The 57671-nt window shown below is 39.0% G+C and carries 44 protein-coding genes and 1 tRNA gene (1 of these 45 running past the window's edge); 8 read left to right on the top strand and 37 right to left on the bottom strand.

Going from position 1 to position 57671, the window contains the following annotated elements; translation table 11 throughout:
* The 7 genes from BFL47_RS10830 to BFL47_RS10800 form a co-directional block, all read right to left on the bottom strand.
* Window positions 1-454: the 5' portion of an MBL fold metallo-hydrolase RNA specificity domain-containing protein gene (locus tag BFL47_RS10830; RefSeq protein WP_069659813.1), read on the bottom strand. It extends 488 nt beyond the left edge of the window; only the first 454 of its 942 coding nucleotides appear in the window; it begins with the start codon at window positions 452-454; its stop codon lies beyond the left edge, outside the window.
* The gene (gene coaE / locus BFL47_RS10825) at window positions 451-1050 is read right to left on the bottom strand and encodes a dephospho-CoA kinase (protein WP_317042932.1); all 600 of its coding nucleotides are present in this window, start codon (window positions 1048-1050) and stop codon (window positions 451-453) included. The genes BFL47_RS10830 and coaE overlap by 4 nt, the downstream gene beginning before the upstream one ends.
* Window positions 1047-1991: a hypothetical protein gene (locus BFL47_RS10820; RefSeq protein WP_069659859.1), complete on the bottom strand. Its 945-nt coding sequence runs from the start codon at window positions 1989-1991 to the stop codon at window positions 1047-1049. Before BFL47_RS10820 ends, coaE begins: the two co-directional genes overlap by 4 nt.
* Window positions 1992-2190: 199 nt before the next feature.
* On the bottom strand, window positions 2191-2508 hold the full coding sequence (gene yajC, locus BFL47_RS10815) for a preprotein translocase subunit YajC (RefSeq protein WP_069659811.1): 318 nt from the start codon (window positions 2506-2508) through the stop codon (window positions 2191-2193).
* A gap of 8 nt (window positions 2509-2516) precedes the next feature.
* Window positions 2517-2951 (bottom strand): DUF1573 domain-containing protein, encoded by a 435-nt coding sequence (locus BFL47_RS10810; protein WP_069659810.1) that lies wholly within the window; start codon window positions 2949-2951, stop codon window positions 2517-2519.
* Between the two features lie 8 nt (window positions 2952-2959).
* Complete coding sequence (gene nusB, locus BFL47_RS10805; protein ID WP_069659809.1) at window positions 2960-3907, bottom strand: transcription antitermination factor NusB; 948 nt, start codon at window positions 3905-3907, stop codon at window positions 2960-2962.
* Window positions 3908-3989: 82 nt separating this feature from the next.
* Window positions 3990-5078: a Glu/Leu/Phe/Val family dehydrogenase gene (locus BFL47_RS10800; protein ID WP_069659808.1), complete on the bottom strand. Its 1089-nt coding sequence runs from the start codon at window positions 5076-5078 to the stop codon at window positions 3990-3992.
* Window positions 5079-5452: 374 nt separating this feature from the next.
* On the opposite strand from BFL47_RS10800, the gene BFL47_RS10795 reads away from it, so the two are divergent.
* The gene (locus BFL47_RS10795) at window positions 5453-7246 is read left to right on the top strand and encodes an ABC transporter ATP-binding protein (protein ID WP_069659807.1); all 1794 of its coding nucleotides are present in this window, start codon (window positions 5453-5455) and stop codon (window positions 7244-7246) included.
* A gap of 79 nt (window positions 7247-7325) precedes the next feature.
* Window positions 7326-7649, top strand: a complete 324-nt coding sequence (locus tag BFL47_RS10790) for a DUF3276 family protein (protein ID WP_069659806.1) — start codon at window positions 7326-7328, stop codon at window positions 7647-7649.
* Between the two features lie 81 nt (window positions 7650-7730).
* On the opposite strand, the gene BFL47_RS10785 is transcribed toward BFL47_RS10790, so the two are convergent.
* The gene (locus BFL47_RS10785; RefSeq protein WP_069659805.1) at window positions 7731-8033 is read right to left on the bottom strand and encodes a hypothetical protein; all 303 of its coding nucleotides are present in this window, start codon (window positions 8031-8033) and stop codon (window positions 7731-7733) included.
* 161 nt (window positions 8034-8194) lie between these two features.
* On the opposite strand from BFL47_RS10785, the gene speB reads away from it, so the two are divergent.
* Window positions 8195-9076: an agmatinase gene (gene speB / locus BFL47_RS10780; RefSeq protein ID WP_069659804.1), complete on the top strand. Its 882-nt coding sequence runs from the start codon at window positions 8195-8197 to the stop codon at window positions 9074-9076.
* A 47-nt stretch (window positions 9077-9123) separates the two neighbouring features.
* Window positions 9124-10224 carry a redox-regulated ATPase YchF gene (ychF, locus tag BFL47_RS10775; protein ID WP_069659803.1) on the top strand — a complete coding sequence of 367 codons (1101 nt, stop codon included), beginning with the start codon at window positions 9124-9126 and terminating at the stop codon, window positions 10222-10224.
* A 110-nt stretch (window positions 10225-10334) separates the two neighbouring features.
* On the opposite strand, the gene BFL47_RS10770 is transcribed toward ychF, so the two are convergent.
* The 12 genes from BFL47_RS10770 to BFL47_RS10715 form a co-directional block, all read right to left on the bottom strand.
* Window positions 10335-12920, bottom strand: a complete 2586-nt coding sequence (locus BFL47_RS10770; protein ID WP_069659802.1) for a DUF4961 domain-containing protein — start codon at window positions 12918-12920, stop codon at window positions 10335-10337.
* A 51-nt stretch (window positions 12921-12971) separates the two neighbouring features.
* Window positions 12972-14327, bottom strand: a complete 1356-nt coding sequence (locus BFL47_RS10765; protein WP_069659801.1) for an MFS transporter — start codon at window positions 14325-14327, stop codon at window positions 12972-12974.
* Window positions 14328-14413: 86 nt separating this feature from the next.
* Entirely contained in the window at window positions 14414-16129 is a 1716-nt protein-coding gene (locus BFL47_RS10760) for an alpha-amylase family glycosyl hydrolase (RefSeq protein ID WP_139125808.1), read from the bottom strand.
* A 125-nt stretch (window positions 16130-16254) separates the two neighbouring features.
* Window positions 16255-18591, bottom strand: a complete 2337-nt coding sequence (locus tag BFL47_RS10755; RefSeq protein ID WP_069659799.1) for a glycoside hydrolase family 65 protein — start codon at window positions 18589-18591, stop codon at window positions 16255-16257.
* Window positions 18592-18626: 35 nt separating this feature from the next.
* Window positions 18627-19277, bottom strand: coding sequence for a beta-phosphoglucomutase (pgmB, locus tag BFL47_RS10750; protein WP_069659798.1), 651 nt, complete (start codon window positions 19275-19277; stop codon window positions 18627-18629).
* Window position 19278: 1 nt separating this feature from the next.
* Entirely contained in the window at window positions 19279-21132 is a 1854-nt protein-coding gene (locus BFL47_RS10745) for a glycoside hydrolase family 13 protein (protein WP_069659797.1), read from the bottom strand.
* Window positions 21133-21510: 378 nt separating this feature from the next.
* Window positions 21511-22569: a SusE domain-containing protein gene (locus BFL47_RS10740; protein WP_069659796.1), complete on the bottom strand. Its 1059-nt coding sequence runs from the start codon at window positions 22567-22569 to the stop codon at window positions 21511-21513.
* Window positions 22570-22588: 19 nt separating this feature from the next.
* Window positions 22589-24169: a RagB/SusD family nutrient uptake outer membrane protein gene (locus BFL47_RS10735; protein WP_069659795.1), complete on the bottom strand. Its 1581-nt coding sequence runs from the start codon at window positions 24167-24169 to the stop codon at window positions 22589-22591.
* An 18-nt stretch (window positions 24170-24187) separates the two neighbouring features.
* Complete coding sequence (locus tag BFL47_RS10730) at window positions 24188-27160, bottom strand: SusC/RagA family TonB-linked outer membrane protein (RefSeq protein ID WP_069659794.1); 2973 nt, start codon at window positions 27158-27160, stop codon at window positions 24188-24190.
* Window positions 27161-27522: 362 nt separating this feature from the next.
* Complete coding sequence (locus BFL47_RS10725; protein WP_069659793.1) at window positions 27523-28536, bottom strand: LacI family DNA-binding transcriptional regulator; 1014 nt, start codon at window positions 28534-28536, stop codon at window positions 27523-27525.
* Window positions 28537-28738: 202 nt separating this feature from the next.
* On the bottom strand, window positions 28739-30736 hold the full coding sequence (locus BFL47_RS10720; protein WP_069659792.1) for a sialate O-acetylesterase: 1998 nt from the start codon (window positions 30734-30736) through the stop codon (window positions 28739-28741).
* Between the two features lie 22 nt (window positions 30737-30758).
* On the bottom strand, window positions 30759-32969 hold the full coding sequence (locus BFL47_RS10715; protein WP_069659791.1) for an alpha-galactosidase: 2211 nt from the start codon (window positions 32967-32969) through the stop codon (window positions 30759-30761).
* Between the two features lie 379 nt (window positions 32970-33348).
* Between BFL47_RS10715 and BFL47_RS10705 the strand changes: the two genes are divergently transcribed.
* Window positions 33349-33420: transfer RNA gene (locus BFL47_RS10705), tRNA-Arg, on the top strand.
* Between the two features lie 304 nt (window positions 33421-33724).
* Here the strand turns inward: BFL47_RS10705 and BFL47_RS10700 are convergent.
* From BFL47_RS10700 to BFL47_RS10655, 11 genes are all read right to left on the bottom strand, one after another.
* The gene (locus BFL47_RS10700) at window positions 33725-34543 is read right to left on the bottom strand and encodes an SDR family oxidoreductase (protein WP_069659789.1); all 819 of its coding nucleotides are present in this window, start codon (window positions 34541-34543) and stop codon (window positions 33725-33727) included.
* Entirely contained in the window at window positions 34533-35753 is a 1221-nt protein-coding gene (uxuA, locus tag BFL47_RS10695) for a mannonate dehydratase (RefSeq protein WP_069659788.1), read from the bottom strand. The genes BFL47_RS10700 and uxuA overlap by 11 nt, the downstream gene beginning before the upstream one ends.
* Window positions 35754-35779: 26 nt before the next feature.
* On the bottom strand, window positions 35780-36877 hold the full coding sequence (locus tag BFL47_RS10690; RefSeq protein ID WP_069659787.1) for a glycoside hydrolase family 43 protein: 1098 nt from the start codon (window positions 36875-36877) through the stop codon (window positions 35780-35782).
* 24 nt (window positions 36878-36901) lie between these two features.
* Window positions 36902-39748, bottom strand: a complete 2847-nt coding sequence (locus BFL47_RS10685) for a glycosyl hydrolase 115 family protein (RefSeq protein WP_069659786.1) — start codon at window positions 39746-39748, stop codon at window positions 36902-36904.
* Window positions 39749-39900: 152 nt separating this feature from the next.
* Window positions 39901-42054 (bottom strand): alpha-glucuronidase family glycosyl hydrolase, encoded by a 2154-nt coding sequence (locus BFL47_RS10680; RefSeq protein WP_069659785.1) that lies wholly within the window; start codon window positions 42052-42054, stop codon window positions 39901-39903.
* 4 nt (window positions 42055-42058) lie between these two features.
* Window positions 42059-43105 carry a LacI family DNA-binding transcriptional regulator gene (locus BFL47_RS10675; RefSeq protein WP_069659784.1) on the bottom strand — a complete coding sequence of 349 codons (1047 nt, stop codon included), beginning with the start codon at window positions 43103-43105 and terminating at the stop codon, window positions 42059-42061.
* 128 nt (window positions 43106-43233) lie between these two features.
* Window positions 43234-46032: a glycoside hydrolase family 2 protein gene (locus BFL47_RS10670; RefSeq protein WP_069659783.1), complete on the bottom strand. Its 2799-nt coding sequence runs from the start codon at window positions 46030-46032 to the stop codon at window positions 43234-43236.
* Window positions 46033-46097: 65 nt separating this feature from the next.
* Window positions 46098-47342, bottom strand: a complete 1245-nt coding sequence (locus BFL47_RS10665) for an MFS transporter (RefSeq protein ID WP_069659782.1) — start codon at window positions 47340-47342, stop codon at window positions 46098-46100.
* Between the two features lie 65 nt (window positions 47343-47407).
* A complete protein-coding gene (locus BFL47_RS19790; protein ID WP_170827305.1) occupies window positions 47408-47578 on the bottom strand; it encodes a hypothetical protein in 171 nt (56 codons plus the stop codon).
* A 353-nt stretch (window positions 47579-47931) separates the two neighbouring features.
* Window positions 47932-48174, bottom strand: coding sequence for a hypothetical protein (locus BFL47_RS10660; RefSeq protein WP_069659781.1), 243 nt, complete (start codon window positions 48172-48174; stop codon window positions 47932-47934).
* Between the two features lie 12 nt (window positions 48175-48186).
* Window positions 48187-49221, bottom strand: coding sequence for a threonine aldolase family protein (locus tag BFL47_RS10655; protein WP_069659780.1), 1035 nt, complete (start codon window positions 49219-49221; stop codon window positions 48187-48189).
* Window positions 49222-49500: 279 nt separating this feature from the next.
* On the opposite strand from BFL47_RS10655, the gene BFL47_RS10650 reads away from it, so the two are divergent.
* A complete protein-coding gene (locus tag BFL47_RS10650) occupies window positions 49501-49773 on the top strand; it encodes a hypothetical protein (protein WP_069659779.1) in 273 nt (90 codons plus the stop codon).
* 238 nt (window positions 49774-50011) lie between these two features.
* Here the strand turns inward: BFL47_RS10650 and BFL47_RS10645 are convergent, their stop codons facing one another.
* From BFL47_RS10645 to BFL47_RS10630, 4 genes are all read right to left on the bottom strand, one after another.
* Window positions 50012-52564, bottom strand: a complete 2553-nt coding sequence (locus BFL47_RS10645) for an adenosylcobalamin-dependent ribonucleoside-diphosphate reductase (protein ID WP_069659778.1) — start codon at window positions 52562-52564, stop codon at window positions 50012-50014.
* 498 nt (window positions 52565-53062) lie between these two features.
* On the bottom strand, window positions 53063-53827 hold the full coding sequence (locus BFL47_RS10640) for a hypothetical protein (protein WP_069659777.1): 765 nt from the start codon (window positions 53825-53827) through the stop codon (window positions 53063-53065).
* Window positions 53828-54245: 418 nt separating this feature from the next.
* Window positions 54246-54689, bottom strand: coding sequence for a cupin domain-containing protein (locus BFL47_RS10635; RefSeq protein ID WP_262482888.1), 444 nt, complete (start codon window positions 54687-54689; stop codon window positions 54246-54248).
* A 169-nt stretch (window positions 54690-54858) separates the two neighbouring features.
* Entirely contained in the window at window positions 54859-55146 is a 288-nt protein-coding gene (locus BFL47_RS10630; RefSeq protein ID WP_211480964.1) for a DUF4267 domain-containing protein, read from the bottom strand.
* Between the two features lie 529 nt (window positions 55147-55675).
* Between BFL47_RS10630 and BFL47_RS10625 the strand changes: the two genes are divergently transcribed.
* Window positions 55676-55951 carry a type II toxin-antitoxin system Phd/YefM family antitoxin gene (locus BFL47_RS10625; RefSeq protein ID WP_069659775.1) on the top strand — a complete coding sequence of 92 codons (276 nt, stop codon included), beginning with the start codon at window positions 55676-55678 and terminating at the stop codon, window positions 55949-55951.
* A gap of 3 nt (window positions 55952-55954) precedes the next feature.
* Window positions 55955-56233, top strand: a complete 279-nt coding sequence (locus BFL47_RS10620) for a Txe/YoeB family addiction module toxin (RefSeq protein ID WP_069659774.1) — start codon at window positions 55955-55957, stop codon at window positions 56231-56233.
* Between the two features lie 131 nt (window positions 56234-56364).
* Here BFL47_RS10620 and BFL47_RS19615 read toward each other — a convergent pair whose 3' ends face one another.
* Window positions 56365-56553, bottom strand: a complete 189-nt coding sequence (locus BFL47_RS19615; protein ID WP_139125807.1) for a cell wall metabolism sensor histidine kinase WalK — start codon at window positions 56551-56553, stop codon at window positions 56365-56367.
* 108 nt (window positions 56554-56661) lie between these two features.
* The gene (locus BFL47_RS10615; protein WP_069659773.1) at window positions 56662-57492 is read right to left on the bottom strand and encodes a sialate O-acetylesterase; all 831 of its coding nucleotides are present in this window, start codon (window positions 57490-57492) and stop codon (window positions 56662-56664) included.
* Between the last annotated feature and the right edge of the window lie 179 nt (window positions 57493-57671).

Here is a 57671-nt window from a genome sequence, read left to right as displayed (position 1 = left end):
TCGGATCTGGATGAATCACCTCAGGATTTGCAAAAGTAGTTTCCGTAATTAACACATCAGCCTGCACACTTTCAAGCGGCTCACACGTTGGATCAGCCTGCATTTTAATATCTCCCGTATACAGGTATCGCATTCCCTCATACTCCATCAGGATCTGTGCAGAACCCAGAATATGACCCGCAGAAATAAAAGTAATCTTTACCTGATTGATATAAAAAGGCTGATGAAAATCAAATAAATGAAATTCCCTACCAGCATTTTTCCTTAACCGTAGCTTCATAATAGACTCCGTAGCAGGCGTACAATAGATCGTATCATTACCCGGACAGGCATGATCTCCATGCGCATGAGAAATCAGTGCAACCTTTACCGGTAATTTAGGATCCAGATAAAACGCTCCAACGGCACAATATAGACCATGATCACCCACACGAATAAAGTCAGGCAAAATCATATCTTACCTTCCGATAAAGTAACAAATCGCTTATGCAGCTCCAATACCTGAGGAATAATTAGGTTCAGCTCATCATTCAGAACGCAGAAGTCCGCCCGCTTTTCCTTCTCTTCCTCACTCATCTGTTTATCCATTCTTTTCATAATATCATCCCTGCTCATGGTATCCCGCTGCATGATCCGGGAAATCCGAAGCGACAAAGGCGACTTTACCAACAGGGTATAATCACAATCCTGATCGGAGCCACTTTCGAAAAGTATAGCAGCCTCCTTCAATACATATTTACAATTCTGATCCTCCGACCATTGTTTAAAATCACGAAACACCGCAGGATGAACCAATGCGTTGAGTTTGTTAAGTAAGTTGGCATCGTTAAAAACCAGAGCACCAAGCATGGAACGGTTGAGTACCCCAGAGGAATAAACCTCATCACCAAATACTGCTTTAACAGATGCAATAAGCTCTTTATCCGTATGCATCACTAACTTAGCACGTGCATCAGCATAATACACCGGAACCCCCAGTAGCTCGAATATCCGGCATACCGTTGTTTTACCGGTACCTATCCCGCCTGTAATTCCAATTTTTAACATCATTTTTTTATGAAGAAATCAACTACCTGCGGATCAACCTTAACCAGTTTTGAATATCCCGGAATATGTGTAAGCTTTAACGGAAGTTGAGAATATCCCTGTTCTCTGGAATCCTTTAAATTTATAGATACCTCGAAGGAGTCCTGATTTACACTTGCATAGCGGCTTAAAGCGGTTAATACAGTGATCGATACCTTTTCAGGCAACACATGCACATCATAACCCTCCGCATTTAACACTTTAATAGGAACTTTAACTATCTTTTCAGTAAATCGTTCTATAGGAATTTCGACTTTAACGGACAAGGGGAAAATATCCATATTATCAACGTTCGATTTTATAAAGCCTACTTTGGCCAAAATAGTATCTTTAACATCAACTCTTTTAAAGACGGATGTAGGCCAAAATTTGAACTTTTTCAAATCAACCGCTGCTCCATTCACGATTACATGATCCGGAATCAGTTTGATAGGTCCTGAAATTCCATAGGTAGGCACAAATGAGATGTCCTTAATCAATTTAATGGGGACCTTCTTGACCGATCGCTTAGAAAAATCAAAGAAAAGGGTATCCGGATTAACTGCAATAACACGCTGATTAGATTCAAACTGCTTATTCAGATCATTCATCTGATTTGAAAACACAATATAACTACGCGAACTCAGGGCGCTCAAACTAACATTAATAACCGGGGGTTGAAGTCGCAACCTCGAAAACAATAACTGCCATCCTGATCCTTCAATCTGCAGTGAAACGCTATCTTCCTGCAAAGGATGATAGGCACGGTTTTCAGGAGGATCAATATAGTTAATCCGGGAATCTACCCTGTATTTATAATTACCAGACAAGGCGATTAGCATCCAGGTTGCAAACGCGACTATTAAACAGCTTAAAAAAACTGTCAGCCTTCGTCTTTCAATCCGATTTAAACTTGTCAGGGGCATAATTCGTAAATATATAATAAAATTACCCCTACCAAACAAAGCATCTGTATCTAATACGATTAGAGGAATGCCTTTTTGATAAAAATCAATTAAACAAATAATCCCCAAAATTAAAATCCATTACAGATTAATTTTGAGGAAGTAATGCATTAAAAAAGAGCTACACTATTCAAAAATAGCAATCTCCCTATTTCTTTTTCTAAGCTTTAACGTTGGTGTTCATTGCCTTAGAAGCATCAAGAGAAATTGCTGATTTATCAAAGCGAATTTTAGTACCACTTTCCACTTCGATAAGGAAAGAAGTATCATTCATTTCAACAATTTTTCCATGAATACCTGCAGAAGTAATCACCTTATCACCTTTTTTAAGTTCTTCAATAAATTTCTTCTGATCCTTCGCCTTCTTCATTTGAGGGCGAATCATGAAAAAGTAAAATACGACGATAATTAACACCATCGGCAGGAAACTCATCAGTTGAGAAGTACCTGGTAATTGTAATAAAATTGATGTAGTCATTTTTATGGTTATTTATTTAAAGATTGAACTTCCCCTTTAAGAAATAGTTCGGTTGAAGCGTTTACGGCATTGGAGGTAATCATTACCTGTTTGTTTTGCATTCCACTTTTGCCGGTACTATCAAATACTACTTTAATCGCAGCACTTGCACCCGGTGCAATGGGCTCGTGTGGATAATCAGGCACTGTACAACCACAACTAGCCGTAGCATTTGAAATGATTAAAGGGTCAGTCCCTGTATTTTTAAATTTAAAATCATAAGCAACCTTGTCCCCTTCAGTAATTTTACCGAAGTTGTAGACACTACTTTCGAAGACCATAGTAGCCTTACTCACCGAGTCAGAAACGATTGAATCTGCACTGGTTACTTTAGATTTATTGCTGTTACATGAACTCACACTAACGGCAATAGCAGCGATCGCGATAATAAGAAACTTTTTCATATCTAGTTTTATTCTATTAATCCCCTACCAGTTTTACGGATTTTTCCGGCAGCTCTAAGGTCCAACATAATTTTGTCTAAAATACCATTAATAAACAAATTACTCTTAGGTGTACTAAACTCTTTTGCAATTTCTATATATTCATTCATGGTCACCTTTACAGGGATCTCCGGAAAATGTACCAACTCGGAAATAGCCATTTTCATTAGTAGGATGTCGATCACAGCAATTCGCTCCGCATCCCATTTTTCTGTTTTATCAGCGATGTATTTTTGAAACTCCTGATCAAATGTAATCACCCTTCTGGTCAGATCAAGAATATAATCCCGGTCCTCACTCCATGATGCACTAATCAGCGACAATTTATTCTCTTTAGCCACCTCGCTCTGGAAATTGCTGAATGTTTTAGCCATCATCGCTTCAAGCACATCCTTATCTACAGACCAGTTGATAAATTTCTCTTCAAAAACTTGTTCGATGCCCGGAGTCTTACGAATAATCTTTTTAAAAATATATTTGATAATTTCCTTTTCCGAACGTAACGAAGTATCTTCACTCAACAGATAGGCCTCGTAAGCTTCCGACGATTTTAAGATATTGAAAATATCCTTAATCACTTCGCGATCAAAGCTATACTCCAATGCATACTTTTGTGCTCCAGCCTGGTAGGCAGGATGATCACGTAATAACTGAATAAATCTATTGGTGTTTAACTTAGTATTTGCATGAAGGTCGGTTTCATCCGGACGGTGTTTATTGGCGCGCTCATCCGCATCGACCAAAACATAATCTGCTACATTAACAAGTAAACCCAGCAGCGAGATGTACATTTCGTAAACTTCGTCTACACTTTCTAATAATTTCTTTTCAAAAGTTTTAACTACTTTGTCTTCAGATGCCTGGTATGCATATAAAACCTGCAATACCTTCACTCTAAGCTGCCTTCTATTTAACATGTTATAAGAACGATTTATATAAATTTGTACTATTATTTTTGATCATTTAAGCCTACTGCAAAAGGCAGAAAGCTTTAAATATTTAGAATGATCCCTTGATTTTTCTTATGTCAGAAATTCTTTTTTCCGCAATGATATCTGCAGCACGATTCGCTGGAATTTGATCACGTATTGATTTTTGTAATACTCCTCTGGTAGCCGAATAAATATTCTCTGCCAGCTGCATGGTACGCTTACGACTAAACCCGGCCAGCTCCGAATAACAATTAATCATTCCACCTGCATTAATCAGGTAATCCGGTGCATACAGAATTCCTTTTTCAAGAAGCATCTGTCCATGTACATCTTCATCCGCCAGCTGATTATTTGCCGATCCAGCTATAATTGCACACTTCATTCGGGGAATAGTTTCCGAATTAATCGTTGCACCCATAGCACATGGAGCGTAAACATCAAACTCCAGATCAAGGATACTGTTGTTGGGGATGGCATGAGCGCCATATTTAGCAGCAACCAGCATCGCCCGTTCTTCATTTATATCACTCACATATACCTTTGTATGCTCTTCACGAAGCAAATGGATCAGGTTCTCTCCTACCTGTCCCGCTCCCTGCACAGCAACCGTACGGCCAATTAAACTATCGTTACCAAAATGTTCTTTTATACAGGCCTTAATCCCCATCAAAACACCTTTTGCAGCAATTGGAGACGGATCTCCGCTGCCTCCAAGTGTTTCAGGAACGCCCGTTACATATTGAGTTTCCATGCGGATGTACTCCATATCTTTCGGATTCGTACCCAAATCTTCAGCAGTAATAAATGAACCATTCAGATTTTTGATAAACCGTCCAAAACGACGCATCAGCGCTTCAGTTTTACCGGTAGAACTATCGCCAATGATCACGGCATTTCCACCACCAAGATTCAATCCTGTGATTGCAGCCTTATAGGTCATAGTACGCGAAAGACGCAATACATCTTTCAACGCATCTGCTTCGGTTGCATAGGTCCACATACGGGTTCCACCAAGTGCAGGACCTAATGTAGTATCATGTATGGCAATAATAGCTTGTAATCCGGTGTCCTCATCACTGCAGAAAACCACATTCTGATGGGAACATTTACTAAGCTGATTAAATACAGAACTTTCTTCAAACGACTTTAAAGACATATTTTTCGTGACGGAATGAGAGCTCAAAAGTAATACTTTTTCTTAATTATTTATCTTTAATAGCGATAATATAAAGGGAATTAATCCGTTAGTTCAAGCTAACAGATAATTCCGGACATATTGATACTTACTTGAACACATTAAGGAGACAAGAAGAATATGGTTTTAATGCATCTTCGCTGCTTGTTCGTTCGCTCACGCTTGCAGCTTCGCTAAAACAGTGTTTTTAGCGGTGACCAAAGGAGCAAGCAGCCTGCGAGCAGCGACTCAGGTATATAGCAATGACCTACTCATTACGATCTCCTCTCCTACCCGGATATGACAAATTTACAATCATGGATAACGCTTTATTCATTACTTTTGCATATCGCTGAATGAAACATCTTGCATATCTAAATAAATTCTTCTTCAAATATCGCTGGCGAATGCTCCCCGGGATCATCTTTGTGATCACGTCCAATATTTTTGGGGTACTGCCAGCCCGTGTCATTCGCATCGCCTTCGACCTGGTGAGCGAAAACATTGACGTCTTCCGTCTTTTCAATGGCTTTGAAAGACAAGAGCTTGTTTATCAGATCTTCGGAACCAGTTTATTGTTTTTTGGAGCACTGGTACTTGTACTAGCACTAATCAGGGGGATCCTTCTTTTTTTTATGAGACAAACCATTATCCTGATGTCGCGCCATATTGAATACGACCTTAAGAACGAAATTTACAACTATTACCAAAAGCTCTCTATGAGCTTTTATAGAAAGAATGACACCGGAGACCTGATGAATAGGGTAACCGAAGACGTGAGCCGTGTTCGAATGTATGTAGGGCCCGCCATTATGTATAGTTTAAATACTGTGGTTCTATTTGCACTGATCATTATTTCTATGGTCAACGTCAACCTCAAACTTGCCTTTTTCAGTCTCCTGCCCTTACCCATCATGGCGGTAATCATTTATTACATCCACTCGAGCATCAACGTTAAAAGTGAACAGATTCAGAAACAGTTATCTAAACTTTCGGGCTTTGTTCAGGAAAATTTCTCCGGAATCCGGGTAATTAAAGCCTATGGACGTGAGGATCATATTCGGGAGAAGTTTGCTGATGAGAGTGAAGATTATAAAGAGGCATCGCTAAATCTGGTACAGGTTCAGGCCGTATTTTACCCGGTTCTGATGTTATTGATTGGCATTAGTACCATTGTTACCATTTATATAGGGGGCGCAGAAGTGATTAATGGTTCCATTTCGGCGGGAAATATTGCTGAGTTTGTGGTCTATGTAAACATGCTGATGTTCCCTGTGATGTCCCTGGGTTGGGTCACCTCACTCATTCAACGTGCCGCAGCATCACAAAAAAGAATCAATGAATTTCTGAAAACTGAATCGGATATTACTTCTGTTAGTTTGCCGGAATATACGATGACGGGAGAAATTGAATTTAGAAATGTCACTTTTATTTATCCGGATACAGGAATTGTAGCGCTTGATAATGTATCGTTTACGGTAAAACCAGGTCAGTTTATGGCCATCATTGGACGGACAGGCTCAGGGAAAACGAGTATTGCTAATTTGATTATGCGTATGTACGACCCCACAAGTGGAACGATTCTTATTGATGGAATCCCGTTAAAGGAGGTAGATTTAAGCAGATATCGGAATAATATTGGCTTCGTACCTCAGGATGTATTCCTGTTTTCGGACACGATTGCCAACAACATTGCCTTTGGAGAGCGCATAACAGATATGGCGAAGGTATATCAGGCAGCCAAAGATGCAGCCGTATTTAACAACATCATTAAGTTTGAACATGGGTTTGAAACCATGGTTGGCGAACGGGGTGTTACGCTATCGGGGGGACAAAAACAGCGGGTTTCCATAGCCAGGGCGCTAATTAAATCGCCCAAACTGCTCATTATGGATGATTGCCTGTCCGCCATAGATACCAAAACAGAAGAAGAGATTTTAAGACATCTGGGTGCTAATCTGCACGGGCGTACCAGTATATTGATTGCCCATCGCGTTTCAACCATTAAAAACGCAGATATTACTCTTGTTTTTGACAATGGCAAGATCGTGGAACAGGGAAATCATTATGAACTGTTAAAACGGGATGGGGTGTACAAACTTTTATACGACAGACAGCTCCTGGAAGAAGAAATTACAGAGGAAAAATAAACAAATTTTCGTGTTAAATGTATTTTGAACTTTGATAATTAAAATATTATATTTACCCCAACCAAACTTTAACTATAACATGGGAGATTTTGATAACAAAGAGAGAGAAGAGGTTTTTTCAAAGAAAGTAAGAGCTGGAAAGCGCACCTATTTTTTCGATGTAAAGTCGACTCGTTCGAACGACTATTACATTACGATCACGGAAAGCAAGAAACGTTTAGAGGACGGTGTTTTTGTTAAACACAAGATCTTTTTATACAAAGAGGATTTTGAGAAGTTTGCTGAAGGATTTAAGGGGACGGTCGATTATATTAAAGATCACCAGGATGTTATAGAAAAGAAGTATGAATTCACTGAACACCCCGTTGAAGTGGCTAAAACAGAAGATGATTTCACATTTTAAAGACAGAGTTTAAGTACCTGTTTCTCATTTATACTATTTCAACCATGCAAGAACTGCATGGTTTTATTTTTTTAATAGATCTCATAACTCATTCAAAAAGTCTTTAGCAGATGTGGTTTGTAGTTGTCCTTTTGTAAAAAGTTGCATTTCTTCTAATCCTGCTTTAATATTATCAATACTCTTTGATTCGCTACGCATTTTCTTGAGGTGTTCATTCAGGTTTTGCCCTTGCTCCTTACTGATGATGCCTTTATACTTATCTGAGAGTTTTGTCTTAAATGGAGCATTATTCTTTTCCAACACTTTAATCAAATGCAGTTCTTCCAATTCATGCAAAAGTCCTGCAGCTTTTTGGTTGGTCAATTGTATAAGCATGGTATCCATAGGAGAAATTTAAATTATAAAGCTAATTTAAATAAAAATTAAGCAATGACAGAGAAATACAGATAAAGAGCAAAACTTTAAAACTCTCCCTTCTTTAATGAACCTTTAGTACCCTATTTACTCTAATACATATTTTATATCTTTGCCCTTTATTTTCCATAATGAAGGCGACAACTGATCATCACTTCTTGGGACTACAGGATCTCTCTTTGCATACCTATGAAAGTAGCAAAGTAGTCATTCAACAAATCCCCTATGAGCACACTTCATCCTATGTTACAGGATCTGAAGCCGGACCAGCAGCCATAGTAAAGGCTTCGGAGTTTGTCGAGTGTTATGATGAGGAAATTGACACCGAAATTGCCGAACGGATTGGTATCAATACACTTGCTCCTTTAGTGTTTGGATCGCTGATTAATGCGGAAGCAATTTCCCTTATCGAAGAGTCGACGGCTGAGTTATTAAAGGATGGCAAATTTGTTGTTTCCTTTGGAGCCGAACATACTGCTACGTATGGAATAGTAAAAGCTTTTGCCAAAAAATATAAGAACTTAAGTATCCTGCAGATCGATGCGCACTCCGATTTAAGGCAAAGTTACCAGGGGAACAAGCTTTCGCATGCCTGTGTGATGGCACGGATTCATGATATGGGACTTACAATTTGCCAGGCAGGTATTCGTGCACTGTCACGCGAAGAAGCTGAGCTGATAAAAAAATCGGATAACATCAATACTTTTTATGCCCATCAGATCAGAAGAAATCCGTTATGGATGGAGGAAATCATAGCACCCTTAAGCAATGATGTATACATCACAATAGATGCGGATGGATTTGATCCTTCAATCATGCCAGGAGTGGGAACAGCAGAACCTAACGGTTTATTTTGGACTGAAACGCTTCAGTTACTTCACCTGGTATGTAAAGAAAGAAATGTGGTTGGCTTCGACATTGTAGAATGTGTGCCCATCAAAGGAAGCATCTTATCAGAATATACGCTGGCTAAACTGGCCTATAAATTACTGGGCTACCGATTTATCTCTTAGTTATTATCAAAATTAGCATACATATAAAAATTCAACTTACTATATAAATGGCTTTACAATGTGGAATTGTTGGTTTACCCAACGTCGGAAAATCAACTCTATTTAACTGTTTATCAAATGCAAAAGCACAGGCAGCAAACTTCCCATTCTGTACGATAGAACCGAATGTGGGTGTTATAACTGTTCCTGACGAGCGCTTAACTAAACTTGCCGAGCTGGTAATACCTAATCGGATCGTGCCCAATACAATAGAAATTGTAGACATCGCAGGTTTGGTTAAGGGCGCAAGCAAGGGAGAAGGTTTAGGAAATCAATTCCTGGGGAACATCAGGGCAACCGATGCTATTATTCATGTACTTCGTTGTTTCGACGATGGCAATGTAATCCATGTAGATGGTTCGGTAGATCCTATTCGTGATAAAGAAATTATAGATACAGAACTTCAGTTGAAGGATCTTGAGGCTGTTGGCAAAAAGATCCAGAAAGTGGAAAAGATGGCAAAGACGGGTGGAGACAAGGACGCTAAAAAAGCCTATGAGGTTTGCAATATCGTCAAAGCGCATCTTGAATCGGGCAAATCTGTTCGTACTGCCCTACTTTCTGATGAAGATAAGGAGTATATTGATGATCTGTTTTTGCTTACCGCTAAACCGGTTGTTTATGTATGTAATGTGGATGAAAATTCGGTTACTGCGGGCAACCATTATGTAGACCTGGTACGTGAGTCTGTGAAAGAAGAAGATGCTGAAGTTTTGATCATCTCGGCTAAAATAGAATCAGAGATTGCTGAACTGGAGAGTTACGAAGAAAGACAGGAATTTTTGAATGACCTTGGTTTGAAAGAATCAGGAGTAAGTCAGCTTATTCAGGCTGCTTATAAACTTTTAAAACTGGGCACCTATTTCACTGCTGGTGTACAGGAAGTACGGGCATGGACCATTACAATGGGGTTTACTGCTCCACAGGCTGCCGGAGTGATCCATAGTGACTTTGAAAAAGGTTTTATCCGTGCAGAGGTGATTAAGTATGATGACTTTATTAAATATGGTTCTGAAGCGGCATGTAAAGAGGCTGGTAAGTTAAGTGTGGAAGGCAAACAATATGTAGTTTCGGATGGTGATATCATGCACTTCCGTTTTAATGTTTAATAATCAAAAGGTATTAATTCTTAATAACAGAAAAAGACTGTCTCTAATAGGGACAGTCTTTTTCTGTTATACATATCTTCAATACTGAATTTTTCTTATCACATCTAAACTTATTTCAGTGGACTACTGCTATAAATATGATATTCGCCAGGTGCAAGTGTTGTCGGATATACTGTTCCTGAAACGTTAACAGTAGCACCTGTAAAGTAGTCGTACCATGCTCCGCTGGAAGGGAAAGGAACATCCATGGACTTAGCCGTCACATCGAAATTACCCGTTACCACTACATTTACGGTCGAACTTTTCAATACAATATACTTTATTGAGCCCGTCAAATTGTATTGAAAATCAGTCGTAGCAAACACCGCATTATTCTTCCTAAGGTTAATCAGTTTTGAATATACGTTATATAGTGCCTTCCGATTGGCATTAGCCGAGTAGTCCCAAAGTACAGGCTTCTCTCCTGTACGGCCATTTTGGTCAATTGAAATGTCGTATCCCAGTTCTCCGAATTGCCAGATCATTTTAGGTCCGGGAACCGCAAAGAAGAAAGCAGCAACTAATGCCTGGCGTTTAAGAGCAGTTTCAAACGTTTTTATATTGTATGTTCCTGCGGAATTACCATATTGAAGGTTCTTGTACATCAACCTCTCTTCGTCATGGCTCTCCATATATGTGACCAGTTTGTCTGTTTGGGTGAAACCATGTTTATCATAAAAGGCTCTTGAAAAGTCTGAATTACCTATATATCCCATACTGGCCTCATTGAAGGCACCGTTGAGATTATTCCATAACATCATTCCATTATCACTCAGTTCTTTTTCTTCTGCATCAGCAGCGAAATGCTCGAGTATCACATAGAAATTAGGGTCAATGGACTTCATATAAGAATTATATTCCTTCCAGATCTGAATGCGACTGGCATCATAAGCACCCCAGGTACTTACCGCAGCATCTGTTGTACCCGAATTCTTTTGAGTGAAACCCTTGGACAGATCGAAGCGGAAACCATCTATTTTATATTGCTGCATCCAAAACTTGACAACATTCTTGACGAAGTACTTGGTAGCCTGACTTTCATGATTAAAATCATACCCTACATTGTAAGGATGCATAGGATCAGTATTAAACCAGGGATTGTCAGCAGTAGGTTTACTAGTTGCCTGATCAAAATAGAGCTGCACCATAGGAGACTGTCCAAAGGAATGGTTCAACACCATATCCATAATTACAGCGATCCCTCGGATATGGCACTCATCAATCATCTGTTGAAGGGCCATTTTTGTTCCATAATATTTATCAGGAGCGAAATAGAAGGAAGGATTATATCCCCAGCTGGAGTTCCCTTCAAACTCTTCAATTGGCATCAGTTCTATGGCATTAACTCCAAGCCGGCTGAGATAGTTCAGCGTATCTTTCAATGTGGAGTAGTTATGATTGCCTAAAAAATCACGCAGGTGTAACTCATAGATGACCAGGCTCTTAGGGTCAGGCCTTACAAAACTGGCATTTTTCCAGTTATATATAGGTTGATTGGCCTGCATAATACTTACAATACCACTTGTCTTTCCTGTAGGATATGCTTTCAGAGAAGGATAAATTGCGGATGGAATGAAAGAATCATTAGAAGGATCAAGTACTTTCTCACTATAAGGATCCGCAATTTTTAATGTTCCATTCACCCAATACTGATAGGCATATTCTTTATCAGGATCCAGATTATCCAGTTGTACCCACCAACGAGTTCCATCAGGTGTACGTTTCATGAAATTAGCAGGGGTAGCTTTCCAGTCGTCTAATTCTCCAATTACATACACAAATTGTTTTCCCGGAGCATATAAATTGAAGATAGCGGACCTGCCATTATTAATATAGGTTACCCCATCTTTAGCATTTGCAGGTAAGCTCGCTTCCTGAACGGTGCCGTTTAATGTAAAAGTAAATGAAGTTTCTGCCGTTACTCCGGCACTAGTAGCAACTACTCTAACAAGTTGTGAACCAACTGTCGTTAATTTTACTTTTGTTGTAATTGAACTGACATTACTAGCAGTCCCTATACTGACCCCATTTAAATAAAGGGTTAAGTCAGCAGCCTTCGAAGCTATAGCAGAGATGTTTAATTCCTGACCGACAACCTGAACTTGTATGGCTGGCGCAGGTGAATATAAAGGCTCAAATTCAGGATCAATAAACCGAACGTCTAATTTTCCGGACTCTGTAATGGGCAAATAGATATCACTGTTATCTCTATTCCTGGCCACCAGGGTTCCATCCGCATTGCGAAAAACCATGGCGATCTTTTGAATCTTTTCTCCTGCAGGAACGTTGAAGAAGGCTCTTGGGCTAATAGTTATTTCATAAATCCCATTCCCCATAGGAGTTAAAACAGACGCAGGATCGGGTACATTAAACGAACTGCTTTTGGTATACTTCCAGTCGCCCGCGCCTGTACTCTTATCTGTAATCACCCCCGCGTGCATATAAACATTACCGGATATACTTTTAAGTCCTTGATTTCCTCTGGAAGCATCGAAGGTTATAGTCAACGGATCATCCCCTGTAGGGAATGAAGGCGACCAAGTTATCAATCCTGCAGAGGCTTCAACAACCGGAATTTCTGTATCATTCATGTCTTTCTTACGGCAACCTGTACTAATAATTAAGGGTAGCAATAATAATAAATATATACTTTTCATAGGAGGTTTTTTAAAAACATAATGGATTAGGTTTAATGACGAAGAAGGAATTTAACCCTGGCTATCCCGAACATTTAGTATAGAGACAGCTGCAGCGAGCATTAAAACACCTGCCATAACGAGCGCGTAAATTGCTTGTCCGCCGAAAAGCTGTTTAACGATCATTCCTCCAAAGAAACCATTTACAATTTGCGGGAAGGTGATGAAAAAGTTAAAAATGCCCATGTAAACTCCCATTTTCCGTGCAGGAATAGAACTTGATAAAATAGCATAAGGCATAGCAAGGATACTACCCCAGGCCAGACCAATACCAATCATGGAGAAGATAAGAATTTGGGGATCAGAAATAAAATAGATCGAGAGCAGGCCTATTCCCCCGGCACATAATGAAAAGGCATGTGCTATTTTCCGGCTTGTCATTCGTGCTATTGAGGGAAGACACAATGCATATATGGCTGACACTCCATTGTAAATACCAAACAAGATGCCTACCCAATTCGCTGCATCGGCATAGCGGGAAGAAGTAGTATCTCCGGGAAGGACATTATAAACATGTTGTGCAATGGCGGGAGTGGAAAACACCCACATGGAAAATAAAGCAAACCAGGAGAAGAATTGAACCAATCCTAACTGTTTCATCGTGGCAGGCATATTGGAGAAATCAGTGAAGATACTCATGATTCCCTTTTGCTCCCCTACTTCGGGCTCACTTTCCTGAAACCGTGCACGTTCCTCGGGAGAATATTCTTTTGTAGTGACCACCGTCCACACTAATGAAAATAACAGGACCGCTGCTCCAACATAGAATGAATAAATGACATTATTAGGAATTACACCAACTGCTGCAATCTTTGAAACGCCCAGATATTCCGAAAACACATAAGGGAGCCATGAACCAATAACAGCACCTGCGCCAATTAGGAAGGTTTGTACGGAGAAACCAATACTATGCTGATCGTTGGGAAGGTTATCCGCAACTAAAGCCCTGAAGGGCTCCATTGCCACATTAAAAGAAGCATCCATGATCATCAACATCCCTGCTCCTACTAGTATAGGTGGCAATAAATAAGCTAACATGGCCGAATTTGGCATAAAGATTAATGCCAGGGCCGCAAGTACTGCTCCTGTAAGAAAATACGGTCTGCGCCTACCCAACCTGTTCCATGTCCGATCGCTGTAATGGCCAATGATCGGCTGAATAATCATTCCAGTAATAGGTGCTGCCAGCCAAAAGAGTGAAAGATGTTCTACATCTGCACCAAAGGTTTGCAGTATTCTGGAAGCATTCCCATTCTGCAGTGCAAAACCAAATTGGATTCCGAAGAAGCCGAAGCTCATATTGAATATTTGCAGAAAAGAAAGCTTCGGCTTAGCCAAAAGTTTCAGTTTATCTATTACTGGGTTCATATTTTAGGTTTTTTATGGTTTTAAAATCGGAACATTTTCGCTTGTAGAGTTGTCAACTGTTTTCATGCCTGTTGTCTATTACTTGTTTAAAATCGGAACATTTTTGCTTGTACAGGGGCTAGTTTGATATGAATCCCTTGCTTTACGGAAGGAATAGTGCTGCTTTCGCCACTTAACATATCGGTTAGTTTAAACTGGTTATTGGCCAGACCTTTACTTATTAAATCCGGAAGCTGAATAGTGGTTTCCAGACTCTTTTCACGGTCAAAATTGGCAATAATTAATACGCGTTCGTTCTTGGTATAACGGATATAGGCATACATCCTGTTATTAAATCCGGGTTGATCTTTTAATTCATAAAATTGACCCTGGCTAATAGCTTCACTCTGAGTGCAAACATGAAACAGGTTTGCATAAAAGTTTCGCAGTTGCTTTTGCTTTTCGGATAACAGTGCTCCATCAAAAGCACCACCATTCATCCATTTCTGATGCTCTGGGACACCCCAATAATCAAAGATACTGGTACGGTTGTCTTCTCCCCCAAAGCCTTCATTTCCACGACCGGGCTCCCCTACTTCCTGTCCGGAATAAATCATCACGGGTCCACCGGAAAGTGTTGCCGATACAATCATAGCAGGGAGCGCATATGCCGGATCTTTGGCAAAACCATCGGATGCAATCCGTTCTTCATCATGATTCTCCAAAAAGCGAAGCATATGATCAGAAAAGTCTTTACTTTCTTCATTGGCCACGAAACTGATGTCTTTAACATCAGCCTCTGATTCGTTTTTTATCAATTTCCGCAACCCATCATACAAACCTACTTTATCATACAAATAATCAAATTTACCAACGGTGATATATTCTTTATATAGCTTGGGATTATAAACTTCAGCAATAAAGATGATGTTAGGATGGAGTTTTTTGATTTGAGGAATCACCCAGTTCCAAAACTCTACAGGAACCATTTCAGACATATCGCATCGGAAACCATCCACATCTTTTTGGGCCCAGAATACCAGGATGTCCTTCATTTTTACCCAAACTGGAGGAATAGGGTCCAGATATTTCTTTTCTTTATTCTGATAATCGATCCCATAGTTGAGTTTAATCGTTTCAGACCAGTCGCCTAAACCCGGATTTGCTGCAAAGACATTGTTCCCTGTTGCTTTGGCAGGATTTTCATCGAAAAGCAAATCTTTAAGCGGGCTTTTAAAGTTTTTACCTCCAGCATCAGTTCCTTCAGGCACAACAAATGATTCACCTGGGATATAATAGAAATCATTGAGCGTAGAAAAAGCTTTTGTCCTGTCATCTCCTTCGCCAAAATCCTTTACGCCGGCAGGTTTGGCGTCTGAGTTATAAGTACGGGCTACATGATTAGGAACGAAATCCATAATCACTTTTAAGCCATGTTTATGGGTTCGTGTAATCAGGGCTTTGTATTCTGCCATCCTCTTCTTTACATTCACTGCAAGATCGGGATCTACATCATAATAATCCTTAATTGCATAAGGCGATCCTGCTCTTCCTTTAACAATATCCGGATCATCCATCTTGATTCCATAGGCCGAATAATCGGTCATGGTGGCATGTTCAATCACACCGGTGAACCAAAGATGCGTTACACCTAATTTTTTTAGTTCATCAAGAGCCTTCGCATTGATATCATTAAACTTGCCAGCTCCATTTTCTTCTATAGATCCATAGAACTTATTAGTGGTATTGGTATTACCGAAATGCCGTACCATCATTTGATAGATAATCAGTTTATGATTATCTATGTTTTCCTTATTATCCATAGAAAGTTTGCTCGGTTTTGATCGATTACTGCAAGCATTCAGTATACACAAACTGAACAAGGCAAAAAAGAGAACTGTTTTCATTTTTTAGCAATAAACTTTAATAAACATAATTCGTCTTGGTTTTAAATCTGGATTTCACTTTTTGAATCAGAATTAGCCACATATAAATTGGCATATTGATTTACCTCAAAGGCTTTGTCAAAAATACAAACCGTAAGAGGTGTAACTGATTTATTTTCTAAATGAACCCCGTCATGACCAATTTTGACATTTAACACTGATCCCCTGAAAATAATATTGAAAGAAAAAGATTGCCATCTTACAGGTAAAAAGGGATGAAAATAAAGCTGATCATCTTTAATTCGCATACCAGCAAAGCCTTCCACAACGCTCATCCAGGTTCCTGCCATAGAGGTAATATGAAGACCATCATCGGTATCATTATTATAATCATCTAAATCGAGACGCGACGTTTGGAGATAAAAATCGTAAGCGCGTTGCTCATCGCCCAGTTTAGCCGCTAAAATAGCATGCACACAAGGAGATAGCGAACTTTCATGAACCGTACGTGGTTCGTAAAAATCAAAGTTGCGCCTGATCGTGTCTTCATCAAACTGATCTTCCAATAAGTAGATTCCCTGAAGCACATCTGCCTGCTTAATAAATACGGAACGCAGAATCCTGTCCCAACTCCACTTTTGATTAATAGGCCGATCCGAAAGATTCAGGTCTTTAACCAACACCTGCTCTTTATCTAGATAGCCGTCCTGTTGCAGAAAGATCCCCAGGTTATCATCCTTTGGATAGTACATATTTTGAATTATGGACTTCCATTCCGTTGTTTCTTTGAACTCATCGAACCGGATTCGCTCCGTCAATTCCATAAAGCTTTCCGGAGATTGAATACGAACATAATCCAATGATTCTAACGTATATTTCATACACCAGGTAGCTATAGTGCTGGTATACCAATTATTGTTCACGTTATTTTCGTATTCATTCGGTCCCGTAACACCAAGCATAACATATTGCTTTTTATCGGCACTCCAATTTACTCGTTGACTCCAGAAGCGGGATATGGCAACCAGTACTTCAAGGCCGTATGTAATCAAGTAATCTTTATCGCCCGTATAGCGGATATAATTATAGATCGCAAAGGCAATTGCTCCGTTCCTATGGATTTCCTCAAAGGTAATTTCCCACTCATTGTGGCATTCCTCACCGTTCATGGTCACCATTGGATAAAGTGCGGCTCCATTGTTAAAACCAAGCTTTTCAGCATTTTCAATTGCCTTAGCTAAATGTTTATACCGATATATAAGTAGATTCTTTGTAATTTCAGGTGAAGCAGTTGCCAAATAAAAGGGCACACAATAAGCTTCGGTATCCCAATAGGTAGAGCCACCATATTTTTCACCAGTAAATCCCTTAGGCCCAATATTCAGACGGGCATCCTCCCCTGTATAAGTTTGGTTTAACTGAAAAATATTAAAGCGAATAGCTTGCTGTGCGGCAACATCCCCTTCAATCACAATATCACTTTCTTCCCATTTTTTCGCCCAGGCTGCTGCCTGTTCAGCCAGCATTTTATCAAAACCCTTATCAGCAACCTCCTGAAGCATAGTATGGCAGGTAGCTAAAAGTAATTCTTTAGGGTAATTCTCTGACGACAGATTAGCGGCATACTTATATATAGTCAGCTTCTCCTCTTTTTGTACCCTTATTTTCACCTCATTAGCTACATACTTCTCCTTGGTTATTTTTCGAGATACAGGAATAGCTTGCCCTTTTTCAGTTTGAATGTCAAACTGCATTCCGGTGCAAACCTCAAAATTGGTCTTTTTAGTGCACAGTCCCAGAAAAGCAGATTGATCATGCACTTCATGATATAGCTCATCCCAGAATTTCTCATCGTAGTTGGCATCCTGATTTTGCACATCACCATCAATGAAAGGAGTAATAGTCAGTTCATCATCAAAATTTAGAAGAGTAATTGCATAGCTTATTGCACCTGTTTCGTCATCAACAATACTACAAAACCTTTTTGCTACCACACTTACCTGCCTGTTTCCCTCTAAAGAAATAACGAAAGAACGTTCAAGATAACCCTCCTTCATATTCAAAACACGCTTAAAATCAATGATCTCGCATTTGTTCAGATCGAGTATTGTTTCGCCAATTTTGATACCAATCCCTATCCAGTTTGCTGCATTTAAAACCTTCGCAAAATACTCAGGATAACCATTTTTCCACCAACCTACACGAGTTTTATCCGGATAATAGATTCCGGCAACATAATTACCCTGTAAGGTATCACCTGAATAGGACTCTTCAAAATTAGCACGCTGCCCCATAAGGCCATTGCCAATACTAAAGATACTTTCAGATATTTTATTTAAATGAGGATCGAAGCCTGATTCAATAATATTCCATTCATCTTCAACGATATAATTCTTCATTTTCCTGTAAAATCTATGCTATATGTTATATCAATCTATAAGTTATTGAGTTGTGGGACATGTATTTCAAAGAGTCCCTTAACCACCAGATCCGCGCGATTTAAAACCTCTGCAGAGCCAATGCCTACTACCTTCATTCCCGCTGCTATTGCGGCCTCCACACCTGCTACAGCGTCTTCAAACACGACACAATTCGCAGGTTCGATTCCTAATGCTTCAGCTCCTTTTAAGAAAACCTGAGGATTAGGCTTTGATGCAGAGACATGGTTACCATCTACCAATACGTCAAAAAGAGGGAGCAAACCTGTTCTTTCCAGAATCAGTCCTGAATTTTTACTGGCTGAGCCTAATGCTGTTTTTAGACCTGCGGCCTTCATCTCTTGCAGGAATTCTTTAGCACCTGGAAGAATTTCATCAGGACGCATGGATTGAATCATCTCCACATACCATGTATTTTTACGGGAAGCCAGTTCTTCGCGCTCTGTTTCAGTCTTTTCTATACCCCCCCATCCAAGAATAAGCTCCAGTGATTTTACCCGGCTTATTCCTTTTAATTTTTCATTATCTTCTTCTGTAAAGTCAAAACCAAGCTCGTTAGCCAGGCGTTTCCAGGCACGGTAATGATATACCGCTGTATCAACAATTACACCGTCAAGATCGAATATACAAGCTGTTATTTGTGCCATATTATTTTTGCAATTCCAATACCAGTGTAGTTTTGGCAGGGATCGTTAATGTTTTTAATGAATTAATTTTTGTTGCAGAAGTGATATTTAAAGCTTGGGTAAAACCAGCAGTGCGTTCTTCAAAACGAGAGGTATTGAGTATTTCCTCTTTGTCATTGCTGTTCATGATGATCATGACCGTTTTATCCGCATTGTATCTGAAGTATACGTAAATACCGTTTTCGGGTACATATTGCATCAGTTTTCCCGTTTGCAAAACCTCATTGTTTTTGCGGTAATTAGCCAGCGTCTTCACAAAGTTGAAGGCTTCATTCTCTTTTTCTGTTCGGCCAGAAGCTGTGAATTTATTCACTTTGTCCTCTGCCCATCCTCCTTTGAAATCATCACGTACTAATCCATCGGGATTAGAAAAATTCTTCATCAACAACTCTGTTCCGTAATATAACTGGGGGATTCCACGTGTAGTCAATAACCAGGCAATTCCTGATTTATATTTAGTAAAATCTTCTCCTACCACTGAATAAAAGCGACTCAGGTCATGGTTGTCCAGAAATACCACATTGCGGGTAGCATCCTGATAAACAAAATCACTGGCAATGGTGGTATAGAGACGATTAACACCGTCATCCCATCCCTGTTTTCCGTTCAAGGCTTCATTTATTCCCCATAAAGCCTGAAAATCAGTTACGCCGGGTAACTCTGTGTCGAAGCCTCTATTAATAGTATTCCCCTGAGTAAAGAAGGCCTGATTAGGTACACCACGTACCCATGTTTCTGCAAAAAAGGTAAAGCGTGGATATTCTGCCTTGATCGCCTTTCCCCATTCTGCCATATAAACCGGATCGTTGTAGGCATAGGTATCCAGTCTGAAACCATCTATTCCGGCATATTCAATCCACCAGATATGACTTTGTGTGAAGTAATTCTTTACAAATTCGTTATTCTGATTGACATCAGGCATATGGTGATCAAACCATCCGTCAGTCATTTGTTTTTTATCATTTGCAGCTGCATATGGGTCAAAAAGCACCTGGTCTTTAAAAGAAGACTTCGTATAGGTTGGCCATTGATGTACCCAATCTTTTGATGGCATATCTTTGATGATCCAGTGTTCGCTTCCTAAATGATTATGCACCAAATCTTTTATCACCTTCATGCCCTTTAAATGGCAGTCATCAATGAGCTTTTTATAAAGTGCATTGGTACCAAAGCGGGGATCTATTTTATAATTATCGGTAACGGCATAGCCGTGATAGGAGGTTTTAGGCTGATTGTTTTCTAAAACCGGGTTGAGCCATAAGGTGGTTACACCGAGCTCCTGAAGATAATCCAGGTGATTAATGATTCCCTGAATGTCACCGCCGTGCCTGTAATACATTGAATCACGGTTTAGAGTTGTTTCCTCCATCCCCTTAACGATGTCATTCTTTTTATCTCCGTTTGCAAAACGATCAGGCATAATGAGATAAACAAAGTCTTTATTGGTTACGCCTAGTATGCGGTTTGGGGATTTATCCCTGGCCTTTAACTGATAACTGTAACTCAGTTTCTTTGCATTTTTCTTTGTAAATGCTATTTCAAACTTTCCTGGTGTAGTACCAGGGTTAATTTCAAGGTCAAGAAATAAGTAATTGGGGTTTTCTACCCGATTTATTTTAACCAGCTTAACTCCTTCATAATTCAAACTCACTTCCCGGGAAGCAATCTGATTGCCATGAACCACTAACTGGAGTTTCGGATTATTCATCCCTACCCACCAAAAGGAAGGCTCAACGCGTTCAAGTGCTGGTATCTGTGCAAAAACTGATACACTGATCAACAGAAAAAACAGAATAGAACTGATTTTAACTTTCATTATTTATAGTAATTAAATTACATTAATATCAACTATTGGTGATGTGTAGTACTATCATTATGTATACTATTTCCTCAATAGATAATCTTAATTTGTACCCACCTCAGACGCACCTCCTTCGCACCTTGTTCGCACCTTGTTCGCTCCGCATGAAAGCAAAATGCGTTTGAGTTGAAAGGTAAGTCCCTGTTAGTTGCCCATTAGTTAATAGGTTTTAATGCTTATTAATAAAAAACAGCATAAATGATTCCTAGCATTCAACTAAGTAATTTCTTAGAATGATAACTCTTGGGGAATACAGATTAGACAGACAGGCATTTACTGATAGTGGTGGTTTATAAAAAAACCTGCCTGCTAATAAGCAGACAGGTTTTAGCATTAATTTTTCTTTAATTTATACATATAATACGCAGGATGTGATAGATCCAGTGTAATCGTATAAGATCCAGCATCAGAAACTGAAAGATTATCATTACTACCAATTTTCAACACTCCATCGATAGTACTTGCTCCCATATTCAATGCCCAAGCGTTATTCGCTCTGAATTTAAATTCTCCGGCTGTAAGATTAACCGTTGCTTTCCACACTTTCGCGTTTATATCGTAAGTAAGAGCAGTTTCTGTATCCCAACCACCTGAAGTTGCGGCACCTATTACAGCCCATGCTGTTTTTTCAGCAGACACTGTCATTTTATTAATATCCGCTTTGATATAATAATATCCTGCACCGGCTTGAGTAATATTACCACCCGTAGTACTCAGGAGCCCTGTTCCGCCATCACCATAATTGGTATTATTCCAGTCTCTCGCACTTGTTAATTTATAATCTGTGCTGGCATCAGGAAAATTAACAAATCCTTCATAAGTGCCGTCATCCTTTACTGATCCAATTGCAGGAGCAGTTGAAGGAGCCCATCCCTGATGACTACCTGCTACATACAAGGATACATATTCTGGAATGACCACATAAGGGGTAACTGTTAAGGAGACCACATTGGAATAAACAGGACTTTGATTAGGGGCAATAGAAGTTTTTAAGCGCAATTCAATATGAGACGCTACATCGCTTGGTAAGTTAACCTTACTGACCATCAAAGCGTTAAAATCAGCACCAGTATATTTTCCTTTAACAAATCCAGTAAAATCCACATCATAAGGAGAAGCAAAGTTCTGGCCAGCAGAATCAATCTCCAGTGTGTAAGTTGTAATATCAGTTGCATTAGCCGGAGTGGACCAGGTTACTTCCTGTTTATTCCATGAAAATGTAATAACAGTATCGCTCGCTGTTGCCGGGGTTAATACTAAGGTGTTGGTTGATACCGCTAATGCAGGAGCCTCTCCAGCAGTAACACTCAACTTCTCTTCGTCTTTTTTACAGGATGCAAACACTAACATGGTTAGCGTAATGATCCCTATATTTTTGAATATCTTTTTCATAAAGAACTTATATCTTTAACTAGTAGCCAGGGTTTTGAATTAAGTTTGTATTGGCAATCACATCAGTTGAAGGAAGAGGATAGAGATTACGGAAAGACTCAACTCCCTTACCATTAATCACTCCGCCTTTATATGGCCATAGGTAGGATGCTTCAGTAAATTTACCGTAGCGAACTAAATCCGTACGTCTGAAACATTCCCAATACAGTTCTTTTGATCTTTCATTTAAGATATCATCAACTGTAAGCGAACTGACATTGCCTGATGTATTACCATAAGCACGTTGGCGCAAAAGGTTGACATAATTGATAGCTGTAGCTGGACTTCCAGATCCTCCTCTTAATACTGCTTCTGCATAGACTAAATACATCTCAGCTAAGCGGAAAAGAGGGAAATCTGTAGAACAAAAGATCCCGTTTACAGAAGGAGCTGTTGCTCCTGTAGATGTTTTGTTGGTAAACTTGGTTACGGCTAAACCTTGTGTGAAGATCGTTATATCAGTAATCGCTGGAGTTGTTCCATAGAACATCGCTCTTTTATCAGCTGTAGTTGCATAATTACCAAATTTTTGTGGAAGAGTTGCTCTACTTCGGTTACCACCCCAGCCACCACTAGGAACACCAAAAGATGCAGTACCCATATCACCATTAATTGCTGCATTAATTAAAAAGGTTGATCCTCCATAATTCTGAGTGCTTGTGCCATCATAATTTACAGATAGAATTACTTCTGGGTTATTCAGGTTATTATCTGCTTTAAAGAGATTGGCATAAGAAGTATGCAGCGTGTAACGTTTTGAATTAATTACTTTTTCTGCATAGGTAGCAGCTTCAGTAAATTTAGGAGTACCGATATAAACTTGCGCATTTAAATATACACGAGCTAAAAGGGCCCAATCTGCTCCTTGTGTTACACGTCCATATTCATTGGTTTCTTTCAGCGTTGGTTCAATAGCTAATAATTCAGATTCAACATAAGTGAATAAATCTGCTCTTGAAATTTGCTTAGGAGACTCTTTACCGACAGTACTTTCTTCGGTAATAAAAGGAGGGTTACCAAATGCATCCATCAAGACCCAATACTGATAGGCTCTTAAAAAACGGGCCTCAGATATATAGTATTTGATTTCTGTGGCATCGTCTCCTGTAATTCCTCTGGCAGAAAGTTTGGCATCGGTGCTCTCTCTTAAAAATTCATTGACCAAAGTAATTTGATAAACACTACGGGCATACAATCCTAATAAAAGGACGTTTGAAGAAGTATAGGTCATGAAATTTAGCTCTGGAAGACCAGGGTCTCCCCATGCGCATGCGGCTTCATCTGTTGGCAATTCCTGTGACATCCAGAAAGAGCGTATAAAATCTGATGTACCAGCATCTACACCACCGATATCTCCTGTAGTAGCAGATGGTCCTCCATTGGCCGAAGTCCCTATACTTCCATAAACCTTAGCAATCCCTTTTTTATATCCTTCAGGGGTAGCATACGCCACATCTGCTGTTATATCATTGGTTGGGGTGAGGTTTAAGTCATCTTTACATGAAGTGACCATGAATAGCAATGCACAGAATGCTAACACTATTTTATTATATTTTTTCATCTTAGTTCCTTTCTTTAATTAAAATCCAAGGTTTAAACCTAATACAAATGTCCTGGGTCTTGGGTATAATTGATAATCAATACCGCTATATACTTCAGGATCGATACCAGTATAATTGGTAATGGTGAACACATTCTGAACATTGGCAGAGATAGTCAAATTTCCCATTGTGTGATCATGTAGAATTTTACCTGCATTATAACTCAATCCAATATTATCCATTTTCATGAATGAAGCATTCTGTACGTAGAAATCTGTAGTTAATTGATTATTTATAAATTGGGTATCAAAAAAACTTGTAGGGACGTTATTAAGAATTCCGGCTCCGGAGTTCAGCAGGCTGGCTCTCGAAGTAAAACTGGAAGCCACATTATTGTATACATAGTTCCCTAGGTTGGCTCTTAATACTGTACTTAATGCCCATTGTTTGTAATTAACAGAGGTTGAGAAACCTAATGTTATCTTTGGAGCAGGGGATTTATAAAAATACCGATCACCACTTTCGTTAATTACTCCATCTCCATTTAAGTCAGCATAAACGCCTTGCAATGGTTTACCATCATCTCCATAAACTTGCTTATATACAAAGAACGTATTAGGAGCAGCATTTAAGGTGTGTGCCTGAATGTAATATCCTGTAGCACCTTTTATACCACCTGTTGAAATTTGGTAACTTGGATCGTAAGAGGCAGTAAGGTTGGTCACTTTTGTCTTGTTATAGGTAACGTTAAATCCTAAGTCCCATGAGAAATCATTTTTCAAGATCGGTTTGCCATTAATAGCAAATTCTACTCCAGATGCTTCCATATTACCCACATTGGTTAACAGAAAGTTACTAAAATTTGAACCTATAGGAATAGGGATTGAGCTTAAAAGATCTTTTGTTTTTTTCTTGTAGATATCTAAACTTCCATTTATTCTACCATTAAGAAAACCATAATCTAAGCCCCCGTTAATGGTTGTGGTTGTTTCCCATTTAATGTTTTTATCATAAGCAATTGGGGCATTCATACTATAAAAAGTATCGCCTATCTGATACATGGCTTCATTGACACTGGTAGAATAATTCGGCAGATAAGAATAATTAGCTATTCCTTCCTGTTGTCCGGTTACTCCATAGCTTAATCTAAGTTTCAAGTCAGATAGAACAGTAGTACCTTTTAAGAAGTTTTCCTGATTAATTCTCCAGGTAAATGCTGCTGAAGGAAATACACCCCATCTATTTTCTTCACTAAAACGTGAAGATCCATCCGTACGAACGGTTCCCGAAACAGTATACTTATCGTTATAGGTATAAATTAAACGACCGTAATAGGACAACAACCTGTTTTCTGGCTGATCATATGGGAATGTTGGAGTAGAAATAACAGTTGTACTGTCGGCCCTATAAGTACTGAAATTTAAGTTTTTGGTTTTATTAGCATAATAACCGTAGCCTGCAGTTGCACTGATACTACTTTTAATTGCTTTTATATCCTTATTATAGTTTAAATAAAACTCAGCTACTTGATTTGATATATCTGACTGATATTTATGATAAGAACCTTGTGTTGAATAACTCTGAGCAGCATTGGCAAAAATGAAAGTTGCTCCTTTACCTCTTGATACATCGTAACCCAAGTTCAGATTAGCGTGTAATTCAGGCAGAAAATGGAACGAATAATCAAATTGCACATTGCCAAAACTTCTTTTTGTATTACCATCATCGTCCTTGTTTTTAATAAGGGATACGGGGTTTCTTGGAGCATTTGGATTTGGCACCAAGGTAGTTCCTGATCCAGTGGTCCACTCAAAGTAATTATCAAATGGATTTTCTGCAGTAACTGATTGAGTTGGATCAAATTGAATGGCATTCACGATCGCATCCTGATTAGCAAACTGCGATTTGGATAAAGATCCTTTTAAGTTCAAATCGACTTTCAAATGATTATCAAAGAACTTAGGATTCAAACTTACCGCAGCGGAAGTACGCTTCAAGTTGTCCGTTAACAACGTTCCATTTTGATTCAAGTAACCAAAAGATACTCGGTAAGGCATATCTTTTGTAGAACCTGCAACGCTAAAATTATTATCAGTGGTAAAGGCTTTCCGATAAATTTCATCCTGCCAATCGGTATTAGCTGTACCAACCATTGCTACTTGAGCTGCATTTCCATTTTCGTTTACATAGGTACGCATTTGGTCTGCTGACAATACATCAACCTTTTTTGCCACAGTTGCTACTGAGTTCTGAGTACTGAAATTAATTATAGGAGCGCCACTTTTACCTTTTTTCGTAGTAATCAAAACAACACCGTTTGATGCTCTTGAACCGTAAATAGCAGTCGCATTTGCATCTTTCAATACCGTAAAGGTTTCAATATCGTTCGGGTTGATCATCGCCAGGGCATTACTAACGCCTGGTATAGTGCTTCCAGATAATGGAACCCCATCTACCACGATAAGCGGATCGTTACTGGCATTTAAGGATGCCCCTCCACGAATACGAATCGTACTACCACTACCGGGAGCACCACCATTGGTAGTTACCTGAACCCCAGCAATCTTACCAACAATTAATTGATCTGGTGATGTTATAGTACCTTTTTGGAAATCTTTAACACCAACAGTTGCAATGGAACCAGTGACATCCTTTTTTTGTTGGGTACCGTATCCAATTACGACCACCTCTGTCAGGTTTTGAGCTAAAGGAGTTAATTTCACATTCACCTTAGTGTCTCCGCTTACAACAGTAACGTTACGCTTTAGGATTTCGAATCCTATAAATGAAGCTGATATCGAATAAGTCCCCGTTGGAATTGCATTTAACTTAAACTGACCGTTCCCATCTGTGGATGTGGCTCTGTTTAAAGAAGTGATGCTAATAGAAGCGCCAGGAAGTGGCTGATTGGTCTCATCTAAAACCTGTCCACTGATGCTTCCGGTTTGAGCATAGCTCCAACTGGATAACACGACGAAAAACAGCATTAGAAGCATGTAATGTTTTTTCATTTGGTTGTTTAATTAAGTTTTACATTATGTGGTTAGTAATCACATCTGCGTTTTACAGTGATGTAAAGATAATCGGGAACGTTCCCGAACTAAAATATTTAACATGAAAGTTATCCACATTATTTATTTTGTTTTTTATTAAACTTCCGTGTATCGAATACACTAACTTAGGCTCCAAATAACGTCCTGATTATCTGATAGGTACATTAGTGAAATTTCAAATTTTAGTTATGACACGAACTAAAAAGGTATATGTTTCTTTCGGGATCGTTCCCGAATGTTAATAACTTTAGACAATCCTCTTCATGCTTCAGCAATTTTGACTGCTCAAATTAATGTTCAAACCTTAAATAAAATAGTAATTATATACCTGAGGTAGACTTACGAATGATAAGCTCCGAGTCTAGTACTACATTTTCGTAGTTCTCATTATCTTCAGGATTTTCTAAGCTTCTGAATAAAATTCGCGCCGCCTCAACACCCATATCATAAGCAGGTTGAGTAATGGTAGACAGTGAAGGATTAAGCAACGGCGCAATCTCAAGGCTTGAGAAACACACGATCTTTATATCAGTACCTATGGCAATATTCATATCGTGACACACATAATAACTCGCTAAAGCAAGCCGCTCTACTGAGGCAAACACGCCATCTGGCTTTAAATGCTTAAATACATGTTCCAGGATCAATGTATTTTTAACCATATCATTACTGCAATCAATAACCAATTCTTCCCTGATAGTTTCACCGGAGCTCTGCAAAGAGTCGAAGTACCCCTGCATCCTCATTTTACCGATGGATAGATTTTTATTCACAACGAGGTAAACTATTCTTTTACAGCCTTGCTCAATCAAATGCCTGGTAGCTAAATAGCTACTATCGTAGTCATTAGTAGCCACTTTGGAAGTGATCACATCATCGTACACCCGGTCAAAAAAGACAAGTGGAATACTCTTCTTCCTGATCTTATGCATATAACTATGATCCTGAGCTTCACCAGTCACAGACATGATGATGCCATCGACTCTACCATGATGAAGTTCTGTTATAAAGGCAACCTCCTTATCAAAATCGTCATTTGTGAGATAAATCAGGACATGAAAGCCGTTATCACGGGCAACTCTTTCGATACCGTTTATTGCCCTTGAAAAGAAGTTATTCGCTATTTCAGGAACTATAACAGCAATAGTCTTACTTTTTTTTTCTCTGAGATTACTCGCTAAATGATTAGGTTGGTAATTGAGCTCCAGAGCCATTGACAGGATTTTCTCTTTGGTCTCCTTACTAATGTCGTTATGCCCCCTAAATGCCCTCGAAATAGTAGAGGTTGAGACCTTAAGTTTTTCAGCAAGTTGTTTTATATTTATAGAATCCATTAAAAGCAATATTATACTATTTGAAGCAAACAGGCATTCAAATATACAGGCTTTTCCTACAATCCCTTCTTTAATTTAATTTCTTAACGTTCAATTGAATTTGAAAGAGCTTGTATAATTTGATTTCTTAAACTATCTGGTGTTTAAATGATTTATTCAGGTAGCAGAGATCTGCCACCTGAGTAAATTCACCTGGTTTATTCTACTTCTTTCCATATGTACTTTCAGTCCATTTATCCGTACGAAAAGGTGAAGCTGGAAGTCCTGCCCCATTAACTAAATTACAAACCGGATTATCTGCCCATGCATATCTAACTGCAACCGGATGCTGCACTTCATCACTACTCACACTGATTTCGTTGCCCTGAACAACTGCTTTGGCCCAATGGAATTTTTGATCAGCACCCGCAATAGAAAAACCAGTTAATACGCCACCATCTTTGGCTTTTAAACCTCCTTCGTTAAATTTAAAATTAAGTTTAATGGCACTACCTGATATTTTTTGAGATTGAAATAGAGGTCCGGAGTAAGCTATTTTTTCTCCATAGGTATTAGCAAGGGCAATTAAAGCCAGACGGCGACCTACCTCTTGCTTATTTTTCGGATGAATATCAACAGCATCTCCTATATCAATGGCCACTGCCATACCTGTATTGGGCACTGACAAAGTTTGAAGCTGAGCATCCCTCAATTCCGCCCATGCAGATGCCACTGGCTGCTCATTTACTTTCATGAAATTGGCTAACTGAACGTAGTAAAATGGAAAATCACCTATGTTCCAGTACTTTCTCCAATCTGTAATCATAGCAGGGAAAAGAGTACGATATTGAGAAGCGCGATCTGCATTGCTCTCTCCCTGATACCAAATTGCACCTTTTATAGCAAACTGAATAAAAGGATGAACCATCGCATTATATAATACAGTGGGCCTGTTAGGCTCATTATCAGAAGCAGGCATTGCGTCGATATCCTTTAGATTTACGCCTTCCTTATACTGCCAGTCTCCATCTAATGAAACACGTCCACCATTTGCAGAGGCAACAGACACCACATTTTTATCACCGTAAAAGCCACCGCCACCAGCACCATCGAACACACGTACAGCAAGCGCAAACTCCCCTGCCTTCACTTTATCAGCAGGGATAGTGTAAACGCGGTTTTTAGTAAACCCTTGCGTTTCACCTACCTTTTCTCCGTCAAAATAAGCAATATCATCATCATCAATAGTGCCCAGGTAGATTTTAAGTTCTTTCCCAGCCCAAGATGCAGGAATGATTACTTTCTTACGGAACCAAACTACACCATTAAAATCGGGAAGAGCAGATTGTTCCCAGAAGGCGGGCACAACCATTGTTTTCCATGCAGTGGCATCAAAAGACGATGCTACCCATATCGGTTTTTGTTGGGCATAACCTGCATCTTTCTGCATTAAGGCACGATTCCATGCTTCTAACTGTTGGGCATAACTTAAGGTACTTTTCACCTGGCCACTTTGAGCAATCTTATCTGCTGCCATTGCGAAATCAGGCATATTCTTAAGCGTTTCCCCACTTGTCCAGGCTTCAGCAATTGTACCTCCCCAGGAAGTATGGATCAATCCAATAGGTACACCTTTCTTTTTATAAATCTCTCTGGCAAAAAAGTAGGCAACGGCAGAGAATTCAGCTATGTTCTGTGGTGTACAAGGGTTCCAACCGCCATATTGCACCTTAACATCTTCCAGTGGAGTATTGCTGGCAATGTGTTCCGCCTGCAACAACCTGATATTAGGATAATTAGCATCGGCAATTTCCTGCTGATAATTATTAATTTTACCCCATCCTGCTAATGGCAACTGCATATTAGATTGTCCGGAACATAACCAAACTTCCCCGATTAGCATATTTTTTAAGATAGTTTTGTCTCCGTCGGAAATAGTCATCTCATAAGGACCTCCATAAGAAGGTGTTGGAATCATAATTTTCCAGTTTCCTGTTTGATCCGCTTTTGCAGAATAACTCTTCTTGCTCCAGGTTATACTAATCCGCACAGTTTTACCTGCATCTGTTTTGCCCCAGATAGCCGCATTGGTTTTCTGCTGAAGCACCATATTATCACTAAATACTGCCGGCAATACTACTTTTGCCTGCGCACTAAAACCAATAGACAAAACAGCCAAAATCAGACTTTTTTGCAACAACCCCATACAATAATGTTTCATAATTTAACTTAGGTTTAAAAAATTATCTCAATTCATCTAATTGTAATACAACACTTGTTCTGCCGGCATTCACATCCGGATTAAAGCCTACTTTCATCAGAAAGTCACCTGTATATATTCTCGAGTCATCTATAGTAGAGTTTACGCCTGGATACAAATTCACTTCTTTCAGTTTATATTTTTGAGCTGCATCCAGACCTTTCAGTAGTATTGGACGTTTACTACCCTCTCCGTAACGATTATTGACCAGGTAGTTAAAGATGACTCCGGAAGATTTCTCTGCATTCAAATACAATACCGAGGCTACACTTCCTTCCCGGGGATTGGCTAAACGGTATTGATCGCCCTGCCAGATCACCGGCTTCATTACATCATAAGTCTGTATCGCATCCTGACAAAATTTAAGATCATTTCCATTCAGCTTACTTACCACGATATCAAAACCCAGCTTGCCCATCATAGCTACATCGGTACGGAATTTAATGGGTTGTTTGCCCCAGTCTGTCACATGATTGGAACTGCTGATTGCTGGATAGAAATAGGAATATTCCCATTGAATGAAAATTCGTTCCAGCGGATCGGTATTATCACTTGGCCAAAATTCAGTAAAGTATTTTAAGGCAGCATAATCAACACGACCTCCACCACCAGAACATAACATCATAGGAACCTTGGGATACTTAGACCGGATTCTTTCCAGTACTTTATATAAACCCTTTACATAGTCGATATAAAAGTGCGATTGGTTATTCAAATGAGCTGAATAGGCATTATATATCACTGCATTGCAATCCCATTTGATATACGCCAGATTCGGATTATCCATGAACAGCTTATCTACAATTCCATACACAAAATCCTGAACCTTCGGGTTGCTTAAATCCAATACCAGCTGGTTCCTAAAGTAATGTTCCTCCCTTAAAGGTTGTTTAATCACCCAATCGGGATGCTTCTCATACAGTTCACTCTTAGAATTCACCATTTCAGGCTCTATCCAGATTCCGAATTTAACGCCATTGCTCTGTGCTTCCTTCACTAAGGAAGAAATGCCATTGGGGAGTTTGCTTTTATTTTCCTGCCAGTCACCAAGCCCTGCCCGATCATCATTTCTTGGATATTTGTTCCCAAACCAGCCATCATCCAGTAGAAACAAATCAACTCCCAGCTTTTTAGTGTCTTTTAACAGTTCGGCCAGTTTGTTTTCATTAAAGTCAAAGTAGGTAGATTCCCAGTTATTGAGCAGTGTCAAACGGGTGCCTTTCCCATCCAGCAACCTGTAATTACGTGCCCAGCTTTGTAATTTACGACTAGCCTCCCCTTTTCCCTTATCGGAAAAGGTATATAAAAACGCAGGAGTGCTAAAGGTTTCATTTGGTTTCAGCGTATAAGGCGATGCATAATTGTTCATTCCGGCAATAATGCGCAGGTTATCCTGGTAGTCCACTTCAAGATCTATCCGAAAGTTACCGCTCCATTCCATTGCTCCATATAAAACACTGCCCTCATCTTCTGAAGCCGGTTGATTCAGAGAAATCATGAATACAGATGGTTGAAATAAATTTGCACGTGTTCCAAGTTTGGTATCCAGGGTCTTAATGCCATGTGTCAATTGAGACTCTTCGGGCTGCATTTCCTTTGCCCAATCCCCATGATACTGGTTTAACCAATAACTCCCTGCCTTGACATATAAATTTGCAGAAGCATACTTATGCAAAACCACATTCCCTTTTTCTTTATGCCTGATCTCCGTCCATTGTTCTATTACATCTTCCTTAAAGTAAGATTTGTAAAATAAGGTTACTTCGAAATTATATACAGGGTCTTTTAAAAGGATGCTTAACAGGCTTACATCATCATCCACCTTCTTGATCTGGTGACTTACGTACCGTAAATCCAATGAGTTATTTCCATCTGCATGTGTAACAGTGATAGCCGGTTCCATCAGGTTGCGGGAACCCGAAGGGGTATATGCTGAATTTAAAAGGCTTGTATAATCTTCCGTTTGTTTGAATGTTCCAGGAATTTGACTATACTCTGCAGAGTTTAATAGCTTTTCGCCAAAATAAATTGCATTAAGGTCTCTATTCGAACCTACTTGAAGGACAAGTGCATTTTTAGCCGTTTCTACAGGAATGATGATTGTTTGAGCTTTTACACCTAAACCTAACCCATATAGAATTATAAATAAAACGAGTAATTTCACTTTGCTTATTATTTGCTTGAAGCTCTTCATTTATATATTTTAGGTCTTAATTTGGGTCTTGTAAAAGGTTTATTCTATTCGCGCTTTACTTGCTAGTGAATACGCCATACTATCTTGTTATTTTAGATTATTCCAGCCTGTTGATAACAGGAGTTCTGTATCTGTACATTCATACCTATGAATTAAAATATAAATATTTACATTGAATAGCGTATTTAGGAACATATTCAAACATTCAGTTAATTTAAAGCAATTGTAAGCTTTTTCTTTTAAAAGCGCAGCAATAACTAAAAACATCCGCTAAAATAAACAGAGTTTGAAGCTTCCACATCTATTAATTAAATTTCCTTTATTCTTATTTAGCAAAACCAAAATACTTAACAAGGATTATCTATATTTGCAAACTTACGTCCACGTAGTTCAATGGATAGAATAATGGTTTCCGGTACCATTGATGGGGGTTCGAATCCCCCCGAGGACACTTTCATTAAAACAAAACCCCCTTTAAAGCTTTTAAAGGGGGTTTTGTTTTAATGCATTCTTTTTAAGATCTAATTCCACCTTCTAATGAAACAATTGTCCTGACAATCTTAGCCTGAAATCAAGTTAAACCCAGTATGCTGAAACGGGTAAGTACAACTTAATGTATGTTCAGGTTCAGCAAGCTGAATTAGTTTATATAACAATAAAAAGATTGCATTTTATCTTAAACAATTGACACTTAAACAGTGAGGAAGCTTTAATTCATATAGTACTCTCTACATTTCAATATAAATAATTGCAATTTAAACCCCACTAAAAGCAGTAAAGCCACCATCAACCGGAAGAATTACCCCCGTAATAAAGCTTGCAGCATCGGAACATAAAAACTGAATAGCACCATTCAATTCAGAGATATCTCCAAACCGATTCATTGGTGTTCTTGCCAAAACCTTCACGCTTCTTTCTGTATAACTTCCGTCCGGGTTAATTAAAACCGCTCTGTTCTGATCACCTATAAAAAATCCAGGCGCTAAAGCGTTTACCCTTACCTTTTCACCAAACTTAAGCGCCAACTCTGTTGCCAGCCATTGTGTGAAGATATTAATTCCCGTTTTTGCTACTGAATACCCAGGTACTCTTGTTATAGCAGAGTAGGTGGCCATCGAAGATATATTGATGATACTACCACTCCCCTGCTGAGCCATGATCTCACCGAAAGCCAGACATGGATATACAGTACCATTGGAGTTCAGATTAGTGACCTTTTCCCAGTCCTCTATTTTCATATCAAACACATTCTGGTCTTCTCTTAACGTTGCGCCGGGAATATTACCACCCGCACAATTTACCAGGATGTCTATTGTTCCCCATTTTGCTTGTACCGTTTGAGCAAGCTCTCTCAGATTATTGATATCCAAAACGTTTCCCGCCACACCAATAACATCCTCATGTATTTTCTTCAGTTCTGCTACACGAGCATCCAGATTTTCCTGACGGATATCTGTAGCAACAACTTTAACTCCAGCTTTCATTAAACTTAATGCAATACTGCCTCCTAAAACTCCACCGGCTCCGGTTACTACTGCTACTTTACCGCTGATATCAAATAAATTATTTTTCATTTTCTTTTATATTTAATGCGCTTTCAATTCCTAATTCCAGACCTGATATTTCAGCCATACCCTTCATTCTTCCTATTAAAGGGTAACCCGGATTACTTTGCCTATTGAAATCATCCAGGATCTTTAAGCCGTGATCAGGCCTGAATGGCATTCTGAGATCTTTTCTTCCACTCGCTTTTCTTTTATTCTGCTCCTCTAACAAAGCTTTAAGCACACCATACATATCTGCTACCCCATCAAGATGGGCCGATTCATAAAAACTTCTCGCACCCACTCGTTTGATGTTTCTTAGGTGTACAAAATGTATTCTTTCGGCAAAACGCTTTACAATCTCCACCAGATTATTATCCTCTCTTACTGACAATGAGCCGCTGCAAAAGGTTAATCCGTTCTTCAGCGACTTATTCTGAGAAAAGATCCAATCAAAGTCTTCCTGCGTGCTTGCTATTCTAGGCAAGCCAAGCAAAGAGAAGGGTGGGTCGTCTGGATGAATACAAAGATTAATGCCTGCCTCTTCCGCTACCGGAATGACCTCGTTTAAAAACAGGACCAGATTGTTTCTTAGCGCATTTTTATCGATAGCATTGTACCTGCTCAAATAATCCAGAAACACCTGTTTATAATTCTGCACATTGCCCACCGTGCCATTTATAAAACCTTGGGTTACCACTATAATGTTATAAGCGAGCGTATTCTGTTCCTCCTCACTCATTTTGGAATATATTTCTTCCGCTTTAGCTATGACCTCTGCTGAATGATCCGCTCTAGCATTGGGGCGATTTAAGATGAAAATATCGAAGGCAGCAAAGGTCTCATGATCATAAAACATCGACTCGGCACCACTTTCCTGTACATAATGCAGGTTGGTTCTTGCCCAATCTAATACCGGCATAAAATTATAGCAAACCGTATCTATACCACATTCCCCCAGATTTTTAAGTGATATTTTATAGTTGTTAATTAGTTCTTCCCGTTGTGGACTGTTAATTTTGATCTCCTCCGAAACAGGCAAACTTTCCACCACACTCCAGCGCATACCATAACTTTCAATCTCCTCCTTTACCGCCATTATCTCTTCAACAGGCCATACAGCTCCGCCTTTTATATGATGCAAGGCTGTAACTATTCCTTCTACACCAAACTGTTTGAGTTGCGACAATTTTATACTATCAGTTTTGCCAAACCATCTCCACGTTTTCTCTAATGCCATGTCATAAATCGTATATGAATCTTTTATTATTTAATCGGCTCAATTAATTTGATAGTTCCATCATCATTGTGAACCAGCTCCGTTACCTTAATATTTCTCAAATGAGTTTTATTGGAGATTTGAGTATCATGGTAGAAAATGTACCACTTTTTATTTACCTCCAGAATAGAATGATGTGATGTCCAGCCTTGTACCGGATTCATAAACGTACCTTGATAAACAAATGGGCCCATTGGACTATGTCCAATCGCAGAAGCTAAGTAATGCGTATCCCCGGTAGAGTAAGTAAAATAATATTGACCCTTGTATTTATGCATCCATGACCCTTCAAAGAAGCGCCTGTCATGGTCTTTTGTCAAAAGCAATTTTCCTTCTTTAGTCACAATCTGCACATCCTTAACCGCACCATCAAAACCAAGCATGTCGGCACTCATCTTAGCCACCTTGGCAGATAATGCGGGTTCATCTTCTTTTTGAGAGTCTGTTTTAGATCCATTTGCATCATACTGACCATCTTTCCACCTTTGCAATTGTCCACCCCAGATCCCTCCGAAATACATATACGACACGCCATCATCATCCGTAAAAACTGCGGGATCAATACTAAAACTTCCTTCAATAGGTTTTGCCTCAGCTTTAAAGGGACCAGAAGGAGATTTTGATAGCGCTACACCCATTCTAAAAACATCTTTCTTATCCTTTACAGGAAAATATAAATAGTAGGTTCCGTTTTTAAATGCAGCATCAGGTGCCCAAAGTTGCCTTCCAGCCCATGGAATATCCTTCACAGATAAGGCCACACCATGATCTGTAACTTTCCCCTTGATACTATCCATGGAAAAAATATGGTAATCCCGCATATCAAAATGATCGCCATTATCATTCTCCGGAATCCCTGCGTCAATATCATGAGAAGGATAAATATAGATTTTTCCGTTAAATACATGTGCCGAAGGATCTGCCGTATAGATATCGGTCACCAATGGTTGTGACAAAAACTTAGAAGTATCTTTCGTCAATCCTGAATTTTGAGTACTAACAACTTTTGTGCTGTTCTGACAGCCTGCCAGGCTTACCACCAGGGCAGCCGAAATAAAGAGAATCTTGTTTACCTGCTTTTTCATTGTATACGTTATAATGGTTAATTTTTATTTAATAAATGTTTCTTTAGGACCTAAAAAACTAGACTTTAAACCGCCAAAATCTATGACTAATTTTTGTAATACAATACCCGGATTAATCATCCAGTAGTTTAAAACGTGCTTACCAGATTTAGTGAATGTATGCGGAGTAGTTAATATTTTAATACTGTTGGCAACGGATTTTCCCCATTGATAATCATTCATATAATCCTTATTTATATTCACGACAACAGGTTTGCCATCATCAATAGAAATTGCATATTTCAGTCCCCCTATATTAGCAAAATCAATAGTAGGGGATACATACGCGGACAAAGTTGCCGGTCCTGTTTCTGAGACATAAAAGTCATATTCTAAATGAGGACTCCCTTCCTTTGGTACCTGAACAGGAGAAGTAACAGGTACAGGAAATACACCTCCCGCTGTTTTACCATATCCTGGAATAATCTGCCATTGGACAGGTCTTGCCTCAACAGCCCTTGAATAATGGACGGCTTCCATGGATACCAACCTGTTATTTTGCACAAAACCACCTATTTCAGCAGCATGAGCAATCTTTATGGTTCGTATCGGAATGCTAATTTCAGAACCATCACTTGCTTTAATCTGAATCGAAGAAGTATGCTCGCCTGCTGGTGCTTTAGTCCAGTCAACACTCAAACAGATTCGCTTCGTTTCTTTTATCGTTCCTTTATTAGACGATAACGTAAAGAAAGCGGGCGCTTTTACCTGATAAGTAAAAGATTGTCCTCCTCGGTTAAAGATTTCAAAATAATGCTCATCGTTGCTCACATTATCATAAATAGGAAAACTTTCGTTCAGGGTTACTTTTCCTGACCAATATGACTCACTCCCTTCAATTGACAGACCCATCATCGCTTTAGATCTTATCGCAACTGAATCTGTGCGGGGAATAGTATCAGTAGCAGGTTGCTGCCAGATCTTATAACCAATATGGGTTTGATCCATCATATGATTCCATTTACCATTCGCTAACTTGTGATTATAATAATTTGTTATATCTGCATCCTTTTGAAACAATTCTTTCACTTTTAAAGCAAATTCATTGGTGCTATTCCTGCCTTGCTTCGCATATAAACGATTTTTAGCAGTCGCATAATAAAGCGCATATAGATTCGCACTAGCAATAACCGGATGAAGGATCAACTGATAATAGGCATCACGCTGCTCCGGCAATATTTGCTCATTGATATATGAAGCTTTTTGAACAAGCTCTTCATATTCTTTAACCACGCCTTCATATTCATCATCGCTCACCAAACTATATGTATCTGCATTTAACAATTCAGGCTTAACCCGCCCATTATATTTAGTGTATAAATCAAGTATATTCGCAATTTCAACCGCATAAGCATCTCCGAATTGTTTACTGCACCATCTCACGGTATAATCCTTTAATTGACTTGAAGGGAAAGCTGAGGGTGTCCAGGCATAGTCTAAAAAGAATTCAATTGGAAATTCCATCGGCTTTAAATCGCCCACATTTACAATCCAGATCTTATTCGCATCATACTCATAAGCTAGGTTCATTTGTTCCCATATTTTCTGAATAGGATTCGTATTGATCCACTTATAATTCCTTGGACCACCCACATAATCAAAGTGATAATAAATGCCGTAACCACCACTTCGAGGCGCTTCATTTAATTTAGGCAACTTCCGTAGATTACCCCAGTTATCATCACTCAACAAAAGGGTGACATCATCAGGGACACGCATCCCCTGGTCATAATAATCCTGCACCTCCTTATATAATGCCCAAAGCTGTGGAGATGCTGATGCAGGCTTAGCACTGACTTCTTCAATAATACTCCGTTGATCTCTAACAATTCTTTCCAGTAGACTAGTTGCTGTACCCGTTGTCATAGGTTCATCCCCATCCCCCCGCATTCCTACAGTTACAATTTGTTCCTTCCCTTGCGTACGCTCCAAACCCGTCTTCCAGAACTTCTTTAAAACGGTTTCATTTTTATCGTAATTCCACAAACCCTCTCCATACTTTTTCCATTCAGCATGCGCTCGCATTAAAGGTTCATGATGTGAAGTGCCCATCACAATGCCATACTCATCCGCTTTAACAGAATTCATCAGATCATCATCATTAAAAGCATTTCCCCACATTGCTGGCCATAGATAGTTTCCCTTCAACCTTAATATAAGCTCAAAAACCTTTTCATAAAACTGATGATTAAATCCACCAAACTTCTCTTTTGCCCAGCCGGACAAGGCTGGTGCCTCATCATTTAAAAAAATACCACGGTATTTCACTACCGGAGATGAAGTAATATGCCTTCCTCCCAGCGCATACAACTGACTTTGCTTTTTAACAGGGACATCTGCCCAGTAATACCACGGAGAAACGCCGATCTGGTATGACAATTCATAAATTCCATAGATTGTTCCCCGTTTGTCGCTTCCTGCAATTACCAACGCACTATCAACCCCTTTTATTGGATTATACACCACCTGAATTAAGTTACTCTCCCACTGACCTGCAACTCCGGCAACATTTATTTTCTTTTGTTTAATTAACTGGTCTATCAGTTTACTTTTCCCTATAGTTCCAATGATTATGGAAGGACCAGAAGATCCGTTTAACTTGAATTCAGGAGTTATTCCAGTTACCTTTTGCAAGTCAGAAGCGAGATCCCTTGCTGCCCGGTTCACCCCCTCCCATTCATTATCACTAAGCAATAAAGTAGCCACGTTTCCTTTTGAACTTATAGAGAAACTACCAGGCACATAATGACTAGAGACGAAGGTGTCTGCAGCCTTACTTAAAAAAACCTGCATAAAAAGTAAAGGAAGGAAGCAACTAATTTTTCTGATCATACTATTTCTTTTAAATTTACCACATCAAAGTGCGCCACTTGCAGTTTAAATTAGAAAAAAAAGGTGATATTCTTTTCCTTCGTTCTCTACTGCTAATTCATATATCCAACACCCCCTGACATACTTCTTCTTTTCAAGCTATTCTATATTCATTATATCCCTGGCACAAAATGAAACACCTGATTTTCATAAAATTCCAATGATTTTTTAGGTGCTGTAATTCTTGCGGGAAAAGGCAACTCTGAACGGGACTGAAAGTATGCCAGACATGCATCATGCCACCACCAAACCTCTTCTTTCTGAATCGCCAAGAGCATTTTAACTTGTTCAAATCGCTCCTGATCGATAATTCCAGCTATAGAATTCCAATCTTTTTGTACCCCTTCCATACTCGCTGCACCAAATTGATAACGTTGGCATAATGATTCCCATAAGCTCTTTCCATCTTTCAATTGATAGGTCCAAGGTAAGCGATGGAACCAAAGTAAGTATTCAGGAGGGCAAGTCTTTAAATCTCCATAAAAGCTGGAAACTTCAGGAGCATATTGAGATAAAGCATTACTGCCTGATGCTGTTCGATCAAATCCTATTGCAGTACGATCCGCTTTATGATAGTAAAAAGCAGTCCAATCTGCACGCGGTTTATCTTTAATCCAGGGTCCGGGACCATAATGGTGATCCCAACCCATAATATGATGTAATCCCAATGGAGTCATGTAATTAACCAGGTTCTCCCTTGAATTCATCATAATCCCCTTTACAGTCTGAACGAATCGGGTATCGTTAGTAAAAGTCATTCGTGTCCATTCATCCGCAATCGCAATTGAACTTAATTCGTGATTCCATGCTAACCTTCCGAATGCATACCAATTCGATTGTCCAAATAAATGACCTGTCCAATTCAGATCATCTCCGATATTAGCCACACCAGCCATCCCTGAAATCGAATGATTATCCAAACTTCCATCGATTACCTTAGCAACAGTTGAACCCTTTCCTTTAGTGTAGGTATCGGCATCCAGTACTTCCTTGTACAATGGCGCCTGGTAAACGAGATGAGTTCCCTGTCCCAGGTATTCCTGTGTAATTTGAAACTCCATCATTAAGGGCGTTTTAGGCATAGCACCAAAAAGCGGAGAAAAGGGCTCTCTGGGTTGAAAATCTATAGGCCCATTTTTTACTTGTACCATCACATTGGCACGAAACTGGCCATCTAATGGTTTAAACTCATTAAATGCTTGTTTAAAACGATCTTCCGGTTTGTCATTACTATATACGAAGGCTCGCCACATGACTATACCCTTATGAGGAGCCAACGCATCCGCTAAAACATTGGCACCATCGGCATGCGATCGGCCATAACTCTGTGGGCCCGGTTGACCTTCTGAGTTTGCCTTGACCAGAAAGCCACCAAAGTCTGGAATATACGTATAGATTTCATCCGTCTTATCCTTCCACCATTTCTTCACTTCCTCATTTAAAGGATCTGCAGTTTTAAGCTTACCCAGTTCAATAGGAGAACTAAATCGTGCAGTCAGATATACCTTAATACCGTAAGGCCTTAGCACATTTGCTATAGCAGCCACCTTTGGAAGATACTCATCAGTTAAGATTAAAGAATTGGCATTTACATTGGTTAAAACAGTACCATTAATACCAATTGAAGCATTTGCACGGGCATAATCAACATAGCGTTGCTGAACATATCCAGGGAGCGTATGCCAGTTCCACAAAGAAAAACCAGCATAACCACGCTCTACCGTGCGGTCCAGATTATCCCAATGATTGAGTACCCGGTACTTCAAACGTGGCTGATCTGTTATATTCAGATCTGAAACAGATTGATTCGTTTGAATGAGCCGAAGTAGATGGAAAACGCCATACATAACCCCTATATCCGAATTAGCAGCTATAACGGTCACCTTTTTACTCTGATATACAATCGATGATAACAAATAACCTTCTTCACCTAAAGTTTCTAGTCGTATATTTAACTTCAACCCCTTTATAATAGTTGATGATAAAGGCGTTCCCGCAACAATGGAACCTGCAGTAATACCAGAGACTACAACTGGGATCTTTCTTCCAAGCAAACCAGACAGTCCCTGTTCCAACTCCTGCGATGCTGCCCGAAGTGAAGCAGATGGAGTCTTCATCGCTATATTTTTGAGCAAGTTTATGTATTCACCTCGCTGTTCTTCATTAATGACCAAATCATACCTCATCCATAACCGATATCCACTTTCGGCAAGGAGGCTTGTTGCATTCCAGAACAATAGCGTCAGGATCAGTAGCCTTTTTTTCATCACTTTACAATTTAATCGGTTTATGCTCTCTCCTGAAGGAAGATTCTCTAACTATCAGTTCCGATTTAAGCACAATGGTTTGCGCTTTAGCAGAAATATCTTTATTACTCAAACAGTTAATCAGGTTCGTTGCTACAGCCTCTCCCATCTCCTGTCCGGGATAATTAATTGTGGATAAGGCAGGATCTGTAATTCGTGATGTCGTATCATTATTAAACCCAACAATGGCCATATCTTCAGGTATTTTTATGCCTGCCTGCTTTAACTTTTTCAGGCATATGGCGGCACAAAAGTCATTGGAAACAAATAAGCCATCAGGCAAAGGATTCATCTTTAGAATTTTAACAACAGATTTCAGAGCGGACACTTCAGTTAAATCAGTTTCAAACAGAAGTTCATGATCAACAGGTATCCCATGATCAATTAAGGCCTTTTCATACCCTAATTTTCTATCCCGATAGACATTCCTCAAGGTATTGCCTGTTATATGAACAATCCGCTTGCATCCCTGATCAATAAGATGGGTAGTCGCATCGTAACCTGACTTTGAGTTATCAATCACAACTTTAGAATAATTTTCATCGTCAATTACCCTATCTACAAATAACAAAGGAATATGATGTTTCACGAAAGGCAGAAAGTGATCGAAATTAGTAGTATCAGCTGCAAGAGTGACGATTAAACCATCCACCCGGTTGTGCATCATTGTTTTAGTATACTCCACTTCTTTTTCACTTGACTCAAGGGACTGGCTGATCAACATATTATAACCCGCTCCATTGATCACCTTTTCAATGCCAGCCAATACTGCAGAGATAAAATAACTATTCAAACGGGGCACAATTACGCCGATGGTATTTGTGTTTTGAGTACGGAGGTTTCGCGCAAACGTGTTAAACCGGTAACCCATTTCATTTGCAGTATCAAAAATCTTCTTTTTTGTTTTTGCATTAACAGCCGTATTGTTCTGGAGCCCCCTACTTATAGTCGAAGGGGATAACTTCAGCTTTTCAGCAATATCATAAATAGTTATAATCTTGTCCTGGCTCATATTGGTATTTAGCGCAAATTAAGAATTATTTATAAAATATGCAATCGGTTGCATATTTTATATTGATTTATTTTCGTTCCACCTTTCCATTCAGTTCGTTTCAATTCTACATTCAACAGCACTCAGCCTTACCTGAAATCAAAATACAACCTCCCCTCGACCCAACTATTTCCCACCTTATTCTTGCCTCCCTGCGGACCATGACTCTCTGCCCCGTCAAACTTAGTCCCGATACTGTTAATGCCATGTAAAAAGGAAATATCCCCATTAGGAAAAGCTGGAGACGTATTATCATTACCAGCAGCTTTAGGTTTTTCTGGTGTATACAAGCGTAGAAACAAATCGGGTGTATCCGTAAAGATTTTAAAAAGATGCTCCTTATTCTCAATTACGACCCAGTTCAAATCCTTGTAATAACCCTTAAACTCAGGATAGTCCCATGATTGGCCGGTAACCGTATTATTATACTTTTTATGCCATACATTAAAGGATCCCCCCTTCATCCTATTCTTCCACACCCGGTAAGGTCCCCTGCCCAGATATTGAACTCCAGTAATCTGATCCTCCGGATAATTAAAATTAATTCCTAAAAAGTCATGCTCCTTACGCGAATCAGCCGAGTAGGCATAATCCATTTGGAGGATCCCTGATGGTTGCATTGTATACTTCAATCTTTTCATGTCTCCGGAAAACATCACCTCCACAACCTGATTTTCCCCTTCCCTATAGTGTTTTAAACTCTTAAAAGTAGTTTTCCCAACAGCAAGCACAGGTCCGTTACTGAAAGATATCTTCGATCCGGAACTTATAACGGAGAATAGTAAACCTGTTGTATTACTCAATCCGATTTCAACATTATTTGCCGAAACCAACAATAAGTCCTCTTTATTCCGAACCTTAACACGACCAAACGCAGCATTAACCTGATCCTTAACATCCTTTTGTAAAAGAGCCTTAGTAATCTCCTGAGGCAATTTCAAAGGCCATGACCAGGTATAAAGTTCTCTCCCATACTGATCAGTTGCCTTAAGAAACAACACATCCGCCTTCCTGTAATCAGCTGGAAGATTCAAATTTAAAACTCCCTGTTCCTGAGGAGCAAGATCAGGTCCTTTAAATTCACTTTTCTCTAGTATTATTTCTGAAGCTTGATCATCACCAGAAGACGGAGAAGGAGATGACATTTTGGATAACCGCCAACTAAAGGTCACTACATTCAAATTCGTATAGAAATAGTAATTCTTCACCGGAAACCGACCATCAAAATCATTCAATATCTTCTCCATCCCGATTTGAACAGGACTCCAGATCTCTTTTATGGTATAAAAACTCCCCTCTTTCTCCCGATAAGGGCCTACTATTCCATCAGGTGCTAAATTGCCCTTTACGTCTATGCTGTCATTACGATCTCCTCTCACAATCCCTTCATCCGCAAACGCCCATAAAAAGAGGCCTGCCGATAAGGGTTTACTCAGCATTAATTTCCAGTGATCCTCTAATCCGGAACCATTACCCCCATCATATAAACCATGCAAAAACTCTGTTGGGAAAAATACCTCGTTTCCATTATAAAACGATCCAGCACAACAATCATATCCCCTGTAATGCTGCGTATCTATACCTCGAAAAATATTCCATGGATGAATCACCTGCCGTTTTTGTGGATCATATTTCGCGAATTCATCATCAAGATCAAAATTATTTCCTCCTTCATTGCCGTTATCCCAGATCACAATAGAGGGATGATTCACATCCTTCATCATCATCTCCCTCACTAGCTTTTTCCCTACAGGCGTATCATACTTCTTTTGCCAGCCCCCTAATTCATCCAATACAAAAAGTCCCAACGAATCACAAGCATCTAAAAAGTCGACATCAGGTGGATAATGCGACATACGAACCGCATTCATATTCATATCCTTCATCAGGGTCACATCCATCACATTAATCTCCTTACTCGTTGTCCTTCCCGATTTAGGCCAGAAACTATGCCGGTTTGCCCCCTTAAACATGATCTTTGCTCCGTTGACAAAAAAGCCTACTCCTTCCTTAAACTCAACCGTCCGGAAACCAAATTTCTCCGTTATTGTATGCACGGCACCCTTTGCATTCATCAACCGGACTGAAACCTGGTAACGGTTTGGAAATTCAGGAGACCAAATCAAAGGGTTATCTATTTTAGTCGAAATCGTCACTTTAGATTCACCCTTTTTAAATGCTTTAGAAAATGGGACACCCACAGCCTTTCCATCCATACTGAAAATCTGAGCCTCTATCTTTGTGGCATCGGTTACATCAGCAGGATGAACCTCCATTAAAAAAGAGCCGTCTGCTTTCGCGTCAACAGCAGTCCAGTCTATAAATTGCTTAGGCAGCACCTCCAGATAAACAGGTCTGTAGATCCCTCCGAATACCCAATAATCAGACATCCTCTCAGCCCGGTTCACTGAGGTATCCGATGAAACTTTACGAACAGTTACCTCCAGTAAGTTTTCTCCCTCAGCCTTTAATAATTTAGTAATATCATATTTAAAACGATAGAAAGCTCCCTGATGAATGGGTCCGGCTACCTTTCCATTGATCCGAACTTCAGTATCTGTCATAGAACCCTCAAATACCAGCTGTACCCGCTTATTCTTAAATGAAGGAACCGATTGAAAAGTATGTTTATAAAATCCATCTTCTCCATCATTCTTCTCCCATCCATAATTAAAAGTGCCAAAACCCTGAAGTTCCCAATTAGAAGGCACCGGAATTGTAGTCCATTTTCCGCTGTTACGCCCACTGGAACACTTGAAATCCCATAAAACGGTATGATCCTTATCGGTTCCGGATAAATACTGAAACACCGTTTTTTGAGCAAAAATGGAATAGCTCTGCAGACTTAAAAAAAACAAAAGTAGGATGTGTTTGAATAAATAGGTCATTTGATATTTTTGGCTAAGCAAGTATACTTAAAACTTATTAGCTGTAAAACAAATCCACAAGACTTCTACCTCTTAATTTCTTCTATCTTTTCCCTGTCTTTTTTAAAGAAAAACAATACCGCAGTAAATAAACTCAGTGCTCCTATAAAATAGCTAATCCATAAATAAGAAACACCAGCTTCAATACCTAAAGTAGGTTTTAAATAACCCAACAGAACAGGCGAAAAAGCGCCAATTAAAAAGGCGCACATCAACATTAGACCCGAAGCAGACGATTTAATTTCAGGCTTAACCACCTCATATAAAGATGCAAATATGCTGGAATCATACGCACCTCTAAATATTCCAAACATAAATAAAGCAACATAGGTAATCGTTACAGTCTCACCTGATCCGATCCAATAAATGAAAGGCGCACCCAGAAGTAACGAAACACCTTGTACCACCAAGCGGTTTGCCGGATTTATTCTCGAAAACCGGTCCGATAGAGACCCTCCTAAAATTACTCCTATAAAAGCCCCTATATGGTGATAAAACATCGAGGAAAATCCTGCTGCAGCTAAAGATAGATTGAACTTTTCAGCAAGTAAGGAGGGCATCCAAGTCAGATACCCTACGTTCACAAAAACCATACAGGCGAAAGAAAAGGTTAATAGAATTACTGTTGGTTTTTTGAAGATTAACTTCGCAGTAGTTATCACATCCACTTTTTCAGTCACTTGCGCAGGCAGATCTTTTTTCAGACGAAGGAAAATAATCAAGGCTATCAAAACGCCAAAACCACCAAACAAGTAAAAGGCATGCCTCCAGCCATATAATTCGGCTACATACCCTGCAATTAATCCACTTAATATGATTCCAAAATAAACCGCTGTCTGATGCAGCGCTAAAGCTAAGGAACGTTTATTTTTATGTTCCTCACTGATCAGGGCATTCGCTGCCGGCGCATAAAAAGCCTCTCCTCCCCCCGTAGCAATACCTCTTAAAAAGATAAACTGAATTAAAGTATGGCATAGTCCTGTTGTCAATGTAGCCGCACTCCATACCAGTAAACTCGTTCCGATGATGTTTCTACGACTCAGACGATCCCCAATAAATCCAGCAAAAGGAACCAGCACACCATACGTCCAAACCAGTGCGGAAGCGATCAATCCCAGTTCGCCATCCGTTAGTTTCAAATCAATCTTAATCAGAGGGAGGACCACACTAAAAACCTGCCTATCTGCTTGATTAAGAAAAAAAGCCAACCACAGCCAGGCCAGCATTTCCCATTTATATGATTTACGGGAGCCCGATACTTCTTGATCCATAATCCAGGATGTTTAAAACGTAATTTAGGTTAAATTAAAATAGCCTCCCTTTTTGGTAACATTTTTTACAGACTGGCCTTCATGTGCCCGGCAGACCCATTTGAAATACGATACTTGTAATACAGAGTAAAATCAGCTTCCATAATCTGATGTATATCCCGCCCCCTATCAATACAGGCAGCTTTAACCTTCTTCCGTATGTGGCCGATACCAGCCATTACCCACCATAAAATCATAGCACAATAGATACCGTATTTAGTTATTTAAATCGAACAAGAACCTGATTATAATATTGTCATCGTATTTGAATGTAAATAGTACTAACCGGAGCGCTCTTATGGAATTGATTTACAAAATTTGCTAATTGAGATACGAATAGGATCATGATTACAAATCTTTAAAACAGGAAAATAATAAATACTTTGGAATAAAAATAATGGTTAGCTATTTCATCAAATAATCACAATAAACTACATACTAATCTACAATAAAAAACAGCCACCTCCAAAATCGAAGAACACTTTGACAATATTTAACATAGATAAATAGTGGCAGGAGGCAACAGAATTAAGGACAATCTTCATTAAAGTTAATGCTTGAAGTGGAAATGGCCTTTACTCAGATTATCGTAATTCTCGGGTTTAATATCCTTATTTAATTCCCAATCTTCTACTACTTCGTCTAATATTTTTGATATTAGCTTCACCGCAAGCTTACGTATTTCTAAGAAATCCTTTTCTGTAAGAGGATTTTTCAACAACCGCAACATTAGAACCTGTTGTTCATTCAAACGATCACTGATATCTAAATTTGCAGCTATATACAAATACATTCAATAAGTTTATCAAACCCCTACTGCAATTTTCAAATCTTCTATAAATTCATCAACAGCCTGCTCTTCAGTAGACCAGCTTGTCACCAGTCGTACCGCCGAAACCTCTTCATCTATTTTGATCCAGGTAAAAAAAACATAATCTTCCATCAGTTTAGCGATCACCACATTAGAAAATACAGGAAACAGCTGATTGGTATACGTTGGCGTTAAAAATGAAAGACCAAGATCCGATATCCCTGCACTGATCTTTTGTGCCATCCTATTGGCATGATCTCCTAATTCAAAAAACAAATCGTCCTTGAATAATTCCAGAAACTGAATCCCAAGCAACCTTCCTTTAGCCAGCAAGGCACCACGTTGTTTCATATTATATATAAAATCCTTTTGTAGCGTTTTGTTATTAAGCACAATAGCTTCACCTAAAAGCGCTCCTGCTTTTGTTCCCCCGATATAAAAAACATCCGTATAAATTGCCAGATCCTTTAGCGTCACATCGTTTGCAGAAGAAGTTAACGCAGATGACAATCTCGCTCCATCCATAAATAAAATCAGGTTATTCACTCTACAAAAAAGCGACAGTGCTTTTAATTCATCGCAAGAATAAATAGTTCCGATCTCCGTTGAATTAGAAATATAAACCATACGGGGAATAGTGGTATGAACCTCCTCAAACAGATCTAATTGTTTCTGAATACCATCAGGTGCTAATTTTCCATCTGCAGATTTAACCGTTTGAATCCGGTGACCTGTCGCTTCAATTGCCCCGGTTTCATGTACTTGAATATGTGCAGTTTCCGCTGCAATAACAGACTCGTATGGCCTTAATAAAGAGGCAATAACAATTAGATTAGCCTGAGTTCCTCCAGAAACAAAATGAACCACAGAATCTTCGTGACCAATTTTCTCTTTGATTAAATCAATCGCTTCTTTACAGTATTGATCTTCACCATAACCTTCCTGAGCAATCAAATTACTTGAGGCTAATGCTTTTAAAATATTGGGATGACATCCTGTAGTATAGTCGTTCTTGAAATTATACTTCATCTAAAATTTGCGTGTGAAAAGGGTACAAAATCTGGTAATGCATTTACCGCCGGCAAATTAAAAATAATTAAATAAACTTTGTTGCCCCACTCATTATTTGACTGATTATTCTTCATTATATTTCTCCTGATCTGCATATCCCGTTTCCAAAAACCAGCCCCCATCAATTCGGAGAAATACATGAAGATATTTTAAAGCTGTATCCTATGAAATAAACTTACGTTTGTCTTCATACAATAAGTATATTTTTAAAGTTACCTTAGTAAAAAAGTATACTTTATGGCTGAAAAGAATATTTACGCCCCTAAACATACTAGAAAAGTTAAAAGTGCTGAAAATCATAATTTCAATAAAATCATTGAAATTATAAGAGATGGCTCTAACTTTAATAAGATGGTGGAAGTAAAGCGAGGATTGTCAAGACATGTACTTGATGGACTAAAAGATCTTACGAGTTTAGACTTTACCAGTTTATCCAAGATATTCGGCACCACTACTGCAACGATTCATAAAAAGAAGAACGATGACAAGTTCGTTTGCTCCCGATTTTGAAGGAATTGGAGCAAAGTTAACAAGGCATTATCTATGTTAGAATATGCGGCTCATTTATCATTAACTACATTCAAACCTAATCTGGTTTTCACCACTTACGAGGTTAACCACGATGACTTTCTCCGTATTGATCTCATGATTTTTAAATTACTGGGAAATTACAAAGAGAAAGATCCATAACACAAAAAAGGGCGTCAAATCTCTCTGAGCACCCTTTTTTAATCATTATCTTAAATTATTATCCACATTTAGATGAGCCGCAATCCTTGCAGGTTAAACATCCTTCCTGGTACATTAAATTTGTAGAATTACAATTCTGACATTTCTGCTTTTTAGCTTCAGTACCATCCGGCACATACCGTTTCAACGCACGCGCTACCCCGTTTTTCCAGGTATTAATTGATTCATCCAGCTGAAGACTGTTGATCAGCTCTACCACCTTAACAATAGGCATCCCATGTCGCAACGTACTGGAAATCAACTTTGCGTAATTCCAGTATTCTGGATTAAACTTATAGGATAACCCTTCAATAGTTGTTTTGTGTCCGCGTTTATTTTGGTATTGAAAGTCATAACGAGAACTGCCGTCTGGTTCTCTATTTTTGATAATCAAACCATCATTAGCCCATCTTGGAACCAAAATACCGTCTTCATCATCCGAAAACCCGGTAAAGATCTCATACGGCTTTCCATCAATTAAACCTATGAAAGCAATCCATTTGTCACGGTTGTTCTGAAAGCGAACCACATCTGCCTTCAGTGTAATTGGTCTGATGGTAGGAAAATGACTGGATTCTATTTCTTCTTCCTTCTCCGGTGCATCCGTATTGGCAATCAGTACTCCCGAACGTGACCCGTCACGATATACCGTTACACCCTTACATCCTGCCTTCCATGCTGCCATATATAACTCACCAACCAATTCTTCAGTTACATCCGAAGGCATATTGATGGTTACACTAATTGAATGATCTACCCATTTCTGAATTTCTCCCTGCATCTGTACCTTTTTCATGTAATCTACATCATTGGAGGTAGATTTATAATAAGGAGATTGCATAACCAGGTCATCCAACTCTTTCTGTCCGTAATTCTTAGTCAAATCATGTCCGTTTACAAGCATCCACTGTTTAAAACGATGATGAAAAACAACATATTCTTCCCATGAATCACCAACTTCATCTACAAAGTCAACACGTGCATCCTTATCTCCTGGGTTTACTTTTCTTCTTCTTTTGTAAACCGGCATAAATACAGGCTCTATACCAGAGCTGGTTTGCGACATCAAACTGGTCGTACCAGTAGGAGCAATCGTCAATAAAGCGATGTTCCTTCTACCATATTCCAGCATTTCAAAATAAAGCTGTGGATCTGCCTCTTTTAAGCGCAGGATAAAAGGATTATTTTTTTCTCTCTCCGCATCGAAAATGCTGAAAGGTCCTCTTTCTTTTGCTGAAAGCACAGATGCACGATACGCTTCCAATGCAATAGTTTTATGTACTTCCACGGCAAATGCAGAACCTTCTTCACTGGCATAACGCAGACCTAAAGCGGCAAGCATATCACCTTCTGCAGTGATACCAATTCCAGTTCTTCTTCCTTCATTTGCCTTAGTTTGGATATTTAACCACAGATTCCGTTCGGTACGTTTCACTTCATCTCCTTCCGGATCTTCCGCTATCTTCAACAAAATAGCATCAATTTTCTCCAGTTCCAGATCAATGATATCATCCATCATCCGCTGTGCAACGTTAATGTGTTTCTTAAACAGATCCCAGTTGAAATAAGCTTCTTTAGTGAATGGCTTTTCAACATAAGAAAATAAGTTTATAGCCAGTAAACGGCAGGAATCATATGGACATAAAGGAATCTCACCACATGGATTGGTAGATACTGTTTTATAACCAAGATCTGCATAACAATCCGGCACCGATTCACGAATGATCGTATCCCAGAACAAGATTCCTGGCTCTGCAGAACGCCAGGCGTTATGCACTATTTTTTTCCATAATAACGTAGGGTCGATCTCCTTTTTATAGGTAGGATTCAAACTATCTACTGGGTACTGTTGAATATAAGTTTCATTTGCTTCTACTGCTCGCATAAAAGCATCATCGATACGTACCGAAACATTTGCGCCGGTCACTTTCCCCTGCTCTAGTTTGGCATCAATAAATCCTTCTGAATCGGGATGTTTGATTGCTACAGATAACATCAGCGCTCCCCTTCTTCCATCCTGTGCTACTTCCCTTGTGGAGTTCGAATAACGTTCCATAAAAGGAACTATACCGGTTGATGTAAGAGCCGAATTTTTAACGGGTGAACCTTTTGGACGAATATGCGATAAATCGTGACCTACACCACCTCGTCGTTTCATCAGTTGCACCTGCTCCTGATCCACTTTCATGATGCCACCATAGGAATCTGATTCACCATCATTTCCAATTACAAAACAATTGGAAAGCGATGCGATCTGATATGGATTACCAATACCAGTCATCGGACTTCCTTGTGGGATGATATATTTAAAGTTCTTTATTAAGTTGAAAACTTCCTCCTCGCTTAACGGGTTAGGATAACGCTGCTCAATGCGGGCAATTTCTGAAGCGATACGGTGATGCATGTCATCTGGAGTGCCTTCAAATATAGCACCGTAGGAGTCCTTCAGCGCGTATTTATTTACCCAAACACGTGCCGCAAGGTCATCTCCATCAAAATATTTAAGCGACTCCTGATAGGCTTCATCGGAAGTATATGTTTTTTTGATTTCAGCTTTATTTGCAACTTTCATTGATTATATATTTGAATTTTATGGAAAGTCAAACTTACAAATTTGCACAGCTAAATAGAGAACTTTTTTTTAAATGTTTACAAAACAAAAATATAAAAACTTGACTTACAGTAAAATAATCGTATAGCCTAAATAAAAAGTTAACAAATTTTTAAATGTTACCTTAAAAATTTATTCACTATATTATAAATTATTACATTTTAGCAATGCCTTGATTAGCTTGTAAGGACTACAAACTGCTTTCTATAAAGTACGCAAAATTCGTCAATTCCACTCACAATTCAATCAATTTGTGAGTAGAAAAACTGAAAAAAAACTGAGCATATAGTCATCTCATTTCTAAGATCAACACATTGAGGAAGATACTCCGAAAATCAGTAAGATAATCTTATCACTTCCTGGAACTTAATCTACGTCTACATTTATTATAAAGTCATACCACTACAGAAACTTCTTTGATTTTGTAAACTAAATAACCATCGAAACCTTATCCCAATGTTATAAATTCTTAAATGCATCAGACTCCAATATGGAGAATGCCGGCACGTTGTCATTACTTTCACGTGTGTTTACGACCTCAAAATTGCGTATATCTACCGCGTCCTGATGATCGGGACTTGTATTTACAATAACTCCACCCAACAAAAAGATCCGGTCACATTTAAACTCCTGCCTACTCATGCGGATTAATAATTTAACCTTCTTATGGATTTCTTCATAAGCTACTTCTGTAATTTCCTTTTGTGGATTTGCAGCAGTAATGATGCGGTGTTTGTAGGGCATAACTGTCCGCTCCAGCAAAGTTTGCTGATAATCAAGTTCTGAGTTAATTGGAACATATACTTCTGATTCCTGTTGCAGCCTTTGTAGAGCCAGCATCAGAGCACCGCAGCTGTTGGTTAATTGCGTTTGTCCGGGTCGAATCATTTTACCCAATTCACCATCATCTGTTATCCCAATATGTGGCCCATAAAAGATAAAAGCATCACCGCCGTCAGGTATATGATGGGCAAAAGCTACCATTCCTGTAAAACCTGAAAAGGGCAGACCTCCAAGTCCGCCCATCGAAAATGGACGAGTCAATACCTTTCGAAAATTGGTAGAGACATTTATGTCATCACAACATAAAGATGTGGCGAAGAGCATTTTTGACAAGTCAGCGTTATACTCATGCTGCAGAAAGTTCAAATAGGATTCTGTTACTTCATTACCAGTTTCTACATTCGGATAATGACTTCGGATCGTCTGCTCAAGCTCTTTCATAAATAAACCGGGGTATAAATTTTGCAATCTTAATTCAAGAGTAAAGATGATGCGTTTTCGGTAATAAACAAGTCATCTTCTGATCATTTAATACATTTAGCATTTTTGGCGATTAACACAGAAGAGAGAAATCGTTACAGATAATTAATAAGGGGAATATAGATAAACCAATTTTTTAATACGGCCCACGTATCTGTTCCAACCATTGATTTGATAACTGATCCTATGTTAAATAGAATCTAAAACAGCTATGAAAAAGAAAATGAGGTATAACAAAAACGACCTTTTAACGAGTAAATAATTCTAGTTCAAAAAATCTGTCTAAATCATAAAAAACTGAAAGAAAGCCAATTAATCCTTTTTAGTGTCAAAATATGCCCTTCAGCTTCCATAATGCCAAACCGATGTTTTCACTGTTTTATTGTCTGCAATATTTAAGTTCCAGTTCTTTTAAACGTCCCTTTTTAATTGCCCTTGTCGCCAGATACTTAAAAAGAGGTCCTGCAATTTTTTGCAGACCAACCATTTTAGAGTTGTTTAAATAAACGAATAAAGCAAGGTCAGCTAATTTTTTCGGTATTCCTGCCTCACTTGCTAAGCCATCTTTTGCCAGACCTTTTGATATCAGAAGCGCATTTTCGAAATTTTTATTGCCCGGGCTTACGGTCACTTGCATTAAACAATCATCATCATCTGAAATGTTGTGAAAGTAGTGTTTTTCATTTGGCTTCATGGTTACCCTATCGCCTTTTTTCAACCAGCTAACTCGGCTATTAAGCCCAACTTCTAACGTTCCGTTCAGTACTTCAAAAGTCTCCGAAAAAAGTGTGTGGTAATGCCAGGGTGTCATTTCGTTTGGAATAATATTGAACTTAATAATACTATCTTTATTTGTATCTGCTGATACTAATCAGTTTGATGTATCCCTGCGTTTTCATAATGCTTTGTTTGAGGGTTTATGCATTAATAAAATTGTTCCTATTACAGCGCAAACTATGATTGCGGAAATATGAGGAATAGCTTGTACGATGCTAGTATAACAAAACAATAAGCATATCAACGGTCGGGATAATTGTTCCCACTGCCAGAGTGATACCCAAAGCTTTTGTTTGCTTAGTTAGTATGAGTATGCATATTAGTAAACCGGTAAACGCATCACGGATGCCTTTGATGTAATGAAACGAATAGTCACCATTTGCGTTAAAGTGTATGCCGTAACCAGCTTCTGCAATTTCGGGCGAAAGTAGGAACCTGGCCCCGATGAAGATCATTCCTAACCCTGTCAGGAATGCGATTGTAATAGAAATTCTTTGTGTCATAACATTGTGTTCTTTAAATGATGACACAAATTTCCATACTTGCAACCCGGCATTCATGCACTTGGGTTAATGTTTACAAATTTTTCCATCTGCTAAAAAGAATTCTCCTTTTTTGTAAGTTTTTTCTTTGAATAAAGAGATTACGATGTCATTCTCTGTCGTGCTTAACGGTATTATATTTTTTATGCTGTCAAGCAGGCTCTTTATCATGGTATGGTGTCGCTATAAAATTGTCATTAATGGAAAATGCTTGGAGAAGAACTGGGAATGAAAATTTGGCGATCCAAACCTGACTAAAGATATGAAGAATTACAGAAGTTCAGCTAGTTCGGCCAGCCACTTTCCAAACCAATGTTGCATGCAGGGCCATTTAACAAATTTTCACCAATCGCTTAAAGACCGTTTTTAGATAAAAGATAAAGTTTTTTCTTAACGTAAGGGCTAGTTAATTTATAAACTAATTACGTAATTAGTTTATTTGTTATAACGTACCAGATAACGTACATTTGGATGTACATTCAATATAACTATGAAAGCAGTAACTATCTCCTCCTTAAGAACAAACATGAAAGCCTATTTCGATGAAGTAAGTGAGACTGAAGATATTTTGATTGTTCCACGTAACAACAATGAAGACGATGCCGTTGTGGTGATTTCTATTAAAGAATATAACGCCCTTATAGAAACTTCGCACCTGATGTCAACAAAAGCAAACCGTAAACGACTTGAGCATTCTATGGAAAATTTAAAAAAGGGTGATACAAAGTTATTTTCTCTTAATGAGGATAGCAATCTGAAAGCATAAACTATGAAAATAGTATTTACGCCTGAAGCTTGGGAGGATTTTGAATATTGGATGGACAATGATGAAGATGCAGAAAAAAAAATCAGAGACTTATTGAGAGAAATAAAAAGGACACCATTTCATGGATTGGGAAAGCCTGAAGCTTTGAAGCATAATCTGAAAGGCTTTTGGTCCAGACGTATAATAGGTGAGCATCGCCTGGTTTATCAGGTGTCAGGTACCAAGGGCAATGACCAACAATGCGCTATTATTCAATGCCGGTTCCATTATGATGATAAATAGTTAAGCAACTTATTGGATTTGGGTATAAAAGTCTTAAAAAATGATAGTATTTTGATAGGAAAATGAGATGAGTATTTGATATGTGGTAAAATCAGTATAGTAGTAAACCTATAGTTTCAGCTACGAATAACTCATTTAGGCAAGGTAAACCAAAATGCACTGCCTTTTACAAGCTCACTTTCTGCCCATATTTGGCCGTTGTGCTGCAAGTCAAGTGATCTGGCCGCTTTTAGAGAGCCTTTTATTGCCAGCCTCGATCTGGCAGAAACAATGCAGCACAGGCTGCCCTTGACACCCACTAACCGTGATCTGCACTTCATGCTGGGAAATAAAGGTTATAAGGACTGGAAACGATATGACGTATATGACTTAAACAAAGCGAGATTTCCGCTATAGTAAGTTCTGAAACAATAGCTTTATTTGAGCAATTATTGGATGTTAATCACGATTAAGTGTTCTTCAAAATCCTTCAATGATATGTTACCGCTGCCAAAACTGATCTCCAGCAAGGCAATTTTCTCTATTTTCGTCAAAGGCCTGTCTTGTATTATATCTACCAAGTTGTTTTCCGCAGTAAGCGGTGCCAGAACACTTTTCATTTCGGAGAAAGATTCGAAAAACCGAACTCCGAATTTACGCTGTGACACAGCATCGAAATGAAGTCCGTCATCGTTGGCTGTAAGACCAGTGGAGGTTACGAAGTAAGCATTTGGCGTTTCGGCGGCGTATTTCTGAAGTGCCTGGTTGACCTCTTTATATTCTGTAAAATATTTTCCGTACCTACCACCGCTTAAAAAATCACCAATTCCACCGGCTATAAAAGGAATGTTCGAGGCGTCCAGTTCAGCGCGAAAGGCATCGACAATAACGCTTAATTTATCGTAATAAACAGCGGAACGTCCTGCAAAACTATCGTTTTCACCTTGATGCCATAATATCCCTCTCAGTATGCTGTTCCGCTGGGCAAACTTGGCCTGGAACACCGCATTTTCGAAAAGTGCTCCACCAACTGCCCAATCGTCCAAACTGGATCCTCCATCGGCGCATGGGATCAGACCTACCTGCTCGCACGCATTTGCTAATCTCCAGGCACCAGCAAAAGACGCTGCAAGTCCTATCCCTGCTGTTGGCCGGTCAAAATTTATGGGTTTTGTCATCGTCTGCCAACGGGCGTTTACCAGCCCTTTGATCTGTTCATCATAGATTTGCCTGACATCCTTCAGGTATCTGCACCCGGCCATATTTGACTGACCAATCATTAAAAAAGGAACTTATCATATAGTCTTATTCTTTGTTTAATTGCTTTCTGCTTGTCCAGCTGCTTTAATAATTAATATTTTTTGTCTGAGCATTTAAATAATTGTTCAAAATTAAAACGAAAATTTGCAACTATTCAGGTATAACAAGTCTACAATCCCTGAAACCTATCAAGTTATTA

The organism is Arcticibacter eurypsychrophilus, assembly GCF_001730525.1.
In the GTDB taxonomy this organism is placed as follows: domain Bacteria; phylum Bacteroidota; class Bacteroidia; order Sphingobacteriales; family Sphingobacteriaceae; genus Arcticibacter; species Arcticibacter eurypsychrophilus.
The sequence above is the reverse complement of the archived record's forward strand: the minus strand, read 5'-3'. Positions and strand labels throughout refer to the sequence as shown.

Excerpts from the sequence above, each read along its gene's own strand:
- BFL47_RS10755 (WP_069659799.1), bottom strand. The coding sequence starts at position 18,591 with ATGAAGAATTATATCGTTGAAGATGAATGGAATATTATTGAATCAGGC.
- BFL47_RS10670 (WP_069659783.1), bottom strand. The coding sequence starts at position 46,032 with ATGACCTATTTATTCAAACACATCCTACTTTTGTTTTTTTTAAGTCTG.
- BFL47_RS10630 (WP_211480964.1), bottom strand. The coding sequence starts at position 55,146 with ATGACACAAAGAATTTCTATTACAATCGCATTCCTGACAGGGTTAGGA.
- nusB (WP_069659809.1), bottom strand. The coding sequence starts at position 3,907 with ATGTTAAATAGAAGGCAGCTTAGAGTGAAGGTATTGCAGGTTTTATAT.
- BFL47_RS10660 (WP_069659781.1), bottom strand. The coding sequence starts at position 48,174 with ATGTATTTGTATATAGCTGCAAATTTAGATATCAGTGATCGTTTGAAT.
- yajC (WP_069659811.1), bottom strand. The coding sequence starts at position 2,508 with ATGACTACATCAATTTTATTACAATTACCAGGTACTTCTCAACTGATG.
- pgmB (WP_069659798.1), bottom strand. The coding sequence starts at position 19,277 with ATGGCACAAATAACAGCTTGTATATTCGATCTTGACGGTGTAATTGTT.
- BFL47_RS10640 (WP_069659777.1), bottom strand. The coding sequence starts at position 53,827 with ATGAAAGAGCTTGAGCAGACGATCCGAAGTCATTATCCGAATGTAGAA.
- BFL47_RS10700 (WP_069659789.1), bottom strand. The coding sequence starts at position 34,543 with ATGAAAAATAATTTATTTGATATCAGCGGTAAAGTAGCAGTAGTAACC.
- BFL47_RS10680 (WP_069659785.1), bottom strand. The coding sequence starts at position 42,054 with ATGAAAAAAAGGCTACTGATCCTGACGCTATTGTTCTGGAATGCAACA.
- BFL47_RS10665 (WP_069659782.1), bottom strand. The coding sequence starts at position 47,342 with ATGGATCAAGAAGTATCGGGCTCCCGTAAATCATATAAATGGGAAATG.
- BFL47_RS10770 (WP_069659802.1), bottom strand. The coding sequence starts at position 12,920 with ATGAAAAGTATATATTTATTATTATTGCTACCCTTAATTATTAGTACA.
- BFL47_RS10615 (WP_069659773.1), bottom strand. The coding sequence starts at position 57,492 with ATGATTGGTCAGTCAAATATGGCCGGGTGCAGATACCTGAAGGATGTC.
- BFL47_RS10625 (WP_069659775.1), top strand. The coding sequence starts at position 55,676 with ATGAAAGCAGTAACTATCTCCTCCTTAAGAACAAACATGAAAGCCTAT.
- BFL47_RS10730 (WP_069659794.1), bottom strand. The coding sequence starts at position 27,160 with ATGAAAAAACATTACATGCTTCTAATGCTGTTTTTCGTCGTGTTATCC.
- coaE (WP_317042932.1), bottom strand. The coding sequence starts at position 1,050 with ATGATGTTAAAAATTGGAATTACAGGCGGGATAGGTACCGGTAAAACA.
- BFL47_RS10620 (WP_069659774.1), top strand. The coding sequence starts at position 55,955 with ATGAAAATAGTATTTACGCCTGAAGCTTGGGAGGATTTTGAATATTGG.
- BFL47_RS10685 (WP_069659786.1), bottom strand. The coding sequence starts at position 39,748 with ATGATCAGAAAAATTAGTTGCTTCCTTCCTTTACTTTTTATGCAGGTT.
- BFL47_RS10745 (WP_069659797.1), bottom strand. The coding sequence starts at position 21,132 with ATGAAAGTTAAAATCAGTTCTATTCTGTTTTTTCTGTTGATCAGTGTA.
- BFL47_RS10720 (WP_069659792.1), bottom strand. The coding sequence starts at position 30,736 with ATGAAACATTATTGTATGGGGTTGTTGCAAAAAAGTCTGATTTTGGCT.
- BFL47_RS19615 (WP_139125807.1), bottom strand. The coding sequence starts at position 56,553 with ATGAAGTGCAGATCACGGTTAGTGGGTGTCAAGGGCAGCCTGTGCTGC.
- BFL47_RS10820 (WP_069659859.1), bottom strand. The coding sequence starts at position 1,991 with ATGCCCCTGACAAGTTTAAATCGGATTGAAAGACGAAGGCTGACAGTT.
- speB (WP_069659804.1), top strand. The coding sequence starts at position 8,195 with ATGAAGGCGACAACTGATCATCACTTCTTGGGACTACAGGATCTCTCT.
- BFL47_RS10765 (WP_069659801.1), bottom strand. The coding sequence starts at position 14,327 with ATGAACCCAGTAATAGATAAACTGAAACTTTTGGCTAAGCCGAAGCTT.
- BFL47_RS10735 (WP_069659795.1), bottom strand. The coding sequence starts at position 24,169 with ATGAAAAAATATAATAAAATAGTGTTAGCATTCTGTGCATTGCTATTC.
- BFL47_RS10645 (WP_069659778.1), bottom strand. The coding sequence starts at position 52,564 with ATGAAAGTTGCAAATAAAGCTGAAATCAAAAAAACATATACTTCCGAT.
- BFL47_RS10725 (WP_069659793.1), bottom strand. The coding sequence starts at position 28,536 with ATGGATTCTATAAATATAAAACAACTTGCTGAAAAACTTAAGGTCTCA.
- BFL47_RS10715 (WP_069659791.1), bottom strand. The coding sequence starts at position 32,969 with ATGAAGAGCTTCAAGCAAATAATAAGCAAAGTGAAATTACTCGTTTTA.
- BFL47_RS10800 (WP_069659808.1), bottom strand. The coding sequence starts at position 5,078 with ATGTCTTTAAAGTCGTTTGAAGAAAGTTCTGTATTTAATCAGCTTAGT.
- BFL47_RS10810 (WP_069659810.1), bottom strand. The coding sequence starts at position 2,951 with ATGAAAAAGTTTCTTATTATCGCGATCGCTGCTATTGCCGTTAGTGTG.
- BFL47_RS10650 (WP_069659779.1), top strand. The coding sequence starts at position 49,501 with ATGGCTGAAAAGAATATTTACGCCCCTAAACATACTAGAAAAGTTAAA.
- ychF (WP_069659803.1), top strand. The coding sequence starts at position 9,124 with ATGGCTTTACAATGTGGAATTGTTGGTTTACCCAACGTCGGAAAATCA.
- BFL47_RS10795 (WP_069659807.1), top strand. The coding sequence starts at position 5,453 with ATGAAACATCTTGCATATCTAAATAAATTCTTCTTCAAATATCGCTGG.
- BFL47_RS10740 (WP_069659796.1), bottom strand. The coding sequence starts at position 22,569 with ATGAAAAAGATATTCAAAAATATAGGGATCATTACGCTAACCATGTTA.
- BFL47_RS19790 (WP_170827305.1), bottom strand. The coding sequence starts at position 47,578 with ATGATTTTATGGTGGGTAATGGCTGGTATCGGCCACATACGGAAGAAG.
- BFL47_RS10690 (WP_069659787.1), bottom strand. The coding sequence starts at position 36,877 with ATGAAAAAGCAGGTAAACAAGATTCTCTTTATTTCGGCTGCCCTGGTG.
- BFL47_RS10790 (WP_069659806.1), top strand. The coding sequence starts at position 7,326 with ATGGGAGATTTTGATAACAAAGAGAGAGAAGAGGTTTTTTCAAAGAAA.
- uxuA (WP_069659788.1), bottom strand. The coding sequence starts at position 35,753 with ATGGCATTAGAGAAAACGTGGAGATGGTTTGGCAAAACTGATAGTATA.
- BFL47_RS10655 (WP_069659780.1), bottom strand. The coding sequence starts at position 49,221 with ATGAAGTATAATTTCAAGAACGACTATACTACAGGATGTCATCCCAAT.
- BFL47_RS10760 (WP_139125808.1), bottom strand. The coding sequence starts at position 16,129 with ATGGATAATAAGGAAAACATAGATAATCATAAACTGATTATCTATCAA.
- BFL47_RS10785 (WP_069659805.1), bottom strand. The coding sequence starts at position 8,033 with ATGGATACCATGCTTATACAATTGACCAACCAAAAAGCTGCAGGACTT.
- BFL47_RS10675 (WP_069659784.1), bottom strand. The coding sequence starts at position 43,105 with ATGAGCCAGGACAAGATTATAACTATTTATGATATTGCTGAAAAGCTG.